Source organism: Ponticoccus sp. (in: a-proteobacteria), assembly GCF_048381735.1.
On record NZ_JBLXGL010000001.1, the window covers coordinates 830261 to 885403 of the forward strand.

Consider the following 55143-nt stretch of genomic DNA (forward strand, 5'->3'; position numbering starts at 1 on the left):
TGCAGGGCCTCGGTGAGGTTGTCCCCGACGAAATCTTTTCGGAGCCGGCCCGCCAGAGCCACAGCGCGGGCGGGGCGCGGGGGGGGGGGGGGGGCGGCGGCCCCCGGGCAGCAGCGTCGGCCCCATGCCAAAGGCCTCGCCCGCCGCAAAGATCCCGGCTGGGGTGCGCCCGTCGCCCTCGCGCTTGATTGGCTCGCTGCCCCGCGCCAGCGCGCCCTGATCGTGCGACCAGCCCAGCCCGTTGCGCCCCAGCACCATGGCGATCGGGCCGCCCACCGCCTGCCAGTCGGCGCCGGGCGTGCGCTTCCAAAGCTGCCCGGTGCCCGTGGGCGCACTCATGCCGGGGGTGGTGACCACCAGCAGACGCGCGGCGCCGGTCAGCACGGCGGGGCATTCTGCCGCCGCGCCGCCCGCCAGAAAGAGCGCCGCGAAAAGCGCCTTCAGGGGCATGTGATCCACCGCGACTTGGCCCAGGACACCCAGCCCTGCAACCCGTCCGGGGTCGAGACGAGGTGCCAGTCGCCCTGACGCGGGCCGACCATCGAAAAGCTCTCGCCCTTGTAAAGCAGGCGCAGGCGGCTGCCCGAGCGCGACGAGGGCTGCGAGCGCAGGGCAAGATAGGCATCCGGCGGGCGCACGTCGTTGACGTAGCAGACCCGCAGGGTGGGCTGGCGGGTGGTCTCTCTCGGGGCCACCGGCGCGGCCTGCACGCGCGGCTGAACCGTGGGCGCGGCCTGTGCCGCCTGCATCGAAGCCTGCAGCCGCCGCGCCGCATCGCCTGCGTTGACCGCCGCCGTGGTGCCCGCGTAGTCCCGTGCCACTGCTTGCAGGGCGGTCAGCTTGGCGGCGCCTTCCGGCATCAGCAAGGCCTCGGTCAGGGCAGCGTTGGCCTGTGTCGTCAACGCGCTGGCCTGCTGGTCTTCCAGCCGCGCCAGCATCGACTGGGCGCGCTTGGCCATGTCGGTGCCGGGATACTCTTCGATCACCGCGCGCAGCCGGGCGATCTGGGTCTCGGCCTCCGGTTCCAGAAGCGCCTCGGACAGCGCCGCGCGGGCCTGCTCTGCGCGCGAGGGGGCCGGGGTGGCCGGGCCTGCGGCGGGGGCGGCGGTGCCGACCTCTTCGAAACCCAGACCGAAGGCCTCGTCGATCATCGCGATCTTGTGGCCGCCGTTGAAGCTCTCGTCCAGCCGCGACAACCCACCCTGGTTGTGCAGCCCCACGACCGCCAGGGTCCGCGCGTCGAACAGCAGCGACCCGGACGAGCCGCCGATGCTTTCGCAGGTGTGCCGCAGCGGCGAACGGCCCGCGTCGATCTCGTCCTGACGCCGGTGGATCTGGCAGGTCCCGGTAGAATACTGCTGCGGCTCGGCGCCCGGGTGATGGATCATGGCCAGCGACTGGTAGGGTTGCAGGTCACGGCGCATCTTCATCGGGATGTGCCCGCCCAGATCCGCATTGGCATCGCCGATCACCTGCAACAGCAGCGCGTCCAGATCCTCGTCCACCGCCATGGGGCCGGTCAGCACGCGATAGGTTCGGACCGACCCGGTGTCGTCCTTCGAGGTATAGTCGAAATTGATCCGCGCCTCCTGCACGATGGAGAAACCCGCCGCCACCAGATCGGGGTCGAAGTAGCAATGCGCGTTGGTCAGCAGCCGGTTGTCCGGCAGCAGAGCGGCGGTGCAATTGGCGACGAAGGGGCTGTCCAGCGTCATCGTGCCGCCGCCCCGCCGGATCTCGCGCGGCTTGCCGTCGGGGGTGATCAGGCAGACCTGCAACCGCCCGATGTATTTCGCCAGCCCCCGGATTTCCGGTGGCGCGCGGTTGACCGACAGCCAGAAGCCCTTCTTCTGCTCGCCGTCGACAAGCATGGACTGGAAGGCGCTGGACTGCCGGTCGATGTCGAAGCCGAAGTCGCAATCGGCGATCTGCGCCCGGGCGGGCAGGGCGGCCAGCAGGAACAGGGCGGTGATCAAAAAACGCATGGTCTCCCCCGGAAATGGCTTTGCCGCAGTATGCCATGGGTTCGACGCAAGGGAAGGTGGGGATTTCCGGCTGGATGGCATGGCGTCGACGGGAAACGCCGCTGCCGGGGCGGATGGGGCCGGGCCCAAGGGCGTGCTGCCGCGAAAGGCAGAGCCGCTTCGCGGGCCATCCGGCCTGCACCGCGCGCCACCCTTGTCCGCCCTTCGCCGAGCCGCTAGGGAAGGGCGAAACGCAACCGAAGGTCCCGCCCATGCGCCTGTCCCGCTACTTCCTGCCCGTCCTCAAGGAAACGCCCTCCGAGGCGCAGATCGTGTCTCACCGCTACATGCTGCGCGCCGGCATGATCAAGCAGGCCAGCGCGGGCATCTATTCGTGGCTGCCGCTGGGCTACAAGGTGCTGCGCAATATCGAGCGCATCGTGCACGAGGAACAGCAGCGCGCCGGGCATATCCCGCTGCTGATGCCGACGCTGCAATCCGCCGAACTGTGGAAGGAATCCGGTCGGTACGACGCCTACGGCCCCGAGATGCTGCGCATCCGCGACCGGCAGGACCGCGACATGCTCTACGGTCCCACCAACGAAGAGCTGATCACCGACATCTTCCGCAGCCATGTCAGCAGCTACAAGGACCTGCCGCTGACGCTCTACCACATCCAGTGGAAATTCCGCGACGAGATCCGTCCGCGCTTCGGGGTGATGCGGGGGCGCGAGTTCCTGATGAAGGACGGCTACAACTTCGACCTGACCAAGGAAGACGCGCTGCACGCCTACAACCGCCACCTCGTCAGCTACCTGCGCAGCTACGAGCGCATGGGCCTGCAGGCAATCCCGATGCGCGCCGATTCCGGCCCCATCGGCGGCGACGACACGCATGAATTCCTGGTGCTGGCCGAGACCGGCGAAAGCGAGGTCTTCTACGACAGCCAGATCACCGACCTGAAGTTCGGCGACCGCCAGATCGATTACGACTCGGTCGAGCAGTGCCAGGCGGTGCTGGAAGAGTTCACCTCGCGCTATGCCCGCACGGATGAAACCCACGACGAGGCGCTGTTCAACGAGGTGCCGGAAGAACGCCGCCGCACCGCGCGCGGCATCGAGGTCGGGCAGATCTTCTACTTCGGCACCAAGTATTCCGAGCCGATGGGCGCCACGGTCAAGGGCCCCGACGGGGCCGAGGTGCCGGTGCACATGGGCAGCCACGGGATCGGCGTCAGCCGCCTTCTGGGCGCCATCATCGAGGCCAGCCACGACGACAAGGGCATCATCTGGCCCGAGGGCGTGACACCCTTCCACTGCGGTATCGTCAACCTCAAGACCGGCGACGCCGAGGCGGACGCGGCCTGCGAGGCGCTTTATGCGTCGCTGACCGCCCTGGGGCTGGAGCCGCTCTACGACGACACCGACGAACGCGCGGGCGCCAAGTTCGCCACCATGGACCTGATCGGCCTGCCCTGGCGGATCACCGTGGGGCCGCGCGGGCTGAAGAACGGCGTGGTGGAACTGACCTCGCGCCGCACCGGCGAAAGCGAGGAACTGCCGCCCGAAGCGGCGGTGGCCCGCATCGCGCAGATCTACGGCAAGTCGGCCTGACCGGACGGGCGGCGGGCAGGGCGATCCTGTCCGCCGCCCGCCCTTGCCCGGGGCCGGCTTGCATGGGGGCGCACCTCCAATGACGGTCACGGATCGGCCGTCCTGAGACCCGCGACCTGAAGCCCTCCGTGCACCCGCCGATGTCCGCCGCCGACCCGACACCCGCCGCGCGCCCGTCGATGCCCTCCTCCGACAGATTGGATCCGACCGCGTAGATTGAAGGCGGTTCCGCCCGGACCGCCCCGGCGTCTCTGCGCGTCACGGCCTCCGCTGCCGACCCGTGCGGTCTTGCCGAATGCGCCACACAGGCATCTCTGCGGGCGCGGCTGCACGGCCCCCTTCAAAGCCCGCGCCCTTCGCCGAACCGATCTCCGGTTGTCGCGGGGCGCATATCCAGCCCATGCTGCCAATGCTTGATCCGGCCATCCTCTGCGCGGTATTCTTCCGCCGAGCAGAAAAACAAAGAGGCGCCGGAGATGATCACCCGCGCAGTGACACTGGCCGCCGGGCTGACCGGGGCCGCGGGGCTGTCGCAGTTCCCGGAATTCTCTCAGCAATACATGCAGCGCCTCGGCGGCGCGGTGGACGAGCTGTCCCGGCAGGTCGACCGTTACGGCGCCGATGCAGAGGCGGCGGGCCTGCCCATGGCGACCTACCTGCAACGGCTCGGCGCCGAGGGGCCGCTCGCACAGACGCAGGCGGCGAATATGGCCAGCGACATCGCGCGCCTCGGGGAAATGTCAGCGGCGCTGACGGCGCTTCAGGGCGCCGGCCCCTTCATGCGCGCGAAACTCGCCACGCATATCGGCGACCGCGCGGTGGCCGAACGCACCATGGAAAGCTTCAAGCCCGCCCTGCCGCTGACCTTCGAGGGGATCACCTTCGCCGGGGTGGGGTTCTTCGCGGGCTGGCTCGCTCTCGGGATCGCGCTGTGGTTCCTCAAGACCTCCTGGCGCACCGCCCGCGCGGTCCTCTTTCCGAGGCGGCGCCGCCGGACCGCGCGGCAGGGCTGAGCCGCGCCAGTCACGCCCAGCCCCCCCCTGAAGCCACCGGCCCCGGGCCGGACCGGCGCACCGCCAGCCGCCCCTTTGGGGCCTGCGCGCAGGCCCTGTTGTGGCAGGCGCGCAGGCCGGAACCCGCAACAGGCCGCACATCGCCGGACTGCAAGGTCCCGCCTCGCCTGCGGTGCGCTGCGCCTCGCTTCTCTGGTCCCGAAATACCTCGGGGGGAGGCCGCAGGCCGGGGGGCAGAGCCCCCTGCGACATCGGCCAAGGACCGGCGAGCCCGCCTTCCACCCGGCGCGCGGGTCCGGGCGGCTCAGGCCACCGCCTGCACCTCGGCGACGATTCCGTCGACCACCTGCGCAAGCAGGCCCTCGTCCTCGCATTCCGCCATGACCCGGATCAGCGGTTCCGTCCCCGACTTGCGGATCAACAGCCGCCCCTTGCCGGTCAGCGAGGCCTCGGCCTCGGCGATGGCGGCCTGCACGCGGGCTTCTTCCAGCGGCAGCCCGCCCGCGCCGTAGCGCACGTTCTTCAGAAGCTGCGGCACCGGGGCGAAGCTATGGGTCAGCTCCGAGGCGGCGCGGTTGGTGCGCACCATCTCGCAGAGGAACTGCAGCCCCGCCATCAGCCCGTCGCCGGTGGTGGCATAGTCGGTCATCACGATATGGCCCGACTGCTCGCCGCCAAGGTTGAAGCCGCCCGTCCGCATGGCCTCGACCACGTAGCGGTCGCCGACCTTGGTGCGTTCCAGCCGCAGGCCCCGGTCCTGCAGGAACCGTTCCAGCCCGAGGTTCGACATCACGGTGGCCACCAGCGTGCCGTCCTTCAGGCGGTCCTCCTCGGCCCAGCGGGCCGCCATCAGCGCCATGATCTGGTCGCCGTCGGCGATCTCTCCGTTCTCGTCGATCAGGATGATCCGGTCGGCATCTCCGTCGAGGCACAGCCCGACGTCGGCCCCATGGGCGACCACCGCCTCGGCGGCGCGCTGCGGCTTGGTCGATCCGCATTCGGCATTGATGTTCAGCCCGTTCGGAGAGACGCCCACCGGGATGACATCGGCGCCCAGTTCCCACAGCACCTCGGGCGCGGTCTTGTAGGCGGCGCCATTGGCGCAATCCACCACCACCTTCACCCCGTCCAGCCGCAGCCCGTGGGGCAGGGTGGACTTCACCCGTTCCTGATAGCGGAAGCGCCCGTCGTCGATGCGCTTGGCGCGGCCGATGTTCTCGGGCGCGGCGGGGCGCACGCCGCCTTCGACCAGGGCCTCGATCTCGGCCTCGACCGCATCGGACAGCTTGAAGCCGTCGGGGCCGAAGAACTTGATGCCGTTGTCTTCCGCCGGGTTGTGGCTGGCCGAGATCATGATGCCCAGATCGGCCCGCATCGAGGGTGTCAGCAGCCCGACGGCGGGCGTCGGCACCGGCCCCAGCAGCAGCACGTTCATGCCGGTCGAGGTCAGCCCGGCGGTCAGGGCGTTCTCGAACATGTAGCCCGACAGCCGCGTGTCCTTGCCGATCACCACGCGGTGCACGCCGCCATGCTCGTTGCGGAAGTGGCGGCCCACGGCGGCGCCCAGCGTCATCGCCATCTCGACGGTCATCGGATAGGTGTTGGCGGTGCCGCGCACGCCGTCGGTGCCGAAGAGTGTCCTGCTCATCTCATGCCTCTGCTTGTTCAATTGCGCGCCAGACCTTCAGCGCCTGCACGGTTTCGGTCACGTCATGCACCCGGACGATCTGCACGCCCTGCGCCGCGGCGGCCAGAGCGGCGGCCAGCGATCCCGCCACGCGTCCCGAGGGCTCGACGGCACCCGACAGGGTGCCGATGAAGCCCTTGCGCGAGACGCCCACAAGCACCGGGCAGCCCATCCCGTGAAACAGCGAGACATTGTGCAGGAGCGTCAGGTTGTGCGCCATGGTCTTGCCGAAGCCGATGCCCGGGTCGACCACGATGCGGTCGCGGGGGATGCCGGTCCGTTCCAGCGCGGAGACCTGCCGCTCGAGGAAGTCGTAGACGTCCAGCAGCACATCGTCGTAGCGCGGATCGTCCTGCATGGTTTCCGGGTCGCCAAGCGCGTGCATGACGCAGACCGGCAGGCCGCGGGTCTGGCAGAAGCGGCCCAGCATCGGATCGTAGGTGAAGCCCGAGACATCATTGACCAGCGCCGCGCCCGCCTCGACCGCCGCCTCGGCGACGCTGGACTTCCGCGTGTCGATCGAGACCGGCACCGGAATCTCGTGACCGATGGCGCGGATCACCGGCTCGATCCGCGCGATCTCTGCCTCGGGGGGGATCGTGGCGGCGCCGGGCCGCGTGCTTTCGCCGCCGACATCAATCATGTCGACGCCCGCCGCGACCATGCCGCGCGCCCGGTGCAGCGCCGCATTGGCGGTCTGGTGGCTGCCGCCGTCGGAAAAGCTGTCGGGCGTGACGTTCAGGATGCCCATGACGTTGGCCCGCCCCATGTCCAGCCCGGCCACAGCGGCGCGCGGTGCGGTCAGGCGCTGGCGCCAGTCCGGGGGCAGGTCCTGCGCGGGCAGGGCACGGGGGGCGGTGTCGCGGCGTCGGAGCTGGACCTCGGTGAACCAGCCGGGCCCGCCCGCAAGGGGCAGGGCGCCTTCGGGGCGGTCGGGACCGAAGCGGACGATGGGCCTGTAATACTCTGTCATGGCCGAAGTGACTGACGGATCGGGCCGGTCTTGGCAAGAGACGCGGGCGACGGGCGGCAGATCCGGCTGGCAGACCGTCGCCGAAAGCGCTCACGCCATGTTACAACGGGCCGCCGCAGCCCGGGTCGGCAGCGGATTGGCGAATCCGCTGCCGGACCTTGGGTCAGAACAAGGCGTCGTGCAGCGCCAGGGCGCGCAGCGGCACCTCGGCCTGCGCCGGTGCGGCCTCGCCCAGCACGACCATCTCCGAGGCTTCCATCTCTGCCGCGAACCAGGCGGCAAGGGCGACCGACTCAGCGGGCTGCACCCCGGGGCCATGCGTGGCGTCGAGCACGATCTTCGAAGGCGCCCAGACGCAGATCTGGCCGTTCTTCATGGCCCAGTCCAGTTCCGTCCGCGTGGCAACAACCTTGCAGCGCAGGTCCCGCGCCGCCAGCAGCCAGGCGTTCTGCTCGATCGACAGCAGGTCGATGCGCCGCTGGGTCATCTTGTGGCCGGTGACCGGGGCGGGCAGGTCGGGCCGGCCGACGCAGAGGATCAGCGGCTCGGGCCGGGCCGCCAGCGCATCCAGCCAGGCCGCCAGCCGGTCATCGGCCATGGCGGCATTGGACAGGTACACCACGCGGGGATGCGGGCGTTCCTGCGCCACTTCCTGTGCCAGCGCCTCGCGATGGGCCGCCACGTCCTGCCGGGCGCGGACGATCTCGACCCCAAGGGCGCCCGGCCCGCGATCCAGCTTTTCGATTCGCACGAAGCTGCGCAGGGCCTGGGGTTCCAGCAGGATGCGCTCTGCGATCCGTTCGGCCAGGGTTTCGAGAAGGTTCACCCGCTCGGCGGCAAGCTCGTGCGCGATGGCCTCTGTCACGCGGTCGTAGGACAGGATGCGGTCGACGTCGTCGTCCAGCGGCCCGCTGAAGGGCACGACCTCGACCACCACGTCGAAGCGTATCCTTTGCCGGGTGCCGCGTTCGGCCTGAAAGGCGCCGATCTCGACCTCGACGAGGTGATCGCGCAGGCTGATACGGTCGCGCAGGCTGTCCTCTGCCGTGGCGATGGCGCGCTCGGCGGGGTGGGCGAAGGCTAGGCGGGTTTCGCTGACCATGATGTCTCTCCGGTTTCCGGCTTGCGGCCCTTATGCACCGCCCGGCCCGGCTTGGCGAGGGCAGGAGCGACGGATATGCAGGGTGGCGCGACGCGTCAGAGGGTGGTCGACAGCGATTGTCGGTGCGGGTGCCATGCTCGATTGATCTTCGCATCCCGAGGCGATAAGCCGTTTTTTCAAGGCACGACCCCTAGAACGAGGTTCTGAAACCCATGTCCGACGACTTCATGCTCGATACAGACGACCTGACCCGCCGCATGGATGGCGCGATGTCCAACCTGCGCACGGAATTTGCCTCGCTGCGGACCGGGCGCGCCTCGGGCTCCATGCTGGAGCCGATCCAGGTGGATGCCTACGGCTCCATGACGCCGATCAACCAGGTCGGCACCGTGAACGTGCCGGAACCGCGCATGGTCACCATCAACGTCTGGGACAAGGGTCTTGTGGGCAAGGTGGAAAAGGCGATCCGCGAGTCGGGCCTTGGCATCAACCCGCAGCTCAACGGCACCATCATCATGCTGCCGATTCCCGAGCTGAACGAGGAGCGCCGCAAAGAGCTGACCAAGGTCGCCGCGCAATATGCCGAACACGCCCGGGTTTCGATCCGCAACGTGCGCCGCGACGGCATGGACCAGATCAAGAAGGCCAAGGCCGACGGCATATCCGAGGACGACCAGAAGCTTTGGGAATCCGAGGTTCAGGACCTGACCAACACCTATATCAAGAAGGTCGACGAGGCGCTGGCCGGCAAACAAGAAGAGATCATGCAGGTCTGAGCGCCCGGCGCGTGCCTCTGCGCGCGCCATGCCGCTTGCTTTGACCGTGCCGCCAGCTATCGGCTTTGGGTTGACCGCCCGATAGGCTACAGAGGGGGGCAGACGATTGATCTCAGGGAACAGTGTAATGTCCAGACCCCTCCGTGAAACCGATGGCCCGTGCCACGTGGCCATCATCATGGACGGCAATGGACGTTGGGCCACGCAGAAGGGGCGTCCGCGCCTCTTCGGGCACCACGCCGGTGCGCGCCGGGTCCGCGAGATCGTCGAGGCCTGCCCGGATGCCGGGGTCAAGTACCTGACGATCTTCGCCTTTTCGACAGAGAACTGGAAGCGCACCCAGGTCGAGGTGGCAGGCCTGATGAGCCTGTTCCGGCGCTATATCATGAAAGAGATGCAGGCCTTCGTGAAGGAAAACGTCCGCGTCCGCTTTATCGGCGACCGGCCCCGGCTGGATGCCAAGCTGCGCGGGCTGATGGACGAGGCCGAGCGCATGACCGGGCATTGCACCGGCACCAACCTGACCATCGCGCTCAACTATGGCGGGCGGGACGAGGTGGCGCGCGCCACCCAGCGGCTGGCGCAGGACGTGGCCGACGGCAAGCTGCACCCGGACGACGTCAACGAAGAGACGCTGCCGCGCTATCTGGACACGCATGTGCTGCCGGATCCGGATCTTGTGATCCGCACCAGCGGAGAGGCCCGGATCTCCAACTTTCTGCTGTGGCAGTCGGCCTATGCGGAATACGAATTCGTCGATACGCTCTGGCCGGATTTCTCGGCCGAGGAATTCGCGGCGCTCTGCGGCGCCTATGGCAAGCGGGACCGGCGGTTCGGCGCCGTGGGCCGATGACGCGCAAGCGCTGGTCCGACCTGAAGCCCCGGGTGATCTCGGGCCTGATCATGATCGCCATCGGCATGGCGGCGGTCTGGCTGGGCGGGGTCTGGTGGCAGGCGCTGATCGCGCTGATCTGCGGCGGCATGGTCTGGGAACTGGTGACCATGGTCGACAGCGGACGCACCAAGGCGCAGTATATCCTGGCCGCCGCAACGGTTGTCTGCGTCTTCGTCGCGATCCGCATTCCGCCCTCTTTCGCGCTGCCGCTGCTGATGCTGCCGACCATGCTGGGGTTCAGCCGGATGGAGCGGGGCGGCGTCACCTATGCGGTCACGACCATGATGATCCTGCTGGCGGGCTATTCGATGATGGCGCTGCGCAGCGACTACGGTCTGACCTGGATGCTGTGGCTGGTGGCGGTGATCGTCGCCACCGACGTCATGGGATATTTTGCCGGGAAAAGCATCGGCGGGCCGAAGTTCTGGCCCCGCGTCTCTCCCAACAAGACATGGGCGGGCACCGTGGGCGGCTGGGTCGGCGCGGCGGTTGTCGGCGCCTTCTGGGCCGGATGGACCATCGAGGGCGCGGGGCTGATCGGCATTTCCATCGCCGTCAGCATGGCCAGCCAGATCGGCGACATTGCCGAAAGCACGATCAAGCGCAAGGCGGGTGTGAAGGACAGCTCCAACCTGATCCCGGGGCACGGCGGTCTGATGGACCGCTTTGACGGGATGCTGGGCGGGGCGGTCTTCCTGATCATCGCCGGCCAGATCGTGGGCTTTCCGCCGGGGGTCTGATGCGGCGGATTTCCATTTTCGGGGCCACCGGCTCTATCGGGCAGAACACCATCGACCTGATCGCGCGCGACCGCGACGCCTACGCGGTCGTGGCCCTGACCGGCGGGCGCAATATCGCGCAGCTGGCGAAGGACGCGCGCGCCCTGCGGGCGCAGGTGGCGGTCACGGCGCATGACGACCTCTTGCCCGAGCTGCGCGAGGCGCTGGCCGGGTCGGGCGTGCAGGCGGCGGCGGGCCGCGCGGCGCTGATCGAGGCGGCGAGCCGCCCGGCGGACTGGGTCATGTCGGCCATCGTCGGCGCGGCGGGGCTGGAACCGGGCCTGCGGGCGCTGGAGCAGGGCGCCACGCTGGCGCTGGCCAACAAGGAAAGCATGGTCTGTGCCGGGCCGCTGATGCTGCGCACGGCGCAGGCCCATGGCGCGGCGCTTTTGCCGGTGGACAGTGAGCATTCCGCCGTCTTCCAGGCCCTGATCGGCGAGGATATGGCGGCGGTCGAACGGGTGGTCATCACCGCAAGCGGCGGCGCCTTCCGCGACTGGCCGCTGGAGGATCTGGCCCGGGCGACGCCGGAACAGGCCGCCACCCATCCCAACTGGGACATGGGCCAGCGCATCACCATCGACTCGGCCTCCATGTTCAACAAGGCGCTGGAAGTCATTGAAACCCGAGAGTTCTTCGCACTGGACCCCGAACAGATCGAGGTTGTCGTCCACCCTGAATCGATGATTCACGCGCTGGTCGGTTTCTGCGACGGCGCGCTCATGGCGCATGTCGGCCCTCCCGATATGCGCCACGCCATCGGCTTTGCCCTGCACCATCCGCAGCGCCGGGCGCTGCCGGTCGAACGGCTGGACCTGGTGAAGCTGGGGCGACTGACCTTCCGCGAGCCCTGCGAAACGCGCTGGCCGGCGCTGCGGCTGGCGCGCGAGGTGATGCAGGCGGGCGGTTTGTCTGGGGCGATCTTCAATGCGGCGAAAGAGGTCGCGCTGGACCAGTTCATCGCGGGGCAGATCCCTTTCACCCGCATGGCGGGGGTGGTCGAAGAGACACTCTCCTGCCTTTCGTCCCACGCGGGACACAATCGTGACCAGTTTACACTTGATATGATCCTGCAGGCTGACCATCTCGCGAGGCATACGGCCCGAGATATCGGCGGCAGGAATTGATAACGGGGGCGTTCCTTTGGACCTGATGACATTGATACCGCAGTTCGGCGGATTCCTCTGGACCGTCGTCTTCTTCGTCGTCGCGCTGTCCATCATCATCGCCATCCACGAATACGGCCATTACATCGTCGGCAAGAAATCGGGCATCTTTCCCGAGGTCTTCAGCCTGGGCTTCGGCCCGGTCATCTGGTCGCGCGTCGACCGCGACGGCACGACATGGCAGATCGCGGCCTTTCCCTTTGGCGGCTACGTCAAGTTCCGCGGCGACGCCAATCCCTCGGGCGGCATCGACGACGAGGCGCTGCGCGGGTTGAACGAAGAGGAAATGCGCCACACCATGTCCGGCGCGCCGCTCTGGGCACGCGCGGCAACGGTCGCGGCGGGACCGCTGTTCAACTTCGCCCTGTCGATCATCATCTTCACCGGCGTCTTCATGGTCCGGGGCGAGATCGCGGAGCCCGTCACCGTGGGCGAACTGCGCCCGCTGCCGGTGCAGCAGGAATTGCAGGAGGGGGACGAGGTCATTGCCATCGAGGGCAACGCTTTGCCCTCCTTCTCAGACAGCATCGCCTACGAGGCCTACATGCAGGCGCTGCCGGAAGAGCCTCTGCTGGATTACACCGTGCGCCGTGACGGGCAGGAAACAACCGTGGCCGGCCCCTATGTCTATCCGCCCATCGCCACGCAGATCGCGCCGCGCTCTGCCGCCGGCGATGCCGGTCTGGTGGCGGGCGACGTGATCGTCAGCATCGACGGGCAAGAGGTCTTTGCCTTCGAGCAGCTCAAGGACAAGGTCGAGGGCTCTGACGGCGCGACGCTGGCGCTGCAGGTCTGGCGTGACGGCGACATCCTTGCCAAGGAGCTGACGCCGCGCCGGATCGACGAACCGCAGCCCGGCGGCGGCTTCCAGACCTTCTACCGCATCGGCATCGTCGGCGGCGTGGCCTTTGAACCGGCCACCGTGACACCGGGCTTCGGCACCGCGCTCTGGGGCGGGGTCAGCCAGGTGGGCCGCATCATGGAAGGCTCGATCTCGGGCATGTGGCACATGATCACCGGCTCGATCAGCACCTGCAACCTGTCCGGCCCCATCGGTATCGCCGAAACCAGCGGCGACATGGCGCGGCAGGGCACGACCAGCTTCATCTGGTTCGTCGCGGTGCTGTCGACGGCGGTGGGCCTGCTGAACCTCTTCCCGGTGCCGGTGCTGGATGGCGGACACCTGGTGTTCTACGCCTACGAGGCGGTCTCGGGCCGTCCGCCCAGCGACAAGGCGCTGAAGGTGCTGATGTCCATCGGCCTGACTGTTGTGCTGTCGCTGATGATCTTCGCGCTGACCAACGATCTGTTCTGTCCCTGACAACAGTTCGCCCGGTCCCTGCCAAAATTCGGTCTGAATCCGGGGGTAGGACGGTTTCCAGCAGTCAAGGGGAACCGAATCCATGCAGACCCTCTCCGCCGGATACCGCAGCATGAGCCTGCTGGTCACCATCAACTGGGACCGGCTTCTTTACATCGCGACCGTCGTCTTCGCGCTGTTTCTGGGCGCCTACCTCGGGACCGTCCTGACCTGAAACGGGCCTTTGACCCCTGCATGAACGGCCGCCCCGCCGCACGGGCGGCCTCTGCGCGACAGAAGGGGCAAAAAGGCGACGCTGGCTTTTGACAAGCCCCTGCAATCCCGATACTCCCTTCGCGTGGGATGTCGAAGTGGATTGCGAGAATGGCCTCAGTCATTTCCGCGCGAGCAGCGCAGATTGATAAAAACAAATTTCGGGTCAGGACGGCGGTTCAGGCCGTAACCCTGTCCTTCGCCCTTGGGCTGGGCGCCGGGGTCGTGACCCTGCCAAGCCCCGCCGTGGCGCAGGCCTACAGTTTCAGTTCCGTCCGGATCGAGGGCAACCGCCGCGTCGACGCCAGCACGATCCTGTCCTACGCCGGGATCGCGCGCGGGCAGACCGTGTCCGGCGGCGAGCTGAACGACGCCTACCAGCGCGTCCTGAATTCCGGCCTCTTCGAACGGGTCGAGATCGTGCCGCAGGGCAGCACGCTGCTGATCCGCGTGGTCGAGTACCCGACGATCAACCGCATCTCGATCGAGGGCAACCGCCGCATCAAGGACGAAGACCTTGCCGCCGCGCTGCAATCGCAGCCGCGCCGCGTCTTCAGCCCCAGCGTGGCCGAGGCCGACGCCCAGACCCTGTCCGAGGCCTATGTGACGCAGGGCCGGGTGGCCGCCCGCGTGTCGCCCAAGGTCATCCGCCGCAGCGACAACCGCGTCGACCTGGTCTTCGAGGTCTTCGAGGGTGGCGTTGCCGAGGTCGAGCGCATCGGCTTCTCGGGGAACGGCAAATACACCGACCGGCGCCTGCGCCGCGTGCTGGAAACCAAGCAGGCGGGCCTGCTGCGGGCGGTGATCTCGAAAGACACCTTCATCGAGGACCGTGTCGAGTTCGACAAGCAGCTTCTGCGCGACTTCTATTCCTCGCGCGGCTACGTCGATTTCCGCATCACCGGGGTGAACGCCGAACTGGCGCAGGAACGGGACGGCTATTTCGTCACCTTTAACGTCGAGGAAGGCCAGCAGTTCCGCGTCGGCAACGTGACGGTCTCCTCGGATCTCGCCGAGGTCGATACCGCGCTGTTCCAGCGCCGCGTCAAGATGCGCTCGGGCAAGGTCTACTCGCCGGTTCTGGTCGAGAACGAGATCGCGCGGCTTGAAAAGCTGGCGATTCAGGAAGGTCTGAACTTCGTCCGGGTCGAACCGCGGATCAGCCGCAACGACCGCGACCTGTCGCTGGATGTCGATCTGGTTCTGACGCGCGGCGAGCGGGTCTTTATCGAACGCATCGACATCGAGGGCAACACCACCACGCTGGACCGCGTGGTGCGGCGCCAGTTCGACGTGGTCGAGGGCGATCCCTTCAACCCGCGCGCCGTGCGCGAGGCCGCCGAACGCATCCGCGCGCTTGGCTTCTTCGCCACCGCCGACGTGCAGGCCCGCGAAGGGTCCAGCCCGCAGCAGGTCATCGTCGACGTCGACGTCGAAGAGCAGCCGACCGGCTCGCTGTCCTTCGGCGGCTCGTACTCCACCACCGACGGCATCGGCGCAGCGATCACCTTCTCGGAACGCAACTTCCTTGGCCGGGGCCAGTTCTTCAGCTTCGGGATCAACACCGCCTCGTCCTCGCGGTCCTATTCGCTGCGCTTCGCCGAACCGGCGCTGCTGGGCCGCGACCTGTCGCTGAGCTTCGATCTGAACTACAGCGAGACGGACAACCTGAACGCGACCTTCGACACGGCGAAGGGCCTGTTCCAGCCCGCGCTGACCTTCCCGCTGTCGGAAGCGACCTCGTTGCAGCTGCGCTATTCGGCGCGCTACAGCGACATCCGTAACGTCGATCCGACCGATACGGATATCGGCGGGATCATCAAGGCCGAGGCCGCAGAGGGCGAGCGGTTCGACAGCTCGCTCGGCTATACGCTGAACTTCGATACGGCCCGCTTCGGTCTGGACGATAAGACGCGCTACCTGCTGGAATTCGGACAGGACTTTGCCGGGCTTGGCGGCGATTCCACTTACGTGCGGACCAATGTCCGCGCCGTGGCCCAGACCAAGGTCTTCTCTGAAGAGGTGACGCTGCGGGCCTCGCTCGATGCCGGTGCGATCAGCTACTCTAGCGGCAACAGCCGGGTGACCGACCGCTTCCTCGTGGGGCCGAACCAGCTGCGGGGCTTCGATTACGGCGGCATCGGTCCGCGTGAGATCGGCAACAATGTCGACGATCCGCTGGGCGGCGAATACTTCGCCGTCGCGCGTTTCGAGGCAGAGTTCCCCATCGGTCTGCCGGACGAATACGGCATCTCGGGCGGTCTGTTCTACGACGTCGGCTCTGTCTGGGGGCTGTCGGATGCCACCAAGGCCAAGGTGGCCGGCGGCAACAGCATCGTGTCCGAGGACTTCGACGCCCGCCATGTGGTCGGCTTCTCGATCTTCTGGGACAGCGCCATCGGCCCGCTTCGCCTGAACTTCTCGGAGCCGCTGAAGAAGCGGGACTTCGACGATGACCGGCGTTTCAACCTGACCGTCTCGACCCAGTTCTGAGCGGTCGATGCTGCGCCGGTTCGCCGCGATCTGCATCCTGCTGGCGGGCCTCGGCCCCGCCGGCGCCCTTGCGCAGTCGATGGGCGGGCCGTTGGACACCGGCCTGACCGACAGCCCGATCCTGGTGATCGATTTCGACAGGGTCTTCGCGCAAAGCGCCTTCGGTCAACGGCTGGAGGACACGCTTGAAAGCGAAGGCTCTGCCATTGCTGCGGAAAACCGCCGGATCGAGGCGGAACTGATCGAGGAAGAGCGGCGCCTGACCGACCAGCGTCCGACCATGCCCCCGGCAGAGTTCCGCAATCTTGCCGATGCCTTCGACGAGAAGGTGCAGCGTCTGCGCAGCGAACAGGATGCCAAGGCGCGCGCGCTGTCGGCCCGTCAGGACGAGGCGCGGCGGCGCTTTCTCAGCCTTGCGGAACCTGCCATCGAACAGCTGATGCGGGAAACCGGCGCCGTGATGATCCTTGAACGGCGCGCGGTCTTCGTGGCCGCCGATGCGGTGGACGCCACCGACCGGGCGATCGCGCTTCTGGATCAGGTGGTCGGCGACGGCGGCTCTGACGTGCTGCCGGACCTGCCCGAAGGCGCCGTCCCCGATGCGGAGCCGGCGGACGACAGGATCCCCGAGGCCCCCGCCACCGCGGACTGAAGGCAGGGCGGGAAGCGGCGCAGGCCCGACAGGCTTGCTTGCCCTGACGGGCGCGGATTGCTACGGACAAGGCACCAATAGAAAGACAAGGCAGGCCCCGCGCATGAGTGACACGCAAACATCCGCCGACATCCAGTTGATCCAGCGGATCATCCCGCACCGCTATCCCTTCCTGCTCGTCGACCGGGTCGAAGAGATCGACGGGACGGCCAGCGCGGTCGGCCTGAAGAACGTCACCATGAACGAGCCGCATTTCCAGGGCCATTTCCCGGGTCTGCCGATCATGCCCGGCGTGACCATTGTCGAGGCCATGGCCCAGACCGCCGCCGTCATGGTGGGTGTCACGCTGGAGATGGCCGACAAGGAGATGAAGGTCTATTTCATGGCCATCGACGCCTGCAAGTTCCGCCGCAAGGTGGTGCCCGGCGACCAGCTTCGGATGAAGTTGGAGACGCTGCGCGGCAAGCCCGGCGGCAAGGTGTGGAAATTCCGTGGCGTGGCCACGGTCGAGGGTGAGATGGCCGCAGAGGCCGAGTTCACCGCGATGATGGACCTGCCGTCTTGAGCGAAACCGAAGGGGGTTCTGTGCCCGAAACCGTCATCCATCCCTCGGCTGTCGTCGAGGAGGGCGCGCAACTGGGGCAGGGCGTGCGCGTCGGCCCCTTCTGCCACGTCGGGCCAGAGGTCGTTCTGGGCGACGGCGTCGAGTTGAAAAGCCATGTCGTGGTGAACGGCAGGACCTCGATCGGGGCGGAAACGGTGATCTTTCCCTTCGCGGTGATCGGTGAGATCCCGCAGGACCTGAAGTTCCGCGGCGAAAAGACCCGGCTGGAGATCGGCGCCCGCAACCGCATCCGCGAGCATGTCACGATGAACGCCGGCACCGAGGGCGGCGGCGGCGTCACCCGTGTCGGCGACGACGGCCTCTTTATGGCGGGCTGTCACGTCGCCCATGACGCGCAGGTCGGCAACCGGGTGATCCTGGTGAACAACGCGGCGCTGGCCGGGCATTGCGTGCTCGAGGACGACGTGATCGTCGGCGGGCTGTCGGGGGTGCATCAATGGGTGCGCATCGGGCGCGGCGCGATCATCGGTGCCGTGACCATGGTGACCAATGACGTGATCCCCTACGGGCTGGTGCAGGCACCGCGTGGCAAGCTGGACGGGCTGAACCTCGTCGGGCTGAAGCGCCGGGGCGTGGCGCGCGCGGATATCACCGCGCTGCGGGCCGCGTTCCAGATGCTGGCGCAGGGCGAGGGGGCCTTTGCCGACCGCGCCAGGAAGCTGGGCGCTGAAACGCAAAGCGACTACGTGCGCGAGATCGTCGACTTCATCCTCGGCGACAGCGACCGCCACTACCTGACGCCGGGCTGATCCGATGGCGGAACTACGGGGTCGGGGGCTGCCATGCTGGCGGTGATCGCCGGGCGCGGCAGGTTGCCCGAGGCCTTTCTGGCGGCGCTGCCAGAGCGGCCCCTGGTCTGCGCCCTGGCCCATGCGCCACCCGACCGGCTGGAGCCGGACCACCTGTTCTGCATCGAGAGACTGGGCAACTTCCTGCGCTGGCTGCGGCAGCGGGGGGTAACCGAGATTTGCATGGTGGGCGTCGTGACCCGCCCGCCGCTGCGGCTGTCCCGGCTGAGCGTCTCGACGCTTTGGGTGCTGCCGAAGATCCTGCGGGTGCTGAGGCAGGGCGAAGACGGCGCCCTGCGCGCGGCGATCGCGGTCTTCGAGGATGCCGGGGTGCGGGTTGTCGGCGCGCATGAGATCGCGCCGGGGCTGCTGCCGCCCGCCGGGGTATATACCCGGGTGCAGCCCTCCCCCGTGCAGCGCCGCGACGCCGCGCTTGGCGACGGGGTGAGCGTCGAGCAGGGCAACCGCGACCTTGGCCAGTGCTGCGTGCTGGGGCAGGGCCGCGTGCTGGCCCGCGAGACGCGGGAGGGCACCGATGCCATGCTTGGCGCGCTGCCCGCCGAGGCCCGCGGCGGGCTGTTCTACAAGGCCCTGAAGCCCACGCAGGACCGCCGCGTCGACATGCCCGTGGTGGGGCCCGCCACGGCGCGGGCCTGCGTCGACGCGGGCCTCTCGGGCATGGTGATCGAAGCGGGCGGCGTGCTGGTGCTGGACCGCGAGGCGCTGGTCGAGACGCTCGACGCCCATGGCCTGTTCCTCTGGATTCGCGAAAGGCCCGCCTGATGCATGTTTTCATTACCGCCGGGGAAGCCTCGGGCGACAAACTGGGCGCGGCACTCATGGCCGGGCTGAAGACGCTTGTGCCGGGGGTGCGCTTTACCGGCGTGGGCGGGCCGCGCATGATTGCCGAGGGGCTGGAAAGCCTGTTCCCGATGGACGAGATCAGCGTCATGGGGATCACCGAGATCCTGAAGGAATACCGCCACCTGAAGGCGCGCATCCGCCAGACCGCCGAGGCGGTGGTGACGGCGCAGCCGGACGTGCTGGTCACCATCGACCTGCCCGAGTTCTCGCTGCGCGTGGCACGGCTGGTCAAGGCGGCCTCCGACGTGCGCACGGTGCATTACGTGGCGCCGACGGTCTGGGCCTGGCGCCCGAAACGGGCGGTGAAGATGGCGGCGCATGTGGATCAGGTCCTGGCGCTGCTGCCCTTCGAACCACCCTATATGGAAGCGGCGGGCATCCCCTGCGACTTCGTCGGCCATCCGGTCGTGACCGATCCGCTGGCCAGCGCCGCCGAGGCGCAGGCCTTCCGCGCGCGCCACGGCATCGACGGCGAGATGGCGCTTGTCCTGCCGGGCTCGCGCCGGTCCGAGATCGCGCGCCTGATGCCGGTCCTGACCGACGCGGTGCACCGCATCGCGGCCGCGCGGCCCGGCCTGCGGCTGGTGGTGCCCATGGCGGCGAATGTGGCGCTGGCGGTGCGCGCGGCCACGCGCGACTGGCCCGGGAACCCGGTGCTGATCGACCCCGCCGAAGACCCGGACGGCGCGGACAAGCGCGCCGCCTTCCGCGCGGCGGATGCGGCGCTGGCCGCCTCGGGCACCGTCGCGCTGGAACTGGCGGCGGCGGGGACACCGATGGTGGTGGCCTACGACATGGGCTGGCTGTCGCGCCAGATCATCGGGCGGTTGCTTCTGGTCGACAGCGTCAACCTCGTGAACCTCGTCAGCGGCACCCGAACCGTGCCCGAGTTCATCGGCAAGGCCTGCCGGCCAGAGCCGATCGCGCGCGCCTTCACCGCGCTCCTGGACGCACCAGAGGCGCAACGCGAGGCCATGGCCGACACCATGCGGCAGCTCGGCCTGCATGAAGACCCGCCGGGCCTGCGCGCGGCCCGCGCGGTGCTGGACGGCCTGTCCGGCGGAACCGGCAGCGCCTGAGACAGGCCTTGCCCCAGGGAGGCAGGGCCCGGCAATCACAAGACCCCTACCGCCAAGTGATCGCATGGAGGCGAGGGGCCAGCCCCTCGCGCTCCCCGGGATATTTGAAGACAGAAGAAGGGGGGGGCGAGCGTCCCTGCTTCTTTGGTCCCGAAATACCTCGGGGGTTCGGGGGCAGCGCCCCCGTCCCGGACCGGAGTGCTTTTCAGCCCCCCTGAAAAGGAAAAGGGCCGCCCGCGGGCAGCCCTTTGGTCTCGGGATGGGGGAAGGCCGTTCCAGCGGCCTTCGCACCGCCTCAGAGCAGCTCTTTCACCTTGGCGGCGACCGCCTCTGCGGTGATGCCGAACTTTTCGTAGAGCACCTCTGCCGGGGCCGAGGCGCCGAAGCCTTCCATGCCCACGAAGCCCGCCTTCTTGGCATTGCCGCGCTCGCCGCAGAGCCAGCGGTCCCAGCCGAAGCGCACCCCGGCCTCGACGGCCACGCGCACCGGACCGGCGGGCGGCAGCACGCGGCGGCGGTAGCTTTCCTCCTGCTGCTCGAAGAGCGCCCAGCAGGGCATGGAGACGACGCGCGTGCCGATGCCCTCGGCCTGCAGCAGGTCGCGGGCGGCCAGGGCGATCTCGACCTCCGAGCCGGTGGCCATCAGGATGGCCTGCCGCTTGCCCTCGGCCTCGGCCAGCACATAGGCGCCTTTCTCGGTGAGGTTGGCGTTCTTGTGCTCGGTCCGGACAGTGGGCAGGTTCTGGCGCGTCAGCGACATCACCGAGGGTGTCGCCGTCTGCTTCAGCGCGATTTCCCAGGCCTCGGCGGTTTCCACCGCGTCGGCGGGGCGGAAGACCAGCGTGTTCGGCGTGGCGCGGCTGATCGCGACATGTTCCACCGGCTGGTGGGTCGGGCCGTCCTCGCCAAGGCCGATGCTGTCATGGGTCATGACGAAGACGGTGGGCGTCTTCATCAGGGCCGCAAGGCGCATCGCGGGGCGGGCGTAGTCGGTGAAGGCCATGAAGGTGCCGCCGTAGGGGCGCAACCCGCCGTGCAGGCCCATGCCGTTCATCGCCGCGGCCATGCCGTGTTCGCGGATGCCCCAGTAGACGTAGCGGCCCTTGCGGTTGTCCACGTCGAAGGTGCCCAAGTCGCCGGTCAGCGTGTTGTTCGACCCGGTCAGGTCGGCAGAGCCGCCGACGGTCTCGGGCATGATCGGGTTGATCACTTCCAGCGCCATCTCCGAGGCCTTGCGGGTCGCGACCTTGGGTTTGGTCTCGGAGATCTGCTTCTTCAGCGCCTTGATCACCGCCGAGAGCTTCTTCGGGGCTTCACCGGCGAAGACGCGGTGGATTTCCTTCTGGCGGCTTTCCGAGGTCTCGGCCAGGCGGGCCTCCCAGGCCTCACGCTCGGCGGCGCCGCGCGAACCGGCCTCTTCCCACCAGGACTTGATCTCGGCGGGGATGTCGAAGGCGCCGTTGGTCCAGCCCCAGGCGGCCTTGGCGGCCTCGTTCTGCTCGGCGTTGGTCAGCGCGCCGTGACCCTTCGAAGTGTCCTGCGCCGCGTGGCCCAGAGCGATATGGGTCTTGCAGGCGATCATCGAGGGCTTGCCGGTCTCGGCCTTGGCCGCCAGGATGGCGGCGTCGATGGCCTCGGGGTCGTGGCCGTCGATTTCCTGCACATGCCAGCCGGAGGCCTTGAAGCGCGCAACCTGATCGGTGCGGTCCGACAGCGAGACCTTGCCGTCGATGGTGATGTCGTTGTTGTCCCAGAAGACGATCAGGTGGCCCAGTTCATAGCGGCCCGCGAGGCCCAAGGCCTCCTGGCTGACGCCTTCCATCAGGCAGCCGTCGCCGGCGATCACATAGGTGTGGTGGTCGATGATCTTCTTGCCGAAGCGGCCGCGCAGCATTTCCTCGGCCATGGCGAAGCCGACCGAGTTCGAGATGCCCTGACCCAGCGGGCCGGTGGTGGTCTCGATGGCGTCGGCAAGGAAGTTTTCGGGGTGGCCGGCGGTGCGGGCGCCCCACTGGCGGAAGTTCTTCACCTCGTCCAGCGTGATCTGCTTGTCACCCGACAGGTAGAGCAGCGCGTAGATCAGCATCGAGCCGTGGCCGGCGGACAGGATAAAGCGGTCGCGGTCGTACCAGCCGGGGTTGGCGGCGTCGAACTTCAGGTGCTTCGACCACAGCACGGTGGCCACGTCGGCCATGCCGATGGGCATCCCCGAGTGGCCGGAATTGGCTGCTGCGACGGCGTCCAGCGCAAGGGCGCGAATGGCGGTTGCGCGCATCCAGTGATCGGGATTGCGGGTGCGAAGCTCTGCGATATCCACCGTATGTCCATCCTCAAGTTTTAGCGATAACGGCTCAATATCAATGTCGGGACAAAGTGCAAGCATCGGGCGCCATGCCTCCGGTTTCGCGGGTGAGGGCCTGCCGGTAAGGCCTTGTAACGTATGGGGGGCGCAATTTCCTTTTGCGCTTGTTAAACTTTACCCAAACAGCACCGGGCGTGATTCGCGCGCCGGTGACAGGTGGGACGGCAAGAGGGGTGGCATGAGCCAGATCGAAGACTTGCAGACGCGGCTCAGCCGCGCGCTGGACCGGATCGGTCAGACCGTGGAAAAAGCCGGGGCTGCAAGCGTCCCCGCGGCAGAGATCGAGGCGTTGAAGGCGCGGCTGGCAGAGGCCGAGACGGCCCTGACAGCGGCGCAGGAGGCGGCGGATGCCGCGCGGCGGAAGGCGGATGAGGATCTGGCCGCGGCTGTCGAGGCGGCGCGGGCCGAGGCTGCCGCCGATCTGGACAAGGCGGTCGAGGCCGCGCTGGCCGAGGCCGCACCGGACCCCGAAGAGGATCCGGCAGAGCCCGCGCCCGCGGCCTCCGAACCCGCCGCCGATCCGGCGGAACTGACCGCGCTGCGCGAGGCGCTGGAAGACGAGCAGATGGCCAATGCCCAGTTGCAGGAACGCCTGCGGGCGCTGAAGGCGCGCCCCGCCGGTGGCCCGTCGCCCGAGGCGGTGACAAAGCTCGATTCCGAAATGCAGCGGCTGCGCAGGGCCAACGAGGGGCTTCTGGACAGCAGCGCCGCGCTGCGCGAGGCCAATGCGCAGGGGCTGGCCGATGCCGGTCTGATCGACAGGGCCATGGCCGCCGAACTGGAGGCGCTGCGCGCCGCGCGCGCCTCTGAGGTGGCCGAGGTCGAGGCGGTGATCGGCACGCTGGAGCCGATGCTGGCCGATGCGGTGCGAACCCAGGGGGAGGCGGGCTGATGGCTCAGAAAGAAGTCGATATCGTCATCGGCGGGCGCACCTTCGAGGTCGCCTGTCAGGATGGCGAAGAGCAATTCCTGTTTACCGCCGCCAAGCTTCTGGACGACGAGGCCGGGACCCTGGTGTCGCAGATCGGACGGATGCCCGAGGCGCGGATGCTGCTGATGGCGGGGCTGATGCTGGCCGACAAGACCGCCGGTCTGGAAGAGCGCCTGCGCGACGCGCAGGACAAACTGGCCGCCGCCGAAAGCGCGCTGGCCAGGGAAAAGGGCCGTCCGGCGCCGGAGCCCACAAAAGTAGAGGTGCCGGTGATCCCGGACGACCTGACCGACAGCCTTGCAGAGATCGCCGCCCGGGCGGAATCGCTGGCAGAGCAGGTCGAAGAGGCGCTTGGCGCGACCTGAGGTCAGGCGCCGCGATCGGCCCCCGGACCGGGGCCGGTCCGGCGCGTCGATCTGTCCCGGCGCCCCGACGCATTGCCAGAGCCCTGAACGCAAACGGGCGGGGAATTCCCCGCCCGTTTTTCGTGTCATCCCGCTTGCGCAGCGGCGCGCGCCTCAGGCGTTGGCTTCGCGGATCTTCTCTGCCGCGTCCTTGTCATAGGCAACGCCGTTCTGCTCGAAGAGCGCGTCCAGCTCGCCCGACAGGGTCATCTCGGTGATGATGTCGCAGCCACCCACGAACTCGCCCTTGACGTAAAGCTGCGGGATGGTCGGCCAGTCCGAGTAATCCTTGATCCCCTGACGGATCGCGTCGTCGGCCAGCACGTTCACATCGGCGAAGTCGACACCCATGTAGTTCAGGACCCCGGCGACACGGCTGGAAAAGCCGCATTGCGGCATGGTCTTGGTGCCCTTCATGAAAAGGACCACGTCGTTGGCGGTTACGGTCTGCTTGATCTGGTCTTCGGCGGACATGGCTGTCTCATCCTTCTGATGATCCGCGCCCGGCCCGTGCCGGGGCGGAGAGGTGTGTCAATCCGGGGCCTTGGTGGTCAGCGCCAGCGCGTGCAGGTCCCCGTCGGGGCCGTCCATCCGGCCCTTCAGCGCGGCATAGACCGCGCGTTGCTGCTGGACCCGGTTCTTGCCGCGAAAGCTTTCGTCGATGACCATGGCGGACATGTGTACACCATCGTTACCCTCGACGACGATCCGGGCATCGGGAAAGGTCTGACGCAGCAGATCCTCGATTTCCTGGGCGTGCATGGGCATGAAGAGAAGCCTCGTCTTTACCTGAGTGTTCCGTTTGAAATTAGTGTGCGCGGGGGCGGGGTGCAAGCGGATGCCTGAGCACCCGCACCGGGTCAGGCGGCAAGCGTCACCCAGACCGGCACGTGGTCCGAGGGTTTCTCGCGCCCGCGCACCTCCTTGTCGATCACGCAGTCGGTCATCAGGTCGGCGGCCTGCGGGGTCAGCAGCAGGTGGTCGATGCGGATGCCGTTGTTGCGGTTCCAGGCGCCGGCCTGATAGTCCCAGAAACTATAGTGACCGGGGCCCTGCACGCGCGCCCGGAAGGCCTCGGTGAAGCCAAGGTTCAGGATTCGACGAAAGGCTGCACGGGTCTGCGGCAGGTAAAGCGCGTCGGTTTCCCAGCTTTGCGGCTTTGCGGCGTCCTCGGCCTGCGGGATCACGTTGTAGTCGCCCGCCATCATCGCGGGCATTTCCGCCGCCATCAGCGCGCGGGCGCGCGCCTCCAGCCGGTCCATCCAGTCCAGCTTGTAACCGTATTTGCCGTCGCGCAGGGGCTTGCCCTCGGCGTCGAACTCGACCGGGTTGCCGTTGGGCAGGTAGAGCCCGCACAGCCGCACGGCATGGCTGTCGCCGACCACCGTCGCCTCGATCCAGCGGGCCTGTTCGTCGCTGTCGTCGCCGGGCAGGCCGCGGGTGACGTCCTCCAGCGGCAGTTTCGACAGGATCGCCACCCCGTTGAAGCCTTTCTGGCCATGGGTCTCGACGTTGTAGCCGCGATCCTCGAAGGGCTCGCGCGGAAAGGCCTCGTCGACGGACTTGATCTCCTGGCAGAGGACGACGTCGGGCTGGGCCTCGTCCAGCCAGTCGGTCAGGGCGCCGATGCGGGCCTTGATCCCGTTGATATTGAACGTGGCGATCTTCATGGCGGGCTCCTTCGATATGCCGCAGGCAGACCCGATGTGGTCAGCCGGGTCAAGGGGGTGACAGGCCGGGTTGCGGGTGGGGCCACCGGGTGCCGCCCCTTTGCGTCAGGTCTGGCACAGGGGGGCTGTGCGGGTCGGGAAGGGGATGCGGATTAGACACAGGCTGACGCTGACGCGCGGCGAGGACATTGCCGGGCGGGGCAATGATTCGGCTGTTGTCGGCTTTGCAAAGGGCGTTGCGCTGCAAACTCCGGTGTTATCCCCAAGAAATTTGTATCTGTGGAAAAACCCGTTCGTTTCGCAGTTCGAAACGGATGCACTGGACACCGACTGTGCATAACCCCGGCCTTAAACAACCTTAACAAGAATTAACTTTTTTGCAAACCCGTTTTGCGTGCAGATTTCAAGGGCATATCACCAAAACTTAAACTGGAGCATGAACATGTCTGCACGCAGTAAACGTATATTCTCTGAAGAAGCCGTTTCCAATGTGGAAGCAAGCGCCCTGACCGGCGAGGCAGTCGAGGCCTTCACCTCGTGGTCCGGTCCCGCAACCGGGGACCGCTTTGCCGGCGATGCCATCGAGGCTTTCACTTCATGGTCCGGCCCGGCGACCGGCGACCGCAGCTCGGGCGACAATGTCGAGGCTTTCACCTCGTGGTCTGGCCCGGCGACCGGCGACCGCAGCTCGGGCGACAACGTCGAGGCCTTCACCTCGTGGTCCGGCCCGGCGACCGGTGACCGCAGCTCGGGCGACAATGTCGAGGCCTTCACCTCGTGGTCCGGCCCGGCGAAGGGCGGCATCGCAGAGGGTGAGCAGGTGCAGGCCTTTACCTCCTGGTCCGGTCCCAAGGCCTGAGACCCCCAGACAGCCGAACCGGGCGGGGCGGGCCCTGTCCTGACAGACAAGGAACCACGGATATGACCAATGTCATCCCTCTGACCGTCCCGACCCGGATTGCCCCCCTGGAAGCGCGGGTGACCGCGCTTCTGGGCTGTTTCGCCGACCATCGGCGGCCGGAAGAGGATGTCTTCTGGCTGAAGGAGAACGCCGAGCTTCTGAATATCCTCGAATGTACCGGCACCCCGGTGCCGCCCGAGGCGCTGGCGCGACACGCCGGGTTCTATGCCGGCGCCGAGAAACGCCTGCGGTTCTTCCCGCAGTACTACCGCTTTTTCCTGTCGCTGGCGCTGGATCTCGAAGACCTCGGAATGCCCGGCGCGCAGGCCGCGCGCATGGTGGATTTCGCCGCGTCCGAAGGGCTGGCCCAAGCGGAACTCTCCGACCTGCAACGCGCCGAGGCGCGACGACTGATGACGCGGCGCGGCGTCGACCCGCTCCGCGAGCCGGGGCTGGACGACCGGCTGCGCGCCTTCGCCGCCCGCAGCGCGACCTTTGCGCTGCCCAACAAGAAGGCGGCCTACGAGCTGACCCATATCGTCTATTACCTGTCGGAATACGGCCGCCGCGATCCCGACCTGCCGCCCGCGGTGCTGCAAAGCCTGCATTTCGCCGGGCTGACCGCCTTTCTGGACCAGAACGCCGACCTGCTGGCCGAGGTCTGCATCGCCCTGGCCTATGCCGGGGACAGCGCGCCGGCGGTCTGGACGGCCTGGCTGCGCGCCCGGTCCGAGGGTTTCGCCATTGCGGCAGGCGAGGGCGTGGCGCTGACCGACGATTACCACGAGTTCCTCGTCGGCAACTGGCATCTGGCTGTGATCGGCGAACCGGTCTTTCGCAAGCCGGTCGCGGATGCACGGATGCGCTTTGACCGGGCGCCGCGTCAGGGCAACGCCCTGCGCGAGATCAGCGAGGCCATGCTGGGCATGGAGGAGGGGCGCAGCGGCGACTGGCACAGGATGCGGCGCCGCATGGCGCCGAGGCTGTCGCCGGAGGCGATGGAGTTGCTGAGCGCGGCGGCGCGGTCGAGCGCGCTGTTCGAAAGCTATTTCGAGGGCTTCGCCCGGGCTGGGCGGCTATGAGGGTGCTGACGACAGGCGCCGGGGCGGGCGCGGCGCTGGTCGTGCTGTACACCGGAATGATGGCCGCTGCCGACGGCATCACCAAATTCATTGCGGGCGGCTACGCGGCGCCGCAGCTGTTCGTGCTGTCCTCGGCGCTGGTGCTGGCCTTCACGCTGGGCGCGGCGCGGGCGCAGGGCAAGAGCGCGGTCGAGGGCATCCGCCTGCGCTCGGTCAGACCCATGGCGGTGCGCGCGGTGCTGACCGTGGTCGCCTCGGTCGCCTTCTTCATGGCCTTCCGGCTGCTGCCCTTCGCGGATGTCTTCCTGTTCATCGGGCTGATCCCGATGATCGCGGCGGCGCTGAGCGGCCCGGTCCTGAACGAGGCGCCGCGTCCGACGGCCTGGGCGGCGCTGGCGCTGGGGGCCGGGGGTGTGCTGTTCCTGATGCCGGGCGGCCTGTCGGGCGCGCAGGCGGGCCATGGCTGGGCGCTGCTGGCGGCGCTTTCGGGCACCGGCTCGATGCTGGCGGCGCGGGTGATCGCGCGCGCCGAACGCGTGCCGCTGGCGCAGGTCTTCTGGCCCAACGCGGCGCTGATGGGGGTGATGGCGCTGGCGCTGCCGCTGGTCTGGAAGCCGATGCCACTGGCGGATCTCGGCTGGGTCGCGGCCTATGCCGCCGCGCTTTTCGCCGCGCGCTACGTGGTGGCCGAGGCGCTGCGGCTGCTGCCCGCCTATGTGGCGACACCGCTGATGAACCTGCAATTCGTCTGGATGGTGGGCATCGGCCTGGTTGCCTTCGGAGAGGTTCCGGCGGCGGGCACATGGATGGGTGTGACGCTGGTCATCGGCTCGGGGATCTGGCTGGTGGCCGACGAGAGCCTTGCCCGGGCGCGCGCCACCCGTCCGGCGGCGGCGCTGGCGGCGGAGTAGGGACAGGGGGCTCTGCCCCCAGACCCCCGGAGGTATTTGGACCAAGAAGAAGCAGGATGTCCCGTGCGAAAGGGATGCGGCGCTTTTTCCAGGCGCCGCTTTTCCCTGCGATGCGGAACCGGCCCGGACGCTGCGGTGCGGGCGCGGCAGGCGTGTTACATCGAGAAGGAGGTTCCGCAGCCGCAGGAGCTGGAGGCGTTGGGGTTCTCGATCACGAAACGGGCGCCGATGAGTTCTTCGGAAAAGTCGATCACGGCGCCGGACAGGAAGGGCAGGGAGACCGGATCGACGACAACCCTTTCGGCGCCCTCGCCGATCACCAGGTCGTCGGCGGCGGGTTCGTCGAGGCGGATGTCGTACTGGAAGCCGGAACAGCCGCCGCCCTCGACGGCGACGCGCAGGGCCTTGCCCTCGTCGCCGGCGCCGATTTCGGCCAGGCGTTCGAAGGCGCGGGGGGTGACTTTGGGCGGCAGTTGCATGGGGCACCTGGGGTATTGCGGTTCTTCCCAGAGATAGGCCCGCGCGGACGCGGCAGCAAGCCCCCGGCGGGTTTGCCGGCGGCGGTGGCCACGAGGAGCGACAGCGTCGAAGCGCGGTGACCGGCCGGCTGCGCCTGCAGAAGCGGGCGCTGGCGGAGCGGGCCTGGGGCGAAGGGAAGCGCCTTCAGCGGCGACGTCGGGGGGGCGGAAGATCGCGGCCTGGGCTGGGCAAGGGGCCCGGTCCTTGCCGCCAAATGCCCGGCGGGGGGCAGGAAGCAATGTCATTCGGGGCCGTCATTCAGTAAACAGCCCCCGAATCCGGAGACCCTGCCATGCCCGACGCCCCTTTTGCCTGCCATCCCGCCGTGTCCCGCGGGCGGCGCCATGCCGAAGAGGAAAGCGCCTTCCGCTCGTGTTTCCAGCGCGACCGGGACCGTATCATCCATTGTTCGGCCTTTCGGCGGCTGAAGCACAAGACGCAGGTCTTCGTCGAACACGAGGGCGATTTCTACCGCACGCGGCTGACCCATTCCATCGAGGTCGCGCAGGTGGCGCGCACCATTTCCAACGCGCTTGGCCTGAACACCGACCTGACCGAGGCGGTGGCGCTGGCGCATGACCTGGGCCACACGCCCTTCGGGCATACCGGCGAGGATGCGCTGGATGCGCTGATGCAGCCCTGGGGCGGGTTCGACCACAATGCCCAGACGCTGCGGATCGTCACCACGCTGGAGCGGCATTATGCCGAGTTCGACGGGCTGAACCTGACCTGGGACACGCTGGAAGGCATCGCCAAGCACAACGGGCCGGTCGAGGGCGCCATCCCCTATGCGCTGTCCGCCTACAACGCCCTGCATGACCTCGAACTGCACACCCATGCCAGCGCCGAGGCGCAGGTGGCGGCGCTGTCGGATGACGTGGCCTACAACAATCACGACCTGCACGACGGGCTGCGGGCCGGGCTGTTCACCGAGGAAGAGATCGCCGCGCTGCCGATCATCCGCGAGGCCTATGCCGAGGTCGATGCCACCTATCCCGGTCTGGATGCCTATCGCCGCCGGCACGAGGCGCTGCGCCGGGTCTTCGGTGCCATGGTCTCGGATCTCATCCAGACCTCCGAGGCCCGCCTGAAGGAGTCTGGCGCGGGCTCGGCACAGGGGATCCGCGAGCTGGGGCGCCCGGTGATCCGTTTCTCGGAGGCCCTCTGGTCGGACCTGCGGCAGATCCGCAGCTTCCTGTTCACCAACATGTACCGCGCCCCAGAGGTCATGGAAAAGCGCGCCCGGGTCACGCAGGCTCTGGAGGCGCTCTTTCCGCTGTACATGGCCGATCCGACGCTGCTTCCGGCGCGCTGGCAGGGCGACGTCGAGACCGCCCTGCGGGCCGGTGACGAGGCCGGGCTGGCGCGGCTGGTTGCGGATTACGTGGCGGGGATGACCGACCGTTTCGCGTTGCAGCAGCACATCAAGCTGACCGGGCGCGATTGTCTCGAAGGGCTGGGCGGCAGCGGCTACTGACGGTGCCGCCATCCGGGCGCTGTGCGGGCCCGGATCGGGGTGGCCTGACAGCGCCTCGTCCCACCGCCGGGCGTGCCTCCCCCGTTCCGCCGTCTTGACCGGCCATGGACGCCGGCGCAGGCTGCGCTAGCTACGCATGACCCGCAAAGGGCTGCGACTGGGACAGGGAAGACCGACAGATGGCAACGGCAGAAACGGGCGGCGCGCTCGATCCGGTACTGGCCTTCGCGCTGGTGGGCGCGCTTGGCGTGGGCAGCCAGTGGCTGGCCTGGAAGCTGCGGTTGCCCGCCATCGTGCTGATGCTGGCCGCCGGTCTGGTGATCGGGCCGGTGCTGGGCTTTCTCGATCCCGGCGCGCAGTTCGGGGACATGCTGCAGCCGATGATCGCCATTGCCGTAGCCATCATCCTCTTCGAGGGCGGTCTGACGCTGAACCTGCATTCGCTGAAGGATGCCGCCGAGGGGGTGCGCCGTCTCGTGGTGATCGGCGCGCCGCTGGGCTGGCTGTTCTCGACGCTGGCGCTGCATTACGTGGCGGGCGTCAGCTGGGCTGGCGCGGCGGTTTTCGGCGGCATCATGATCGTCACCGGACCGACGGTCATCGCGCCGCTTCTGCGGCAATCGCGGCTGTCGCGCCGCCCCGCCGCGCTCTTGCAGTGGGAGGCGATCGTCAACGATCCCATCGGCGCGCTGGCCGCCGTGCTGGCCTTCGAGGTCGTCGTGGTCTTCGAGACCGCGACCGGCGCGGGCCATGCGGCGCAGGTGCTGATCGTCGGCATCCTCGTCGCCATCGTGCTTGGCGCGGCGGCGGGCTGGGGGCTGGTCCGGGCCTTCCGCAACGCCTTTGTGCCCGAGTACATGAAGGTGCCGGTGCTCTTCGTGGTGCTGCTGGCGGTCTTTGCGGTGTCGGACAGCGTGCTGCATGAAAGCGGCCTGCTGGCGGTGACCGTGATGGGCCTGTGGCTGGCCAATGCCGAATTGCCCAGCTTCACCGAGCTGCGCCGCTTCAAGGAACATGCGACCATCCTGCTGGTCTCCGGCGTCTTCATCCTGCTGGCCGCGAACATGAGCTTCGAGAAGCTGGCCATCCTCGACTGGCGGGCGCTGGCATTTGTGGTGGTGGTGATCCTCGTCGCGCGGCCCGCGGCGGTTCTGATCTCGCTGGCGCTGTCGAATATCCCGTGGAAAGAGCGCCTGCTGGTGGCCTTTACCGGCCCGCGCGGCGTGGTGCTGGTGGCGGTGGCCGGGCTCTTCGGAGAGCGGCTGGCGGCGCTGGAGATCACCGATGCCAATCGCATCGGGCCGCTGGCCTTCGCGCTGGTGGCGGCGACGGTGGTGCTGCACGGCTTCACCCTGACACCCATGGCGCGCTGGCTGGGGCTGACGGCGGCCAAGGTGCCGGGGGTGCTGATCCTCGGCGGCTCGCAATGGTCGGTGGAACTGGGCAAGGCGCTGCGGAAGATGGAGCTGCCGGTGATGATCGCCGACCCGAACCACGCGCATCTGCGGGCGGCGCGCGAGGCGGGGCTGGACACCTTCTTCGGCGATATCCTCTCCGAGGCGGCAGAGCACCGGATCGACCACGTCGCCTATGAAAAGCTGATCACCGCCACCGACAACGACGCCTATAACACGCTGGTGGCCACCGATCTGGCGCCCGAGTTCGGGCGCGAGAACGTCTATCAGCTGAAGCGGGTGAAACAGGCCTCGTCGCGCCATGCGCTGCCCGCGACGCTGGGCGGTCGGGCCCTCGGCGCCGACGAGACCTTCTTCGAGGTCAACGCCCGCGTGGCGCAGGGCTGCGAGTTCCGCGTCACCCGGCTGTCCGAGGAATTCACGCTGGAGCACTGGCGCGAGAAACTGCCCGATGCCACGGCCTTCGCCGACATCGGCCCGAACGGGACGCTGCGCCTGCTGGGGCCGGAGGACGAACCCAAGGACGCCGCGGGCACCCGCATCCTGTCGCTGACCCCGAAGAAGCCGCACCGCAATGGCGAGGGCAACGGAAACGGCGAAGCCCGCAAGACCGAGGATCCGCAGGACGTCGCCTAGAGGGCGGTCCGCCGGACCGGCAGGGCAAGGCGCGGCCCGCGCCCCGGCGCGCCTCTCCCGTCTTCTCTGGTCTTTCAAATACCTTGGGGGCCCGGGGGCAAAGCCCCCGGCCGGTCGCGCGGCCGCAGGGCCGCGCGAAACACCCCCTGTTTGACGCAGCCCGTCAAAGTGGTAGAGGACAGCCAATCCAAGAGGCATCCCATGAACCTGTTTTCCGATATCCGCGCGCTGGTGATCGACAGCATTTCCGCCCTGCAAGCCGAGGCCACGCTGCCCGAGGGCCTGAACACCGATCCCGTCACCACAGAGCCGCCCCGCGACCCGGCGCATGGCGATATGGCGACCAACGCCGCGATGGTGCTGGCCAAGCCCGCGAAGATGAAGCCGCGCGACATCGCAGAGGCTCTGGCCGAGAAGCTGCGCGCCGATGACCGCATCGCCAGCGCCGAGGTGGCCGGGCCGGGCTTCCTGAACCTGCGGCTGTCGAACGCCACATGGGCGGCGCTGCCCGCCGCGATCCTGACCGACGGCACCGGTTACGGGCGCTCCGACATGGGCGCGGGCACCAAGGTCAATATCGAATACGTCAGCGCCAACCCGACCGGCCCGATGCACGTGGGCCATGCGCGCGGCGCCATCGTCGGCGACGCCATGGCCTCGCTGCTGGCCTATGCGGGCTATGACGTCACCCGCGAATATTACATCAACGACGGCGGCGCGCAGGTCGACGTGCTGGCGCGGTCGGTCTACCTGCGCTACCAGGAGGCGCATGACCTCAGCGTCGACTGGCCCGAGGGCAGCTACCCGGGCGACTACCTGATCCCGGTGGGCGAGGCGCTCAAGGACAAGGTCGGCGACCGCTGGCTGGACGCCCCCGAAGAGGAATGGCTGGCCGAGGTGCGCACCTTCGCCACCGATGCGATGATGGACCTGATCCGCGCGGATCTGGCCGCGCTGGGTGTCCACATGGACAACTTCTTCAGCGAGAAAAGTCTTTACGGCACCGGGCGGATCGAGGATGCGATCAAGACGCTGGACGACAAGGGCCTGATCTATCGCGGCGTGCTGGAGCCGCCCAAGGGCAAGACCCCCGAAGACTGGGAGCCGCGCGAACAGACGCTGTTCCGCTCGACGGAACACGGCGACGACGTCGACCGCCCGATCAAGAAGTCGGATGGCTCTTGGACCTATTTCGCGCCCGACATCGCCTATCACTACGACAAGGTGACCCGCGGCTTCGACATGCTCATCGACATCTTCGGCGCCGACCACGGCGGCTATGTCAAACGCATGAAGGCCGCCGTCAGCGCGCTGTCCGAGGGCAGCGTGCCGCTGGATATCAAGCTGATCCAGCTGGTGAAGCTGTTCAAGGACGGCCAGCCCTTCAAGATGTCCAAGCGGGCAGGGACCTTCGTCACCCTGCGCGACCTGGTCGATATGGTGGGCGCCGACGTGGCGCGCTTCCACATGCTGACCCGCAAGCCCGACGCGGCGCTCGACTTCGACTTCGACAAGGTGGTCGAGCAGTCCAAGGAAAACCCGGTCTTCTACGTGCAATACGCCCATGCCCGGATCTGTTCCGTGCTGCGCAAGGCCGCCGATGCGGGTATCGATGTCTCGGACGCCACGCTTGCGGGGGTGACCCCGGTGCTCGAAGACCCCGCCGAGATCGCGCTGGCCGCGAAGCTGGCGGAATGGCCGCGCCTGGTCGAGATCGCCGCGCGCACGCATGAGCCGCACCGCGTCGCCACCTACCTGTCCGAGGTGGCCGCCGACCTGCACGGGCTGTGGAACAAGGGCAACGACAATGTGGCGCTGCGCTTCGTGCAGGATGACCCTGCCGCAACACAGGCGAAAATTCTGCTGGCCCGCGCCACGGCGGTTGTGATTTGCGCCGGGCTTGGTATCCTTGGCGTGACCCCGGTCGAAGAGATGCGCTGACAAACAGGCGCCCCGGCCGGATCTGATCGAGCAGGCACCCACCCGAACGGCCATGTACCGTGCGGGGGAGACATGAGGCAGACATGGCAGAGTATACCTTTGACGGGGCCTATGGGGCCCCTGCATCCGTAAAAGCGGCATCGCTGGCCCATTGGCTTGGGGCGGCTGCCTCTGTTGCGCTGGTCGTGGGCGTGGGCGTCTGGGGCTACAAGGTCATGGCGCGCGACGTCTCGGGCGTGCCGGTGGTCATGGCCCTGGCCGGCCCGATGCGCGAGGCGCCCGTCGATCCCGGCGGCACGCTTGCCGATCACCAGGGGCTGGCGGTGAACACGGTCGCGGGCCTTGGCGCCGCGGCCTCTCCGGCGGACCGGCTGGTTCTGGCTCCGCGCGCCGCGGGACTGGGGGCCGAGGATGTGGCCGCCGGGCTGCTGGTGCCCGCCGAGCAGCCCGAGCCGATGCGGACCTCGCTGGCCGCCAATGCCGAAATCGCCGAGATCGAGCCGGGGCTGTCCGAAGACGAAGACGCCCAGCTTGCCGCGCTGGTCGCAAGCATCGGCGGCGAGGCCCTGGAACCGCTGGACGGCGGGGATATGGTGCCGGTGGTGACCTCGGTCGGAGAGACGTCGCTGGCCGAAGAGACGACACAGGTGGCCAGCCTCGGGCCGGGGCTGGCCCGGTCGCTGCGCCCGAACCTGCGCCCCGCAGGCCTGAGAAGCGCCGCAGCTGCGCCGCAGGCCTCCGCCGCCGTGGCAGCGGGGGCCGCCGCTGCCGTCGCAACGCGAGAGATCGACCCCGCGCAGCTTGCCTCCGGCACCCGGCTGGTACAGATCGGCGCCTATGATTCCGCCGAACTGGCCCGCAGCGAGTGGGACAAGCTGGGCGGGCGTCTGGGCGAGTTCCTCGACGGCAAGGACCGCGTGGTCCAGAAGGCCAGCTCTGGCGGGCGCACCTTCTACCGCCTGCGCGCCCATGGTTTCGAGGATCTGGCCGACGCGCGCCGCTTCTGTTCGGCGCTGGTGTCGCAGAACATCGACTGCATCCCGGTTGTGACGCGATGACGGGGTTCGGCGCGGCCATCTACGGCTGCGCGGGGCTGCGCCTGACCAAGGACGAGACCGCGCTGTTCCGGCAGGCGCGGCCTTTCGGCTTTATCCTTTTCGCCCGCAACCTCGACACGCCGGCGCAGATCCGCGCGCTCTGCGCAGAGATGCGCGCCGCGGTCGGATGGGACGCGCCGATCTTCATCGACCAGGAGGGCGGACGCGTCCAGCGCCTGCGCCCGCCGCTGGCGCGCGACTGGCGCCCGCCGCTGGAGGATGCCACCCAATTGGGCCGCGATGCCGCGCGCGCCTTCTGGCTGCGCGGCCGCATCATGGCAGAGGAACTGCGCGGCCTCGGCATCGACGGCAATTGCATCCCGACACTGGATATCGCGCGCCCCGAGACGCATCGCTTCCTGCACAACCGCTGTTACGGCGCGGATGTGGCGACGGTGGTGGCCCATGGCCGTGCCGCGGCCGAGGGGTTGATGCAGGGCGGCGTCCTGCCGGTGATGAAGCATATCCCCGGTCACGGGCTGGGGACGCTGGACAGCCACCTTGAACTGCCCCGCGTCGCGGCCCCCCTCGACGCGCTGGATGGCATGGACTTCGCCCCGTTCCGGGCCCTGAACACCCTGCCGATGGCCATGTCGGCGCATATCGTCTTCGAGGCGATCGACCACAGGCCCGCCACCCAGTCGCCGGTGATGATCGAGCTGATCCGCGACAGCATCGGCTTTGGCGGGCTGCTGATGACCGACGATATCTCCATGCAGGCGCTGTCCGGCACGGTGCCCGAACGTGCCCGCGCCGCATTGGACGCGGGCTGCGACGTCGTCCTGCATTGCAACGGCGACCTGGCCGAGATGCAGGCCGTCGCAGAGGCGGCGGGCGCGATGAGCCCGGCGGCACAGACCCGCGCAGAGACGGCCCTGGCGGCCCGGCAGGCGCCCGCGCCGGTTGACATCGAGGCCCTGCAACAGGAATTTGAGGCCTTGATCGCAAGAGCCTTGAATGACAGAGCCTGACGCCCAGTCCGAAATGCCGCTGTCCGTCACCGACCGCCTCGCCGCCGAGGCGCTGGTGGTGGACGTGGATGGATTCGAGGGACCGCTCGACCTGCTGCTGAACATGGCCCGGGTGCAGAAGGTCGACCTGCGCAAGATCTCGATCCTTGCGCTGGCGCGGCAGTACCTGGCCTTTGTCGACAAGGCCAAGGCGCTGCGGATCGAACTGGCCGCCGATTACCTGGTGATGGCGGCCTGGCTGGCCTTTCTGAAATCGCGCCTGCTGCTGCCGCCCGATCCCACCGAAGAGGGCCCGTCGGGCGAGGAACTGGCCGCGCATCTCGCGTTCCAGCTGGAACGCCTGCAGGCCATGCGCGAGGCGGCGGCCAAGCTGATGGCGCGCGACCGGCTGGGGATGAACTTCTTCGCCCGGGGCCTGCCCGAGGAAATGGAACGGGTGCGGCGGGTGCGATACACCGCGACGCTGCTGGACCTGATGCAGGGCTATGCGCGCATCCGCACGCGCGACGAATTCCGCCCCTTCGTGATGGACCGCGACAAGGTCTTCACCATGGAACAGGCGCTGGAGCGGTTGCGCGGCATGATCGGCTTTGCCGGGCAGTGGACCGAGATCTCCAGTTACCTGCCCGACGGCTGGGGCGAGGACGAGGTCATGTGGCGCTCTGCCACCGCCGCGACCTTTGCCGCCTCGCTGGAGCTGGTCAAGGAAGGCAAGGCCGAGCTGCGCCAGTCCGGCAGTTTCGAACCGATCCAGCTGCGCCGCCGGGAGAGACGCGATGACTGACGACGCCCCGAAGGATACCATGACCCCGGACGAGAGCCTGCCACGCCAAAGCCTGTTCGAGGCGCCGCCCATGGCCGAGCAGGAGCGCATGGTCGAGGCGATCCTCTTTGCCACCGCCGAGGCCGTGACGGTCAAGGATCTGGAGGACCGGATGCCGCATGGCTGCGACGCAGCCGAGGCGCTGGTCTATCTGCGCAAGCGCTATGCCGGGCGGGGCGTGCATGTGGTGCGGGTCGGCGATGCCTATGCGATCCGCACGGCGCCCGACCTGGGCTTTCTGATGCAGCGCGAAACCGTCGAGACGCGCAAGCTGTCGCGCGCCGCTATCGAGACGCTGGCGATCATCGCCTATCACCAGCCGGTCACGCGGGCCGAGATCGAGGAAATCCGCGGTGTCGCCGTGTCGCGCGGCACGGTCGACCAGTTGATCGAGATGGAGTGGATCCGCTTCGGGCGCCGCCGCATGACCCCGGGCCGTCCGGTGACCTTCGTGGTGACGCAGACCTTCATGGAGCATTTCGGGCTGGAATCGGCGCGTGACCTGCCCGGGCTGGCGGAACTGCGCGCCGCCGGGCTGCTGGAAAGCCGCCCGTCGCCGCTGGGGGTGCCGCAGGTCGGCGAGGATGCGGACGCCGAGGAAGAGACCGACGAAGGACAAAGCGAGCTGTTCGAGGATTGATCCCCGGTCCCTGCGATATGCCCGAAAATCGGCGCAATTTGCTGGTATTCGGGCGGCGAGGCTACTCGCAGGGACAGGACCGCGCCATGAACGCCAACCAGATCGTCAGCATGATCGTCCGCACGGTGATGCGGCAACTGATCAACCGGGGAGTGAACGCCGGGTTCAACCGGATGTCGGGCCGCCGCAGTGGCGCCAAGGGGCAGGGGCCGAAGGCGGTCACGCCCGAGCGTCGGGCGCAGATGCAGGTGCGCCAGGCCCGGCGCGCGGCCCGCGCCGCGAACCGCTAGAACCGGTCTCTCGTGCCCCTTGCGGGCGGGGTATCAGGTATTTTTGCCAAGAAGAAACCCCCGGTCGGCGCCTGGGGTGCAGCGGGCATTCCTGTTTCCAGGTGTCTCTACCCGCCACGGAGGCGCCTGTTTCCTTGCCTTGGATGGCGCGCGAAAAGCGCCCTGCGCTCTTCGCGTGAAACATTGGGGTGGTTGCGTAATACCTTGATATTATGCCTTGAAGTGCTTGCTCAGCTTCAGGCCCTGACCCTGGTAATTCGAGGCGATGCCTGATCCGTAGAGCTGTGCCGGGATCTCGGACATGCGCTCATAGACCAGCCGCCCCACGACCTGCCCGTGTTCCAGCGCAAAGGGCGCCTCGTGGCAGCGCACCTCCAGGACGCCGCGGGCGCCTTCGCCGCCCGCCGGCGCATGGCCGAAGCCGGGGTCGAAGAAGCCCGCGTAATGCACGCGGAACTCGCCGACCATGGCAAGGTAGGGCGCCATTTCGGCGGCGTAGCCGGGCGGAATATGCACCGCCTCGCGGCTGACGAGGATATAGAAGGCGCCGGGATCCAGGATCAGCCGCCCGGATTGCGAGCGCAGCCTGTCCCAGTAGTCGGCGGGGTCGTATTCGCCGATCCGGTCGAGGTCGATCACCCCGGTATGGGGCCGCGCGCGATAGCCCACGAGCCCCTCGTCGCCGGGCATGAGGTCGACCGAAAAGCCCAGTCCTTCATTGATGACCGGCTCGCCGCCGGAAACCAGCACGTGGTCGCGATGCAGTTGGGTCAGGTCGGCGTCGGTCAGCACCGTCCGCCCGTGCCGAAAGCGGATCTGGTTCAGCCGCTGGCCCGGTCGCACCAGCACCGAGAAGCTGCGCGGGCAGATCTCGGCATAGAGCGGCCCGGTATAGCCCTCGGCGATGCGGTCGAACTCCACCCCGCCGTCGGTGATCACCCGGGTCAGAAGATCCAGCCGCCCGGTCGAGCTTTTGGCATTGGCGATGGCCTGCGTGCCCTCGGGCAGGGCCAGCCGTTCCATCAGCGGGACGACGTAAACGCAGCCCTTTTCCAGCACCGCGCCGTCCGACAGATCGATTCGGTGCATTTCGAACTGGGCGAGCCGGCTTTCGACGCTGGTGCCCTTGCCGGCAAGGAAGGAGGCGCGGACCCGGTAGGCCACCGCGCCCAGCCGCAGGTCGAGGCTTGCGGGCTGCACCTGTCCGTCGACAAACCCTTCCTTGGCGCCGATCGCGCCTGTTGCAATCAGCGTCTCAATTTGCTGGCTGGCCAGTACACCCGTCATGCCGATCTCTCCTTTGCGCCCCTCTTAACAAGGCCGCACGGGAAGGGGGAGCGAAATGCGACCTCCAGACGGCCCGGCCCGGCGGCTTGTCTTCGACTGCGCGGTGGTGCGGGATTTCCTGTTTTGCCGAGCCGCCCCGACGGGCCGCGTTGCAGGACAGGAACGCCGGGATTCCCGCGCCACAGGGGCTGTCCGGTGCCGCGCCCTCCGAGCGTGCCGGACAGGTTGCAGCTTGCGGATCGGCCTTGGATTGCAGCGCCATGCGAGAGCGCGGATCTTTGCGGAGGCTTCGGAGGAGGTGATACGGAAGGGGGCGGCTTAACCCCGGGGGGTTCGCGCGGGGCGCTGCGGCCCCGGCTTCCGTGATCGGTAGCGAATTTATGGTCGGGCTAGCAGGACTCGAACCTGCGACCTTCCGTCCCCCAGACGGACGCGCTACCAGGCTGCGCCATAGCCCGACTTGTCCGCGTGTCATACCGGTTTTTCCGGCACGTGCAACCCCCGCCCACGCAAAAATAAAATGATTAGGGCAGAGGCCGGTTCAGCCGGTCGCGCAGGGCTTTCATCCGGTCGAGCGGAGCGGCAAGCGCCTGAGCCTGCGGTTTGGTCAGGCCGCCGATTCGGGCCAGATGGGTCAGGGGGCCGGGCACCTGCGTGGCCTCTGCCTGCGCGGTGAAATCCGGCAGATCCACCGTGCGGCCGACCGGCGTTGCGGCGTCCCCAGGTGTGTTGGTCCGGTCTTCGGGGGCCGGGCTGGGCGCGGTTTCCGACTGCGGGGCAGGCACGGGATCTTCGCCCGCCTCGATCCCGTGCGACGGCTCGGGGCTGTCCGGGGCCGGGGCCAAGGCGGGCGCCTCGGTGGTGGCAGGCGATGCATCGCTTGGCGCGGCGTCCGGCTGTTCCGCCATGGCGTCACCGTCCGCGAGGGGCCTGGGCGCAGGCGGCCCGCTGTCCACCATCGATTCGCGACCGGCCCCCGGCGGCGCTTCCGCAGCCGCTGCGGCGTCGGCGGGTGCTTCGCGGGTTTCTTCGGTGCGCCGGTCGGTTTGGTCGTCTTCGAGCGGGGTCCCGGTCTCTTCCGGGTCCGGTTGCTGCGCCGATTCGTCCAGCGCCGTGGCCGGGTCCGTGGTCGCGGGGACAGGGGCGCCCGAATCCTCGGAGCGCGTCGTGTCTGCCGCCCCGGCTGCGGTTCTGTCGGTCCCGCTGGCTGCCGGAACCGCGCCCGAAGCGAGCGGCGGAGCGCCGGTTTCCCCAGCAGCGGGCGTCTCGGTCTGGGGCTGTCGCGGCGATGGCCGGGCCGTGGCCGAGGTGGGGAAGGTCAGGATCTCGGAGGTCGCGGGCGCTTCGGCCACTTCCTCGAAGGGGGCGTCTTCGATCAGCGCGGCGTCCGGGATGTCGTCGTCCTCGGCGCCCACCATGGCCGAAAGGCTGCAGACATGGCGCACGCCCTGCTCGCGCAGGACTTTCTGGACGCCCTTGATGGTCATCCCGTCCTCGTGCAGCAACTTCTTGATTCCGCCCAGCAATTCCATGTCGGCAGGGCGATAGTAGCGGCGCCCGCCGGCGCGCTTCACAGGCTTTACCTGGCTGAACTTGCTTTCCCAGAACCGCAGCACATGGGCTGGCGTTTCCAGCCAGTCCGCGACTTCGGAGATGGTGCGGAAGGCGTCACGCGATTTCGACATGCCCTAGCGCCTCAGCGCTTGTTGCCCGCGGCCACGCGGTCTTTCATCAGGTGCGAGGGGCGGAAGGTCAGCACGCGGCGCGGCTGGATCGGCACCTCTTCCCCGGTCTTGGGGTTGCGGCCAACCCGCGCCGCCTTTTCGCGCACCGAGAAGGTGCCGAAAGACGAGATCTTGACCTGTTCGCCCGAGACCAGCGCATCGGACATGTGCTGAAGCACGGCCTCGACGAGTTCGGCACTTTCGTTTCGCGAAAGGCCGACTTCGCGAAACACCGATTCGCTCAGATCCATTCGCGTCAGGGTCTTGTCCCCCATACGTCATCCCTCCCGCAGTTTGCCCGAGATTAGGCGGATGTGAAAAGGCCCGTCAAGTTCAATGACTTGTGCGGTGCGATTTAGGCAAAGGTTGACCAGAGCGATGCGCGCGACTGCCCGAAGACCGGGCGTTGGCTGACGCATCGTCCGGAATTCGGGGCCTTACCAGCGCAAAACGACAGCGCCCCAGGCGAGGCCGCCACCGATCGCTTCGGTCACGATCAGGTCGCCCGGCTTGATCTGGCAACGGGCGCGACCCACGGACAGCGCCAGAGGGATCGAGGCGGCAGAGGTATTGCCGTGATCCTGCACGGTCACGACCACCTTGTCCATCGGCAGGCCCAGCTTCCTGGCGGTGCCGGCGATGATGCGGATATTGGCCTGATGCGGCACCACCCAGTCGAGTTCCGAGGCCTGGAGGCCGATCTTGCCCATCGCCGTCTCTGCGGTGGCGGCGAGTTTTTCGACCGCGTGGCGGAAGACCTCCTTGCCCTGCATTCGCAGGTAGCCGGTGGTCCGGGAGCCGATGCCGCCGTCGACGTACAGGATGTCGCGGAAGCGCCCGTCGCTGTTGAGGTCGGTCGACAGGATGCCGCGGTCGGCGTTGCTGCCGTCGCCTTCGGAGGCTTCCAGCACCAGCGCGCCTGCGCCATCGCCGAACAGCACGCAGGTCGCGCGGTCTTGCCAGTCCATGATGCGGCTGAAGGTTTCGGCGCCGATGACAAGAACCCGCTTGGCCTGCCCCGAGACGATCAGCGCATTGGCATTGGTCAGTGCGTAGACGAAGCCGGCGCAGACCGCCTGCACGTCGAAGGCGAAGCCCTTGGTCATGCCAAGCGCGGCCTGCACCATGGTCGCGGCAGAAGGGAAGGTCAGGTCGGCGGTCGAGGTCGCCAGTACGATGGCGTCGATGTCCGACGGTTCCAGTCCCGCATCCGCCAGCGCGGCCTTGGCGGCCCGCGTCGCAAGGTCAGAGGTGGTCTGACCCTCGGCGGCGAAATGCCGCCGCTCGATGCCGGACCGCGAGCGAATCCACTCGTCCGAGGTGTCCAGGCTGGCTTCGAATTCGGCGTTCTCGACGACTCGTTCGGGGAGGTAGTGGCCCACCCCGGCAACTTTTGCCCGCAGTGTCATGTCTTGTTATGGTCCTTCTGCTCGCCGTCATCTTGCGCAAGCTCGGCGGCAGAGGCAACCCGTGCAGCCAGTCGGTCTCCGAAGCCCGAACGCGCCAGCTGGAAGGCCAGCTTCACCGCGGCGGAAATGGCGGTCGGATCGGCGGAGCCATGCGACTTCACCACCGTGCCGTTCAGCCCGAGGAAGACGCCCCCGTTGACGCGGCGCGGGTCGATGCGTTTCTTGAGGCGGCTCATGGAGGTCAGCGCCAGCACCGAGGCGATGCGCGACAGCGGCGAATAGGCAAAGGCCTCTTTCAGCAGCTGTCCGATCAGCGAGGCGGTGCCTTCGCCGGTCTTCAGCGCGACATTGCCGGTGAACCCGTCTGTCACGATCACGTCGCAGCGCTTGCCCGGGATGTCGCCGCCTTCGACGAAGCCGACGAATTCATAGGCGCCGTCGCTGGCGTGGTTCTCGATCAGGTCATGGGCCTCGCGCAGTTCGGCGCGGCCCTTGTGCTCTTCGGTGCCGACGTTCAGCAGGCCGATGCGGGGACGGGTAAGATCCAGCGCGTTGCGCGCGTAAGAGGTGCCCATCAGCGCATATTGCAGCAGGTCCTGCGCGTCGGCGCGGATATCGGCGCCGACATCCAGCATCACGTTGAAGCCCTGCGGATTGGACGAGGGCCAGAGGATCGCGATGGCGGGACGGTTGACGCCGGGCAGCTTGCGCAGGCGGATCATCGACAGCGCCATCAGCGCGCCGGTGTTGCCGCAGCTGACCGCCACGGTGGCATCGCCCGAGCGCACCGATTCGAGAGCCGACCACATCGAGGTGCTCTTGCCGTGGCGCACCACCTGGCTGGGCTTGTCGTCCATGCTGACGACATCCTCGGCATGGATCACCGTGCAGCGGCCATCGAGGATCTTGCGCTTGCCGACGAGTCGGTCAAGCTCCTCCCGGTTGCCGTGCAACAGGAAATCCAGCTCGGGATTCTTTTTGGCCGAATGCGAAATACCGGCGACCACGGCCGCCGGTCCCCTGTCGCCGCCCATGGCGTCGACGGAAATCACCACGCGCGTGCCGCCTGCCGCCTGTCGATCCTGCAAGGAACTCATGCCGGTAGGCCCCGCCGGGGTAATTATGCCGCGTCTTCGTCCAGGTCGATCTCGTCGGCCATGGCGACGACTTCGCGCTCTGCGTAGTGACCGCAGGACGGGCAGACGTGGTGCGGGCGCTTCAGCTCGCCGCAGTTGTCGCACTCGTTCGGGTTTGCCGCGGTCAGTGCGTCATGCGCACGACGGTTGTTGCGGCGGGATTTGGAAACCTTGTTCTGTTGGACGGCCATGTCTCAACCTCTATCTTGGTGAGGGGACAGCGTCCCCGCGATGTCTGGAGCCTTGCCGCGCCATATGACCCGGCGTGCGGGGCGTTGCAAGGCTGGCGTTCTCATGAAGGCGCGAAAATACGCGGAAAGTCTGATTTGGCAAGCGCTTTCTCAGCCTTGCTCGTCATCCTTCCGCATTTTTTCGCGCAGCGAGGCCAGACCGGCAAAGGGTTTGACGTCTTCGTCGCTCAGCGGGGCCACGCCATCCTCGGCAAACTGCGCCTGATCGAGGTCCGCGCCCTCGGCCCGGGGATAGGCGGGAAGCGCCAGCGCCAGGGCCTCGGCCATGACCGCCCAAAGGTCGATGACATCGCCAAGGGGTTCGAGGCTGTCGTCCTCGGGCACCTCGGTCTCGGAACCGGCCTCGAAGCTGTCCAGCCGGTCGGCGGGCACGAAGCGGCGCTTGACGGGGGCGTCGATGCGCGTTGTCACCGGGGCCAGCGTCACGATGCAGGCCTGCACCGCCGTGGCGCCCAGCTCTGCGGTCAGTTCCCAGCCGCGGTTGCCCAGCGGCACAAGCCGGCCCTGAAAGCGCAGCTTGCGGATTGTTTGGGCGCCAAGGTGCCCGGCAAGGGCGGCGCGGTCTTCGGCCTCGGGTTCGAGGTTGAAAGCGTGGTCCGTCCCGCGCCCCAGCGTAGAGACACGCAGGCGGGGGTCGGAGGTCGATGCATGGGGCATAGGGTCCGGTTTTCCTGTGCTTGAATGGCGGGCATTCCTTCTGTAATCGGATTACGGGGCCAAGAGAACCAGGACAAGAGGGGCAGGGTAATGCAGGGCAAGACGGGCAGGGCGCGATTGGCGGCAGCCACGGTGATGGTTGTGGCGCTTGGCGCGTGTTCGGCAAGCTACCGGACCCATGGGTACATGCCGCCCGAGGACGAGCTGCAGCAGATCGTGCCCGGCGTGGATACCCAGGCCTCCGTCGAGGATCTGATCGGCGTGCCGAACGCCTCCGGCGTGCGCGACAACTCGGGGTTCTATTACATCGAGACAGAGATGCGCCATTTCGCGTGGCGCCGTCCCGAGATCATGGACCGCCAGATCCTGGCCATCACCTTCGACCAGGCCGGCATCGTGGACAATATCAGCACCTACGGTCTGGAAGATGGCCGCGTGGTGCCGATCACCCGCCGCGTGACCAAGAGCACCGACGGCGAGATCGGCTTCATCCGCAAGCTCTTCGGCAATATCGGCGGGCTCGACGCCAGCCAGCTTCTGGGCGGCCAGTAACGGCATGGCCGGGGCCGCGCACCGGCCCGGCGAGGAGTCGTCACGCTGCTGTCATGCAATTCGCGCAATCAGGGGCCATACAAATCCTCCGAGGATGGCGTGGCACAAGAGGCGGGCATGGCAGGCACAAAAATCGACCTGAGACGGGGGCGCTACCGCGCCCGGCTTGCCGAGGGACCGGGCGATCTGGCGCGGGCGCAGGCGCTGCGCGGTCTGGCCTTCCATCGCGACGGACCCGATGCCGATGCCTTCGACGCGGTGTGCCATCACGTGCTGGTCGAGGATATGACCACCGGCGCCGTGGTCTGCTGCTTTCGCCTGATGCCGCTGGCGGGCGGGGCCGAGATCGACCGCAGTTATTCGGCGCAGTTCTACGAGCTTTCGGCGCTTTCCGCCTTCGAGGGTCCGATGGTCGAGATGGGCCGGTTCTGCATCCATCCCGACTGGCACGACCCGGATATCCTGCGCGTGGCCTGGGGGGCGATGACCGCCTATGTCGATGCGCAGGGGGTCGAACTGCTGTTTGGCTGCGCCTCTTTCGCGGGCACCGACGCGCGGGAATACTACGATGCCTTCGCGGTGCTTAAGGCCCGGCACCTCGCGCCGCGCCGCTGGCTGCCCCGGGTCAAGGCGCCCAGCGTCTTCCGCTTCGCCGAACGGCTGCGCCGCAAGCCCGACCGCAAGATGGCGATGCTGCGGATGCCGCCGCTGCTGAAAACCTACCTGACCATGGGCGGCTGGGTCTCGGATCACGCGGTGGTGGATGCGCAGATGAACACGCTGCACGTCTTCACCGGCGTCGAGATCGCGGCGATTCCCCCGGCCCGCAAACGCCTGCTGCGGGCGGTGGCCGGGTAACGGCAGCCCCTGCGGCGCGGGCAAAGGCCGCCCGAATCCCCGGGGGAATGGGCCGCCCAGGGCAGCGCCGGGCCGCGATAGGGCCCGGCTGCGGCACGGCCCGACTTGACGGCAGGCCCGGCTTTGCCTAGCTGCGCGGCATGGCACAGGCACCCCTTCTGCAACTCTCCGACATTTCCCTCACCTTCGGCGGCGACCCGGTCTTCGACGCGCTCTCGCTCGTCGTGCAGGAAGGCGACCGGGTGGCCCTTGTGGGCCGCAACGGCTCCGGCAAATCGACCCTGATGAAGGTCATGGCGGGACTGGTCGAAGCGGATCGCGGCGACCGGGTTCTGGGGCCGGGCGTCTCGGTCGGCTACATGCAGCAGGAACCGGACCTTTCGGGCTTCGAGACGCTGGGCGAGTTCGCCACCTCGGAACTCGACCCCTCCGAAATGTACAAGGTCGAACGCGCCTCCGAGGGGCTGAAGTTCGACCCCGACCGCCTGGTGGCCACCGCCTCGGGCGGCGAGCGGCGCCGCGCCGCGCTGGCCAAGCTGATGGCCGAGGAACCGGAACTGATGCTTCTGGACGAGCCGACCAACCACCTCGACATCGAGGCGATCCAGTGGCTCGAGGACGAACTCAAGGCCACCCGCCGCGCCTTCGTGCTGATCTCGCACGACCGGCGCTTCCTGACCGAGCTGACCCGCGCGACGCTGTGGATCGACCGTGGCGTGGTGGCGCGGCAGGAACAGGGATTCGCGGGCTTCGAGGCCTGGCGCGACAAGGCCTGGGAAGACGAGGACATGGCCCGGCACAAGCTGGACCGCAAGATCAAGGCCGAGGCCCGCTGGGCGGTCGAGGGCATCAGCGCGCGACGCAAGCGCAACCAGGGCCGGGTGCGGCGCCTGCAGGACATGCGGGCCGAGCGCGGCGCGCAGATCCGGCGGCAGGGCGCGGCGGCGATGGACCTCGCCTCCGGTCCCAAGTCCGGCAAGAAGGTGATCGAGGCGCAGGGCCTGCGCCACGCCTTCGGCGACAAGGTGATCGCGCGCGATTTCTCGATCACCGTGCAGCGCGGCGACCGGGTGGCCTTCGTCGGGCCCAATGGCGTCGGCAAGACCACCCTGATCCGCATCCTGATGGGCGAAATCGCGCCCGACGCGGGCACGGTGAAGCTGGGCACCAACCTCGTGCCCGCGGTCTTCGACCAGGCGCGCGCGCAGCTGGACCCCAACCTCTCGCTCTGGGAAAGCCTGACCGGCGACAAGGAGATGCGGGTGTCGGGGCAGGCGGATCAGGTCATGGTCCGAGGTCAGCCCAAGCATGTCGTGGGCTACCTCAAGGAATTCCTCTTCGACGAGGCGCAGGCCCGCGCGCCGGTGCGTTCCCTGTCGGGCGGCGAGAAGGCGCGGCTGCTGCTGGCCAGGCTGATGGCGCGGGAATCGAACCTGCTGGTGCTGGACGAACCGACCAACGACCTGGACGTCGAGACGCTGGACCTGCTGCAGGAGCTGCTGGACGATTACGACGGCACGGTGCTGCTGATCAGCCACGACCGCGACTTCCTCGACCGCGTTGCCACCCAGACCGTGGCCATGGAGGGGGCGGGCCGCACGGTGCTCTACGCGGGCGGCTGGTCGGACTACCGCGCGCAACGCAAGGCCGAGGCGGCCCCGGCCGCGAAACCCAAGGCCGCCGTCGCCCCGGCATCCGAAAAGACGAAGCAAAAGGCAGCCGCCGCAGGGCTCTCCTTCACCGAGAAGCACCGGCTGGAGGAACTGCCCGCGGTGATCGAACGGCTGGAAGCCGAGATCGCCAAGCTCGAGGAATTCCTCGCCGCGCCCGACCTCTTCACGCGCGAGCCGCTGAAGTTCAGGAAGGCGACAGAGGCGCTGGTGGAACGCCAGACGGCCCTCTCCGACGCCGAAGAGGAATGGCTGGCGCTGGAGGAAAAGGCCGAGGCGCCCTGACCGCCCTGCGCCTTGACAAGGCGTCGCGCACCGTCCCACGTCGCCACGCGGATCACCCGCTCTTCTTTGGTCTTCCAAATACCTCGGGGGTTCGGGGGCAGAGCCCCCGATCGGTCGCAGGCCGGCAGGCCTGCGAAACCCGATGAACCTGCGCTACTTCCTTGCGGTGATTCCCGTCACCCGTGCCGCCAGCGGCATTTCCACCACCGTCAGCAGGATGCGGATCACGTGATGCAGGCTGACCAGCGCCGGGTTGGCCGCAAGGCTGAGCGCGATCACCGACATCTCGGCCACGCCGCCGGGGGCGTAGCTGATCAGAAGGTGCAGGAAGGGAATGCCCGTCACCACATGCAGCAGCATCGCGATGGCTCCGCCCAGCACCAGCATATAGGACACCGAAAGCAGGCTCAGCCCCAGCGACCGGCGCAGAAGCTCCAGTTTCACGCCGTGAAACCGCAGGCCGAGGCTGACGCCGATCACGCATTGCGCGGCGGCGATCAGCCAGCCGGGCAGGTGGGTGTGCAGTACCCCCGTCACCGTCAGCCCCCCGGCCAGCAGCAGCGGGCCGGTCAGCCGGGCGGCGGGCAGGCGCAGCGGGCCGCCCAGGGCCATGCCCGCCACCGCGATCATCACGATCATCCCGATGGCCAGCGGCCCCACCGGCTCTGACGCGTTCGGAGAGAGGATCCCGGCGGCGCTGCCCACCGGTTCTCCGACCCAGAGCGACAGGGCCAGGGGCAGGGTGGTGATGACCACGATGATGCGCAGGAACTGCTGCACCGTCAGGATGCGGATATCCGCGCCCGCCGCCTCGCCGGTCACGATGCTTTCGATCAGCCCGCCCGGTGTGCCGGAATAGAAGGCGGTCGCAGGGTCCATGCCGCCCACCCGCCGGAAGATCTGGTAGTTGCCCGCATGGGCCGCGATCACGAAGAAGATCAGGCAGAGAAAGGACAGGCCGAGGTCGCCGGCCATGTCCCAAAGCTCGGGTGTGACCTGCGTGCCGATCATCACCCCGATCAGCGCGATGAAGAAGGTCCGAAGCGGCGGCGGGAAGGTGTAGGCCTCCAGCACCCGGGGCCGCACCGCCAGCACCATGACGGCAGAGACAAAGAGCGATCCCAGCATCCAGGGCATCGGCAGGCGGATCAGGCTGGCCGCATAGCCGCCGAGGCCGCCGATGGCGAGGAACAGGGCCGTGCGCCAGACCAGCGCGAGAGGGGGGAATTTGAATGCCATGTGCATCTAATATACCTGCATCCGGGCGTATACAATCCTCGCCGAGACCCCGCCGACTTTGCGCTGGTGGCGTGCCCGGAAGCCCTCGGGCCCGGTCCTGCCTGCCGTCGTCGCCCGGGGCCGAGGGCGCGTTGCCCGCCTCTCCGTGAAAACACGCAAGGCCTGCTTCAACGGGGGGCGGAAAGCCTGTAGGCCGGGACCATGAGGCAGGTGCAATTCATCGGGTCGGCCATCTACCGCGGCTCTGTCTACGGGCCGCGCCACCCGCTTTCGATCCAGCGCGTGCCGGCCGTCACCGACCTGTGCCGCGCCCTTGGCTGGCTGCCGCCCGGGCGCTACCGCACCTCGCCCCGCGCCAAGCCCGAGGCGCTGACGCGCTTTCACACCCAGACCTACGTGGCGGCCCTGCGCCGGGCCGAGGCCGAGCAGGCGGTCTCTGACGCGGTGCGGGACCGGCACAATCTCGGCACCCTGTCCAATCCGGTCTTTGCAGAGATGTTCCGCAGGCCCGCCACGGCGGTGGGCGGCGGGCTGCTGGCGGCGGAACTGGTGGCCCGGGGCGGCGCCGTCTACAACCCCGGCGGCGGCACCCATCACGGCATGCCCGACCGCGCCGAGGGCTTCTGCTTCCTGAACGAGCCGGTGCTGACGATCCTGCGCCTGCTGGAAATGGGTCTGGACCGCGTGGCCTATGTCGATATCGACGCCCATCACGGCGACGGCGTCGAGGCGGCCTTTCACGGCAGCGCCCGGGTGCGGGTGATCTCGGTCCACGAGGCCCGGCGCTGGCCCTTCACCGGCGCGCTTGACGATACGGCGGGGGGCGCGGCGATCAACCTGCCGGTGCCGCGCGGCTTCAACGATACCGAATTCGAGGCCGCGCTCGACGGCGTCATCCTGCCCGCGGTCGCGGGTTTCGCGCCGGATGCGATCTACCTGCAATGCGGCGCCGACGCGCTGGCCGAGGATCCGCTCTCGCGGCTGGCCCTGTCGAACAACGCGCACCGCCTGGCCGTCCGGGCGCTGCGGCCCCTGGCGCCCCGGCTGATCGTCTCGGGCGGCGGCGGCTACAACCCGTGGTCCGTGGCGCGCTGCTGGGCCGGGGTCTGGGCAGAGCTGGCCGGCTTCGCCATTCCCGAGGTCCTGCCGGACCCGGCCCGCGCGGTGCTGGGCGCCCTGCGCTGGTCGCGCCGGGGTGGCCCGGCCCCGGCCCTGTTGACGACGCTCGCCGACCCGCCCCGGCCCGGCCCGCTGCGCGACGAGCTGCGGGCGGCGATCCGGCAGCTGGCGGGTCGGCTGGCCTGAAGGGGCGACGATTCGGCGTGAAAAGCCGCGCCGGGCAGCCATGACCGGCCCGGGCCTGTGACCGGCGGTTCGGGCTCTCGGGAGGGGGAATGGAGCGGGTGAAGGGAATCGAACCCTCGTCGTTAGCTTGGGAAGCTACTGCTCTACCATTGAGCTACACCCGCCGCGCTGTTCTGATAGCACCAAGCCGAGCGTTTCCACAAGGCTCTTCGTTGCCGTGGCTGAGAGGCCTTCATGCATAAACGGGGGTGTGGAATTCACGCAGCGAATCCAGATGGTTAGAGAGGGTGTGCGCCACCTGGCAAAGAGGGGAGCCGCCAATGCGGCGCTCAGGCGGCGCGCTCCGCTCACTCCGTGGCGGCCGGTATCCTTCAAGCCGAGGCGGTCGCGCGGAAGGCGGGGACAAGCGCGGGTTGGCAGCCGAGCGGATCGTTTCGGCAGAGACATGCGGGCGCTCAGGCGGTGTCCGGATCGGCGTGATGACGCGCGCCTGCGCCGCGCCTGAACATCCGGTAACGAAACCTTCATACCTGCGGGCTTACCCTGAACATGCGGGCAGGTGGCTTCTGACCGGGAAGGGGCCGCCGGTGCCCTGGGCGGCCCTTTAAAAGGGGGGGCTTGGCGGCAGGGGCCGCTGTGGCCCCGTTCAGGGGGCCGGGTCCGCGTCCAGTTCCCGCGCGATGTCGTCATCCAGCGGGGTGCGGTAGGTCATCAGGAGGTAGCCGAGAACCGAATAGAAACCGACCGTGGCAATCAGGTCGATGACGGCGGGGCGGCCGAGGGCGGCAGCCAGCTCTGCCTCCTGTGCGGGGGACAGGCAACGCGCGTCCAGAAGGGCATCGACGGCGCGGACGAGCAGCCCGTCTTCACCCCCGTCTTCACCCTCGGGACCAGTCGCGCCGACCGGCATGTCCCTGATCGCGGCGATCCGGGTGTCGGACATGCCCAGCTTGCGCGCCCGGCTGACGTGCTGCTGCCACTCGTAGGAGGATCCCAGCCGGACCCCGGTGCGCAGGATCACCACCTCGGAGCGGATCGGGCCAAGGGCGCTGTCCTTCACCACGTGCTGGCGCAGCGGCGCCCAGGCGCGCAGCAGCGCCGGATGATGGGCCATGGTGCGATAGACGTTCAGCTGTCCGGCGAACCCGTCGCGCAGGGCGGCGATCTCTTCGGGCCAATCGGCGTCTGACAGGGGCGGGCAGGGGCTGTCGGTCATGTCAGTCCTTCCCGGGGCCGAGGGTGCGGGCATAGAGGTCGGGGCGGCGGTCCGCCCAGATCCCGGTGAAGCTGCGGTAGCGGGCCACCTCGGCGAGGTCGAGAGCGACGCGCAGCACATCCTCGCGGTCATGGTCCAGACGGCCCAGGACGCGACCGTCGGGCGCAAGGGCACAGGAGCGGCCGAAGAACCGCTGGTCGCCCTGCACCCCGACGCGGTTGCAGGACAGGAAGAAGACGCCGTTCTCGACGGCGCGGGTATAGGCGCGATGCACGAAAAGGTCCTCGTCCGCCACCGGGGCACTATCGGCGCCGAAGGACGCCCAGGCCGAGGTGACGATATCGGCCCCCTGCGCGGCAAGGGCGCGTGTCACTTCGGGAAAGCGGATGTCGTAGCAGATCTGCATCCCCAGCCGGGTGCCAAGCGCCGGAAAGACCGGCAGGGCGTCACCGGGGGCGAAGTAAAGCTTCTCGGTCTGCCATTGATGGGTCTTCACGTAATGGCCCGCGACCCCCTCCGGCGTGATCAGGACAGAGGCGTTGTGGATCACCCCCGCCAGCCGCGCGTCGCGCAGCCCGAGGCCCGCGACAAGGGTCACGTTCAGCTCGGCGGCCAGCGCGGCCAGCGCGGCGATCTCCTTGCCCCCGGGCTCGGCGCAGGCGGCGCAGAGCGCTTCGCCGTAGTGCGGCACCGCCGACACGAAGGGGCCGCCGGGCACCAGCGGTTCGACATAGCCGGTGTTGGACAGCTCGGGGAAGAGGATCAGGTCGGCGCCCGCCGCCGCCTCGGCGCGGATGAATTCGGCCATACGGGCGAAGTTGCGCGCAGGGTCAAGCGGGGCGACGTCGAACTGGACCAGATGGGCGGCTATCATGCGGGCTCCGTTATGCGGCAACCTTTGGCGAAATCCCAGTCGCGACCGGGGGCGGCGTCCAGCAGGGCGCGGGTGTAGTCGTGCTGCGGGTCGGCCAGAACCTGCCCCGCCGTGCCGAATTCCACAACCTCGCCGCGCCGCATCACCATCACGTCGTCGCAGATCTGCGCCGCGACCCGCAGGTCATGGGTGATGAAGAGGATGGCAAGGTTGCGCTTGGCCTGCACCTCGGCCAGCAGATCCAGCACCTGCGCCTGCACCGAAACGTCCAGCGCCGAGACCGCCTCGTCCGCGACGATCACGTCGGGCGACATCATCAGGGCGCGGGCGATGGCGATGCGCTGGCGCTGCCCGCCCGAGAACTGGTGCGGGTAGCGGCTGAGCGCATCACGCGGCAGGCCGACGACCTCCAGCAGCTCCGCCGCGCGGGCCAGCGCCTCGGCGCGCGGTTCGCCCGCGTTCAGCGCGCCCTCGATCAGGCTGTCGCCGGTGGTCAGTCGCGGGTTGAGCGAGCGGTTCGGGTCCTGGAAGATCATCTGCACCGCGCGCCGGGCCGGGGCCAGGGCCTTCTGGCCCTCCAGCGGGGCGATGTCATGGCCGTTGACCAGGATCGCGCCCGAGCTGGGATCCTCCAGCCGCAGCACGCAGCGGGCGACGGTGGATTTGCCGGACCCGCTTTCGCCGACGATGCCAAGGGTGCGACCGCGGTCGAGGCGGAAGCTGACGTCGCGCACCGCCTGCACCCGGTGGCCGGGGCGGCGCATCATCTTGCTGAGGAACGAGCGGAACTCGAAGACCTTGTTGACATCGACCAGCTCCAGCGCATGGTCCGGGGCCGGTTGCACCCGCGCGGCGCGGGGCGTCAGGGCGGGCACGGCAGCCAGAAGGTCGCGGGTGTACTGCGCCTTCGGCTGGCTCAGGACCTGCTCTGTCGTGCCGGTTTCCACCACTTCGCCGTGGCGCATGACGCAGACCCGGTCGGCGATATCCACCACGACGCCCATGTCATGGGTGATGAAGAGGACAGCCGTGTTCATTTCGTCCTGCAGATTGCGGATCAGTTCCAGGATCTGCTTCTGGGTGGTCACGTCCAGCGCGGTGGTCGGCTCGTCCGCGATCAAGAGCTTGGGTTTCAGGGCCAGCGCCATGGCGATCATCACGCGCTGTCGCTGGCCGCCCGAAAGCTGGTGCGGATAGCTGTCATAGATGCGCGGCGGGTCGGGCAGGTGGACGCTTTCGAAGGCGGCGATGGCGGCGGCCCTGCGCTCGGGACCGCGCATGCGGGTGTGGGCCCTGTAGATCTCGTCCATCTGCAGCCCGATGGACAGGACGGGGTTCAGCGCCGTCATCGGCTCCTGGAAGATCATCGCCATCTCGGCCCCGCGCAGGGCCTTGGTCCGGGCCGGGGTCGCGGTGATGATATCCTCGCCGTTCAGCGCGGCGCGGCCCGCCGTCACCTGCAACTCGCCGCGCGGCAGCAGATCCATGGTGACCAGCGAGGTGACGGATTTGCCCGAGCCGCTTTCGCCCACGAGGCAGAGCGTTTCGCCCGGGGCGATGTCGAAGGAGAGGCCCTTCAGGATCTCGGCAGGGCGGCGGCCCATGGTGGCGACGCGCAGGTCGCGGACCGACAGGACGGGTTGGCCGGATTGGGAAGTGCTCATCACGAACGGCCTTTCATCTTGGGGTCCAGCCGGTCACGAAGGGCATCGCCCAGCAGGTTGATCGACAGGATGCACAGCGACAGGACGATGGCGGGCCAGTAGACCAGCCAGGGGTTCAGCGCGAAGTAAAGGCGCCCCTCGGCCATGATATTGCCCCAGGTCGGGGTCTCGGTGCCGATGCCGACGCCCAGGAAGGACAGGGCGGCCTCGGTCAGGATGGCGGAGGCGTAGATGTAGGTGCCCTGCACGATCAGCGGCGCAACGGTCGAGGGCAGCAGGTGGCGCCAGATCATCCGCATCGGTCGGGTGCCCAGCAGCACGGCGGCCTCGACGAAGGTTTCCGACCGGGTGGCCAGCACGCGCGAGCGCACCAGCCGCACCACCTGCGGGATTTCGGGCAGCATGATGGCGATGATCACGGTGGTCAGCCCGGCATCGGTCAGGGCGACGATGGCGATGGCCAGCAGGATGCCCGGGATCGCCATCAGCCCGTCCATGGCGCGCATCAGCACGGCGTCCAGCCCGCGGAACCAGCCCGCCAGCAGCCCCAGCGGAAGACCGATGACAATGGCGCCGACGGCGACACCCGCGCCGACCATCAGCGACACGCGCGCGCCGTAGATCACGCGGGAATAAAGGTCGCGCCCGAAGCTGTCGGTGCCCATCCAGTAGGTGCCGTCCGCGGGCTTCAACCGCATCATGGCGTTCAGCTCGGTCGGGGCGAAGTTGGCGAGGCGCGGCGCAAAGAGCGCCATGGCGACGATCGCCAGCAGCACCGCCAGCGCCAGCAGGGTGGTCCAGTGCGGCGGCGTTTCCAGAAGCCGCTTGCGCAATGCGGCGGAGGCGCTTGGGGTCTGGCTCATTGGTAGCGGATCCTCGGGTCGGTCAGCGCGTAGGACAGGTC

At 68.3% G+C, this 55143-nt stretch carries 53 protein-coding genes, 2 tRNA genes and 1 pseudogene (1 of these 56 running past the window's edge); 31 read left to right on the forward strand and 25 right to left on the reverse strand.

Features of this window, described 5'->3' with window-relative positions:
* Both ACN5KJ_RS03960 and ACN5KJ_RS03965 read right to left on the reverse strand, forming a co-directional pair.
* Positions 1-450, reverse strand: a pseudogene (locus tag ACN5KJ_RS03960) (hypothetical protein); the annotation flags it as partial.
* Complete coding sequence (locus ACN5KJ_RS03965; protein ID WP_347167592.1) at positions 441-1985, reverse strand: trypsin-like peptidase domain-containing protein; 1545 nt, start codon at positions 1983-1985, stop codon at positions 441-443. The gene ACN5KJ_RS03965 and the pseudogene ACN5KJ_RS03960, both read right to left, overlap by 10 nt.
* 251 nt (positions 1986-2236) lie before the next feature.
* Between ACN5KJ_RS03965 and proS the strand changes: the two genes are divergently transcribed.
* Entirely contained in the window at positions 2237-3577 is a 1341-nt protein-coding gene (gene proS / locus ACN5KJ_RS03970; protein WP_418592147.1) for a proline--tRNA ligase, read from the forward strand.
* Positions 3578-4053: 476 nt separating this feature from the next.
* Complete coding sequence (locus ACN5KJ_RS03975) at positions 4054-4590, forward strand: DUF2937 family protein (RefSeq protein WP_418592148.1); 537 nt, start codon at positions 4054-4056, stop codon at positions 4588-4590.
* Between the two features lie 304 nt (positions 4591-4894).
* Here the strand turns inward: ACN5KJ_RS03975 and glmM are convergent, their stop codons facing one another.
* The 3 genes from glmM to ACN5KJ_RS03990 all read right to left on the reverse strand — a co-directional run bounded on the left by glmM (position 4895) and on the right by ACN5KJ_RS03990 (position 8352).
* Positions 4895-6238 carry a phosphoglucosamine mutase gene (gene glmM / locus ACN5KJ_RS03980; RefSeq protein ID WP_418592149.1) on the reverse strand — a complete coding sequence of 448 codons (1344 nt, stop codon included), beginning with the start codon at positions 6236-6238 and terminating at the stop codon, positions 4895-4897.
* A 1-nt stretch (position 6239) separates the two neighbouring features.
* Entirely contained in the window at positions 6240-7250 is a 1011-nt protein-coding gene (gene folP, locus ACN5KJ_RS03985) for a dihydropteroate synthase (RefSeq protein WP_418592150.1), read from the reverse strand.
* Positions 7251-7413: 163 nt separating this feature from the next.
* Complete coding sequence (locus ACN5KJ_RS03990; RefSeq protein ID WP_418592151.1) at positions 7414-8352, reverse strand: dihydroneopterin aldolase; 939 nt, start codon at positions 8350-8352, stop codon at positions 7414-7416.
* A 212-nt stretch (positions 8353-8564) separates the two neighbouring features.
* On the opposite strand from ACN5KJ_RS03990, the gene frr reads away from it, so the two are divergent.
* From frr to lpxB, 12 genes are all read left to right on the forward strand, one after another.
* The gene (gene frr, locus ACN5KJ_RS03995) at positions 8565-9128 is read left to right on the forward strand and encodes a ribosome recycling factor (RefSeq protein ID WP_347167596.1); all 564 of its coding nucleotides are present in this window, start codon (positions 8565-8567) and stop codon (positions 9126-9128) included.
* A gap of 127 nt (positions 9129-9255) precedes the next feature.
* Positions 9256-9981, forward strand: coding sequence for an isoprenyl transferase (locus ACN5KJ_RS04000; RefSeq protein ID WP_347167597.1), 726 nt, complete (start codon positions 9256-9258; stop codon positions 9979-9981).
* Positions 9978-10763: a phosphatidate cytidylyltransferase gene (locus ACN5KJ_RS04005; protein ID WP_418592152.1), complete on the forward strand. Its 786-nt coding sequence runs from the start codon at positions 9978-9980 to the stop codon at positions 10761-10763. The genes ACN5KJ_RS04000 and ACN5KJ_RS04005 overlap by 4 nt, the downstream gene beginning before the upstream one ends.
* Positions 10763-11929 carry a 1-deoxy-D-xylulose-5-phosphate reductoisomerase gene (gene dxr, locus ACN5KJ_RS04010; RefSeq protein ID WP_418592153.1) on the forward strand — a complete coding sequence of 389 codons (1167 nt, stop codon included), beginning with the start codon at positions 10763-10765 and terminating at the stop codon, positions 11927-11929. The genes ACN5KJ_RS04005 and dxr overlap by 1 nt, the downstream gene beginning before the upstream one ends.
* Before the next feature lie 16 nt (positions 11930-11945).
* Entirely contained in the window at positions 11946-13289 is a 1344-nt protein-coding gene (rseP, locus tag ACN5KJ_RS04015; protein WP_418592154.1) for an RIP metalloprotease RseP, read from the forward strand.
* A gap of 82 nt (positions 13290-13371) precedes the next feature.
* The gene (locus tag ACN5KJ_RS04020; protein ID WP_347167600.1) at positions 13372-13503 is read left to right on the forward strand and encodes a hypothetical protein; all 132 of its coding nucleotides are present in this window, start codon (positions 13372-13374) and stop codon (positions 13501-13503) included.
* A gap of 149 nt (positions 13504-13652) precedes the next feature.
* The gene (gene bamA / locus ACN5KJ_RS04025) at positions 13653-16034 is read left to right on the forward strand and encodes an outer membrane protein assembly factor BamA (RefSeq protein ID WP_418592155.1); all 2382 of its coding nucleotides are present in this window, start codon (positions 13653-13655) and stop codon (positions 16032-16034) included.
* 7 nt (positions 16035-16041) lie between these two features.
* Complete coding sequence (locus tag ACN5KJ_RS04030; protein ID WP_418592156.1) at positions 16042-16686, forward strand: OmpH family outer membrane protein; 645 nt, start codon at positions 16042-16044, stop codon at positions 16684-16686.
* A gap of 103 nt (positions 16687-16789) precedes the next feature.
* Positions 16790-17251: a 3-hydroxyacyl-ACP dehydratase FabZ gene (fabZ, locus tag ACN5KJ_RS04035; protein ID WP_418592157.1), complete on the forward strand. Its 462-nt coding sequence runs from the start codon at positions 16790-16792 to the stop codon at positions 17249-17251.
* Positions 17252-17271: 20 nt separating this feature from the next.
* Positions 17272-18060: an acyl-ACP--UDP-N-acetylglucosamine O-acyltransferase gene (lpxA, locus tag ACN5KJ_RS04040; RefSeq protein ID WP_418592158.1), complete on the forward strand. Its 789-nt coding sequence runs from the start codon at positions 17272-17274 to the stop codon at positions 18058-18060.
* A gap of 33 nt (positions 18061-18093) precedes the next feature.
* Positions 18094-18882, forward strand: a complete 789-nt coding sequence (locus ACN5KJ_RS04045) for an LpxI family protein (protein ID WP_418592159.1) — start codon at positions 18094-18096, stop codon at positions 18880-18882.
* Complete coding sequence (gene lpxB / locus ACN5KJ_RS04050) at positions 18882-20042, forward strand: lipid-A-disaccharide synthase (protein WP_418592160.1); 1161 nt, start codon at positions 18882-18884, stop codon at positions 20040-20042. The genes ACN5KJ_RS04045 and lpxB overlap by 1 nt, the downstream gene beginning before the upstream one ends.
* A 295-nt stretch (positions 20043-20337) precedes the next feature.
* Here lpxB and tkt read toward each other — a convergent pair whose 3' ends face one another.
* Positions 20338-22359: a transketolase gene (gene tkt, locus ACN5KJ_RS04055; protein WP_418592161.1), complete on the reverse strand. Its 2022-nt coding sequence runs from the start codon at positions 22357-22359 to the stop codon at positions 20338-20340.
* Between the two features lie 223 nt (positions 22360-22582).
* On the opposite strand from tkt, the gene ACN5KJ_RS04060 reads away from it, so the two are divergent.
* Together ACN5KJ_RS04060 and ACN5KJ_RS04065 are read left to right on the forward strand one after the other, a co-directional pair.
* Positions 22583-23296, forward strand: coding sequence for a colicin transporter (locus ACN5KJ_RS04060; protein WP_418592162.1), 714 nt, complete (start codon positions 22583-22585; stop codon positions 23294-23296).
* Positions 23296-23700 (forward strand): cell division protein ZapA, encoded by a 405-nt coding sequence (locus ACN5KJ_RS04065; RefSeq protein WP_418592163.1) that lies wholly within the window; start codon positions 23296-23298, stop codon positions 23698-23700. The genes ACN5KJ_RS04060 and ACN5KJ_RS04065 overlap by 1 nt, the downstream gene beginning before the upstream one ends.
* A 153-nt stretch (positions 23701-23853) precedes the next feature.
* On the opposite strand, the gene grxD is transcribed toward ACN5KJ_RS04065, so the two are convergent.
* The 3 genes from grxD to xth form a co-directional block, all read right to left on the reverse strand.
* The gene (grxD, locus tag ACN5KJ_RS04070; protein WP_023852375.1) at positions 23854-24213 is read right to left on the reverse strand and encodes a Grx4 family monothiol glutaredoxin; all 360 of its coding nucleotides are present in this window, start codon (positions 24211-24213) and stop codon (positions 23854-23856) included.
* 57 nt (positions 24214-24270) lie between these two features.
* Positions 24271-24507, reverse strand: coding sequence for a BolA/IbaG family iron-sulfur metabolism protein (locus tag ACN5KJ_RS04075; protein WP_206565859.1), 237 nt, complete (start codon positions 24505-24507; stop codon positions 24271-24273).
* Positions 24508-24599: 92 nt separating this feature from the next.
* A complete protein-coding gene (xth, locus tag ACN5KJ_RS04080) occupies positions 24600-25409 on the reverse strand; it encodes an exodeoxyribonuclease III (protein WP_418592164.1) in 810 nt (269 codons plus the stop codon).
* 490 nt (positions 25410-25899) lie between these two features.
* Here xth and ACN5KJ_RS04085 point away from each other — a divergent pair, with 490 nt between their 5' ends.
* From ACN5KJ_RS04085 to ACN5KJ_RS04095, 3 genes are all read left to right on the forward strand, one after another.
* Positions 25900-26268: a hypothetical protein gene (locus ACN5KJ_RS04085; protein ID WP_418592165.1), complete on the forward strand. Its 369-nt coding sequence runs from the start codon at positions 25900-25902 to the stop codon at positions 26266-26268.
* Positions 26269-26330: 62 nt separating this feature from the next.
* Positions 26331-27392: a DUF6902 family protein gene (locus ACN5KJ_RS04090; RefSeq protein ID WP_418592166.1), complete on the forward strand. Its 1062-nt coding sequence runs from the start codon at positions 26331-26333 to the stop codon at positions 27390-27392.
* Positions 27389-28303, forward strand: a complete 915-nt coding sequence (locus tag ACN5KJ_RS04095; RefSeq protein WP_418592167.1) for an EamA/RhaT family transporter — start codon at positions 27389-27391, stop codon at positions 28301-28303. Before ACN5KJ_RS04090 ends, ACN5KJ_RS04095 begins: the two co-directional genes overlap by 4 nt.
* Positions 28304-28458: 155 nt before the next feature.
* On the opposite strand, the gene ACN5KJ_RS04100 is transcribed toward ACN5KJ_RS04095, so the two are convergent.
* Positions 28459-28782, reverse strand: a complete 324-nt coding sequence (locus tag ACN5KJ_RS04100; protein ID WP_206565854.1) for a HesB/IscA family protein — start codon at positions 28780-28782, stop codon at positions 28459-28461.
* 332 nt (positions 28783-29114) lie between these two features.
* Between ACN5KJ_RS04100 and ACN5KJ_RS04105 the strand changes: the two genes are divergently transcribed.
* The 8 genes from ACN5KJ_RS04105 to ACN5KJ_RS04140 all read left to right on the forward strand — a co-directional run bounded on the left by ACN5KJ_RS04105 (position 29115) and on the right by ACN5KJ_RS04140 (position 38112).
* Positions 29115-30299, forward strand: a complete 1185-nt coding sequence (locus ACN5KJ_RS04105; protein WP_418592168.1) for a deoxyguanosinetriphosphate triphosphohydrolase — start codon at positions 29115-29117, stop codon at positions 30297-30299.
* Positions 30300-30478: 179 nt separating this feature from the next.
* Complete coding sequence (locus ACN5KJ_RS04110; RefSeq protein WP_418592169.1) at positions 30479-32350, forward strand: cation:proton antiporter; 1872 nt, start codon at positions 30479-30481, stop codon at positions 32348-32350.
* 201 nt (positions 32351-32551) lie between these two features.
* Positions 32552-34291, forward strand: coding sequence for an arginine--tRNA ligase (gene argS, locus ACN5KJ_RS04115; protein WP_418592170.1), 1740 nt, complete (start codon positions 32552-32554; stop codon positions 34289-34291).
* 83 nt (positions 34292-34374) lie between these two features.
* A complete protein-coding gene (locus ACN5KJ_RS04120) occupies positions 34375-35349 on the forward strand; it encodes an SPOR domain-containing protein (RefSeq protein ID WP_418592171.1) in 975 nt (324 codons plus the stop codon).
* Positions 35346-36359 (forward strand): beta-N-acetylhexosaminidase, encoded by a 1014-nt coding sequence (gene nagZ, locus ACN5KJ_RS04125; protein WP_418592172.1) that lies wholly within the window; start codon positions 35346-35348, stop codon positions 36357-36359. Before ACN5KJ_RS04120 ends, nagZ begins: the two co-directional genes overlap by 4 nt.
* Positions 36346-37143 carry a ScpA family protein gene (locus ACN5KJ_RS04130; RefSeq protein ID WP_347167616.1) on the forward strand — a complete coding sequence of 266 codons (798 nt, stop codon included), beginning with the start codon at positions 36346-36348 and terminating at the stop codon, positions 37141-37143. Before nagZ ends, ACN5KJ_RS04130 begins: the two co-directional genes overlap by 14 nt.
* Positions 37136-37822 (forward strand): SMC-Scp complex subunit ScpB, encoded by a 687-nt coding sequence (gene scpB / locus ACN5KJ_RS04135; protein WP_418592173.1) that lies wholly within the window; start codon positions 37136-37138, stop codon positions 37820-37822. The genes ACN5KJ_RS04130 and scpB overlap by 8 nt, the downstream gene beginning before the upstream one ends.
* Positions 37823-37908: 86 nt before the next feature.
* Positions 37909-38112, forward strand: a complete 204-nt coding sequence (locus ACN5KJ_RS04140) for a hypothetical protein (RefSeq protein WP_418592174.1) — start codon at positions 37909-37911, stop codon at positions 38110-38112.
* Positions 38113-38322: 210 nt separating this feature from the next.
* Here ACN5KJ_RS04140 and ACN5KJ_RS04145 read toward each other — a convergent pair whose 3' ends face one another.
* The 8 genes from ACN5KJ_RS04145 to ACN5KJ_RS04180 all read right to left on the reverse strand — a co-directional run bounded on the left by ACN5KJ_RS04145 (position 38323) and on the right by ACN5KJ_RS04180 (position 44576).
* On the reverse strand, positions 38323-39399 hold the full coding sequence (locus ACN5KJ_RS04145; protein ID WP_418592175.1) for a 2'-deoxycytidine 5'-triphosphate deaminase: 1077 nt from the start codon (positions 39397-39399) through the stop codon (positions 38323-38325).
* 381 nt (positions 39400-39780) lie between these two features.
* Positions 39781-39857 (reverse strand) — tRNA-Pro (locus tag ACN5KJ_RS04150).
* Between the two features lie 66 nt (positions 39858-39923).
* The gene (locus ACN5KJ_RS04155; RefSeq protein WP_418592176.1) at positions 39924-41084 is read right to left on the reverse strand and encodes a MerR family transcriptional regulator; all 1161 of its coding nucleotides are present in this window, start codon (positions 41082-41084) and stop codon (positions 39924-39926) included.
* Positions 41085-41095: 11 nt separating this feature from the next.
* Positions 41096-41398 carry an integration host factor subunit alpha gene (gene ihfA / locus ACN5KJ_RS04160; RefSeq protein WP_023852358.1) on the reverse strand — a complete coding sequence of 101 codons (303 nt, stop codon included), beginning with the start codon at positions 41396-41398 and terminating at the stop codon, positions 41096-41098.
* Between the two features lie 162 nt (positions 41399-41560).
* Complete coding sequence (locus ACN5KJ_RS04165) at positions 41561-42532, reverse strand: beta-ketoacyl-ACP synthase III (protein WP_418592177.1); 972 nt, start codon at positions 42530-42532, stop codon at positions 41561-41563.
* A complete protein-coding gene (plsX, locus tag ACN5KJ_RS04170) occupies positions 42529-43629 on the reverse strand; it encodes a phosphate acyltransferase PlsX (RefSeq protein WP_418592178.1) in 1101 nt (366 codons plus the stop codon). Before plsX ends, ACN5KJ_RS04165 begins: the two co-directional genes overlap by 4 nt.
* Before the next feature lie 23 nt (positions 43630-43652).
* On the reverse strand, positions 43653-43859 hold the full coding sequence (rpmF, locus tag ACN5KJ_RS04175) for a 50S ribosomal protein L32 (RefSeq protein ID WP_347167623.1): 207 nt from the start codon (positions 43857-43859) through the stop codon (positions 43653-43655).
* 150 nt (positions 43860-44009) lie between these two features.
* Positions 44010-44576, reverse strand: coding sequence for a YceD family protein (locus ACN5KJ_RS04180; protein ID WP_347167624.1), 567 nt, complete (start codon positions 44574-44576; stop codon positions 44010-44012).
* Positions 44577-44666: 90 nt separating this feature from the next.
* Between ACN5KJ_RS04180 and ACN5KJ_RS04185 the strand changes: the two genes are divergently transcribed.
* From ACN5KJ_RS04185 to ACN5KJ_RS04195, 3 genes are all read left to right on the forward strand, one after another.
* The gene (locus tag ACN5KJ_RS04185) at positions 44667-45128 is read left to right on the forward strand and encodes an outer membrane protein assembly factor BamE (protein ID WP_418592179.1); all 462 of its coding nucleotides are present in this window, start codon (positions 44667-44669) and stop codon (positions 45126-45128) included.
* Between the two features lie 117 nt (positions 45129-45245).
* Positions 45246-45986, forward strand: coding sequence for a GNAT family N-acetyltransferase (locus tag ACN5KJ_RS04190; protein WP_347167626.1), 741 nt, complete (start codon positions 45246-45248; stop codon positions 45984-45986).
* Positions 45987-46126: 140 nt separating this feature from the next.
* On the forward strand, positions 46127-47941 hold the full coding sequence (locus tag ACN5KJ_RS04195) for an ABC-F family ATP-binding cassette domain-containing protein (RefSeq protein WP_418592180.1): 1815 nt from the start codon (positions 46127-46129) through the stop codon (positions 47939-47941).
* Positions 47942-48094: 153 nt separating this feature from the next.
* Here ACN5KJ_RS04195 and ACN5KJ_RS04200 read toward each other — a convergent pair whose 3' ends face one another.
* A complete protein-coding gene (locus ACN5KJ_RS04200) occupies positions 48095-49180 on the reverse strand; it encodes an AbrB family transcriptional regulator (protein WP_418592181.1) in 1086 nt (361 codons plus the stop codon).
* A gap of 201 nt (positions 49181-49381) precedes the next feature.
* Between ACN5KJ_RS04200 and ACN5KJ_RS04205 the strand changes: the two genes are divergently transcribed.
* On the forward strand, positions 49382-50485 hold the full coding sequence (locus ACN5KJ_RS04205; protein WP_418592182.1) for an acetoin utilization protein AcuC: 1104 nt from the start codon (positions 49382-49384) through the stop codon (positions 50483-50485).
* A 90-nt stretch (positions 50486-50575) separates the two neighbouring features.
* Here the strand turns inward: ACN5KJ_RS04205 and ACN5KJ_RS04210 are convergent.
* From ACN5KJ_RS04210 to ACN5KJ_RS04235, 6 genes are all read right to left on the reverse strand, one after another.
* A tRNA-Gly gene (locus ACN5KJ_RS04210) sits at positions 50576-50649 on the reverse strand.
* A 482-nt stretch (positions 50650-51131) separates the two neighbouring features.
* Entirely contained in the window at positions 51132-51701 is a 570-nt protein-coding gene (locus tag ACN5KJ_RS04215; protein WP_418592183.1) for a carboxymuconolactone decarboxylase family protein, read from the reverse strand.
* A 1-nt stretch (position 51702) separates the two neighbouring features.
* Entirely contained in the window at positions 51703-52575 is an 873-nt protein-coding gene (locus tag ACN5KJ_RS04220) for a carbon-nitrogen hydrolase family protein (protein ID WP_418592184.1), read from the reverse strand.
* A complete protein-coding gene (locus ACN5KJ_RS04225) occupies positions 52572-54239 on the reverse strand; it encodes an ABC transporter ATP-binding protein (RefSeq protein WP_418592185.1) in 1668 nt (555 codons plus the stop codon). Before ACN5KJ_RS04225 ends, ACN5KJ_RS04220 begins: the two co-directional genes overlap by 4 nt.
* Entirely contained in the window at positions 54239-55102 is an 864-nt protein-coding gene (locus ACN5KJ_RS04230; RefSeq protein WP_206566000.1) for an ABC transporter permease subunit, read from the reverse strand. The genes ACN5KJ_RS04225 and ACN5KJ_RS04230 overlap by 1 nt, the downstream gene beginning before the upstream one ends.
* A protein-coding gene (locus ACN5KJ_RS04235) for an ABC transporter permease (RefSeq protein ID WP_206565999.1) crosses the window boundary here: on the reverse strand, positions 55099-55143 show its 3' portion. The gene runs 900 nt beyond the window's last position; only the last 45 of its 945 coding nucleotides appear in the window; the start codon falls outside the window, past its right edge; its stop codon occupies positions 55099-55101. The genes ACN5KJ_RS04230 and ACN5KJ_RS04235 overlap by 4 nt, the downstream gene beginning before the upstream one ends.

Bases quoted from the DNA above. Each gene is read 5' to 3' on its own strand.
- ACN5KJ_RS03965 (WP_347167592.1), bottom strand. From the start codon at position 1,985: ATGCGTTTTTTGATCACCGCCCTGTTCCTGCTGGCCGCCCTGCCCGCC.
- proS (WP_418592147.1), top strand. From the start codon at position 2,237: ATGCGCCTGTCCCGCTACTTCCTGCCCGTCCTCAAGGAAACGCCCTCC.
- ACN5KJ_RS03975 (WP_418592148.1), top strand. From the start codon at position 4,054: ATGATCACCCGCGCAGTGACACTGGCCGCCGGGCTGACCGGGGCCGCG.
- glmM (WP_418592149.1), bottom strand. From the start codon at position 6,238: ATGAGCAGGACACTCTTCGGCACCGACGGCGTGCGCGGCACCGCCAAC.
- folP (WP_418592150.1), bottom strand. From the start codon at position 7,250: ATGACAGAGTATTACAGGCCCATCGTCCGCTTCGGTCCCGACCGCCCC.
- ACN5KJ_RS03990 (WP_418592151.1), bottom strand. From the start codon at position 8,352: ATGGTCAGCGAAACCCGCCTAGCCTTCGCCCACCCCGCCGAGCGCGCC.
- frr (WP_347167596.1), top strand. From the start codon at position 8,565: ATGTCCGACGACTTCATGCTCGATACAGACGACCTGACCCGCCGCATG.
- ACN5KJ_RS04000 (WP_347167597.1), top strand. From the start codon at position 9,256: ATGTCCAGACCCCTCCGTGAAACCGATGGCCCGTGCCACGTGGCCATC.
- ACN5KJ_RS04005 (WP_418592152.1), top strand. From the start codon at position 9,978: ATGACGCGCAAGCGCTGGTCCGACCTGAAGCCCCGGGTGATCTCGGGC.
- dxr (WP_418592153.1), top strand. From the start codon at position 10,763: ATGCGGCGGATTTCCATTTTCGGGGCCACCGGCTCTATCGGGCAGAAC.
- ACN5KJ_RS04020 (WP_347167600.1), top strand. From the start codon at position 13,372: ATGCAGACCCTCTCCGCCGGATACCGCAGCATGAGCCTGCTGGTCACC.
- bamA (WP_418592155.1), top strand. From the start codon at position 13,653: ATGGCCTCAGTCATTTCCGCGCGAGCAGCGCAGATTGATAAAAACAAA.
- ACN5KJ_RS04030 (WP_418592156.1), top strand. From the start codon at position 16,042: ATGCTGCGCCGGTTCGCCGCGATCTGCATCCTGCTGGCGGGCCTCGGC.
- fabZ (WP_418592157.1), top strand. From the start codon at position 16,790: ATGAGTGACACGCAAACATCCGCCGACATCCAGTTGATCCAGCGGATC.
- ACN5KJ_RS04045 (WP_418592159.1), top strand. From the start codon at position 18,094: ATGCTGGCGGTGATCGCCGGGCGCGGCAGGTTGCCCGAGGCCTTTCTG.
- lpxB (WP_418592160.1), top strand. From the start codon at position 18,882: ATGCATGTTTTCATTACCGCCGGGGAAGCCTCGGGCGACAAACTGGGC.
- ACN5KJ_RS04060 (WP_418592162.1), top strand. From the start codon at position 22,583: ATGAGCCAGATCGAAGACTTGCAGACGCGGCTCAGCCGCGCGCTGGAC.
- ACN5KJ_RS04065 (WP_418592163.1), top strand. From the start codon at position 23,296: ATGGCTCAGAAAGAAGTCGATATCGTCATCGGCGGGCGCACCTTCGAG.
- grxD (WP_023852375.1), bottom strand. From the start codon at position 24,213: ATGTCCGCCGAAGACCAGATCAAGCAGACCGTAACCGCCAACGACGTG.
- ACN5KJ_RS04075 (WP_206565859.1), bottom strand. From the start codon at position 24,507: ATGCCCATGCACGCCCAGGAAATCGAGGATCTGCTGCGTCAGACCTTT.
- xth (WP_418592164.1), bottom strand. From the start codon at position 25,409: ATGAAGATCGCCACGTTCAATATCAACGGGATCAAGGCCCGCATCGGC.
- ACN5KJ_RS04090 (WP_418592166.1), top strand. From the start codon at position 26,331: ATGACCAATGTCATCCCTCTGACCGTCCCGACCCGGATTGCCCCCCTG.
- ACN5KJ_RS04095 (WP_418592167.1), top strand. From the start codon at position 27,389: ATGAGGGTGCTGACGACAGGCGCCGGGGCGGGCGCGGCGCTGGTCGTG.
- ACN5KJ_RS04100 (WP_206565854.1), bottom strand. From the start codon at position 28,782: ATGCAACTGCCGCCCAAAGTCACCCCCCGCGCCTTCGAACGCCTGGCC.
- ACN5KJ_RS04105 (WP_418592168.1), top strand. From the start codon at position 29,115: ATGCCCGACGCCCCTTTTGCCTGCCATCCCGCCGTGTCCCGCGGGCGG.
- ACN5KJ_RS04110 (WP_418592169.1), top strand. From the start codon at position 30,479: ATGGCAACGGCAGAAACGGGCGGCGCGCTCGATCCGGTACTGGCCTTC.
- argS (WP_418592170.1), top strand. From the start codon at position 32,552: ATGAACCTGTTTTCCGATATCCGCGCGCTGGTGATCGACAGCATTTCC.
- ACN5KJ_RS04120 (WP_418592171.1), top strand. From the start codon at position 34,375: ATGGCAGAGTATACCTTTGACGGGGCCTATGGGGCCCCTGCATCCGTA.
- nagZ (WP_418592172.1), top strand. From the start codon at position 35,346: ATGACGGGGTTCGGCGCGGCCATCTACGGCTGCGCGGGGCTGCGCCTG.
- ACN5KJ_RS04130 (WP_347167616.1), top strand. From the start codon at position 36,346: ATGACAGAGCCTGACGCCCAGTCCGAAATGCCGCTGTCCGTCACCGAC.
- scpB (WP_418592173.1), top strand. From the start codon at position 37,136: ATGACTGACGACGCCCCGAAGGATACCATGACCCCGGACGAGAGCCTG.
- ACN5KJ_RS04140 (WP_418592174.1), top strand. From the start codon at position 37,909: ATGAACGCCAACCAGATCGTCAGCATGATCGTCCGCACGGTGATGCGG.
- ACN5KJ_RS04145 (WP_418592175.1), bottom strand. From the start codon at position 39,399: ATGACGGGTGTACTGGCCAGCCAGCAAATTGAGACGCTGATTGCAACA.
- ACN5KJ_RS04155 (WP_418592176.1), bottom strand. From the start codon at position 41,084: ATGTCGAAATCGCGTGACGCCTTCCGCACCATCTCCGAAGTCGCGGAC.
- ihfA (WP_023852358.1), bottom strand. From the start codon at position 41,398: ATGGGGGACAAGACCCTGACGCGAATGGATCTGAGCGAATCGGTGTTT.
- ACN5KJ_RS04165 (WP_418592177.1), bottom strand. From the start codon at position 42,532: ATGACACTGCGGGCAAAAGTTGCCGGGGTGGGCCACTACCTCCCCGAA.
- plsX (WP_418592178.1), bottom strand. From the start codon at position 43,629: ATGAGTTCCTTGCAGGATCGACAGGCGGCAGGCGGCACGCGCGTGGTG.
- rpmF (WP_347167623.1), bottom strand. From the start codon at position 43,859: ATGGCCGTCCAACAGAACAAGGTTTCCAAATCCCGCCGCAACAACCGT.
- ACN5KJ_RS04180 (WP_347167624.1), bottom strand. From the start codon at position 44,576: ATGCCCCATGCATCGACCTCCGACCCCCGCCTGCGTGTCTCTACGCTG.
- ACN5KJ_RS04185 (WP_418592179.1), top strand. From the start codon at position 44,667: ATGCAGGGCAAGACGGGCAGGGCGCGATTGGCGGCAGCCACGGTGATG.
- ACN5KJ_RS04190 (WP_347167626.1), top strand. From the start codon at position 45,246: ATGGCAGGCACAAAAATCGACCTGAGACGGGGGCGCTACCGCGCCCGG.
- ACN5KJ_RS04195 (WP_418592180.1), top strand. From the start codon at position 46,127: ATGGCACAGGCACCCCTTCTGCAACTCTCCGACATTTCCCTCACCTTC.
- ACN5KJ_RS04200 (WP_418592181.1), bottom strand. From the start codon at position 49,180: ATGGCATTCAAATTCCCCCCTCTCGCGCTGGTCTGGCGCACGGCCCTG.
- ACN5KJ_RS04205 (WP_418592182.1), top strand. From the start codon at position 49,382: ATGAGGCAGGTGCAATTCATCGGGTCGGCCATCTACCGCGGCTCTGTC.
- ACN5KJ_RS04215 (WP_418592183.1), bottom strand. From the start codon at position 51,701: ATGACCGACAGCCCCTGCCCGCCCCTGTCAGACGCCGATTGGCCCGAA.
- ACN5KJ_RS04220 (WP_418592184.1), bottom strand. From the start codon at position 52,575: ATGATAGCCGCCCATCTGGTCCAGTTCGACGTCGCCCCGCTTGACCCT.
- ACN5KJ_RS04225 (WP_418592185.1), bottom strand. From the start codon at position 54,239: ATGAGCACTTCCCAATCCGGCCAACCCGTCCTGTCGGTCCGCGACCTG.
- ACN5KJ_RS04230 (WP_206566000.1), bottom strand. From the start codon at position 55,102: ATGAGCCAGACCCCAAGCGCCTCCGCCGCATTGCGCAAGCGGCTTCTG.